Here is a 57,671-nt window from a genome sequence, read left to right as displayed (position 1 = left end):
TATAAACTACAAGTGGATATTGTGTCCTGTATGTGGAAATAAAACACGATTAAAGATAAGGGAAGATACTGAATTAAAAAAATTCCCCCTCTATTGTCCGAAATGCAGACAAGAAAATTTAATTGAAATAAAGCAGTTCAAAGTAACTGTGATTACAGAGCCAGACGCAAAGACGCAGAGCCGATAAAATGAGATTAATACAATCTCATTTTATCGGCTCTTTCCGTTATGTATGGATTCTTTTAATTAGTCTTCGATGTTTCTTGCTTCGTTGATACCGCTGGCTAAAGATTCCATTAAGGATAGTTCTTTGTCTGTAAAGCTATCCATGTATTTCTCTATCTGTAATCGTCGGGTGCTTTTTACCAAGTTATTAGCAGGTAAGAAAAATTCATCAACGGAAACATGAAGTAACGATACAAGGTCATAAAGAACTTGTATGCTGGGGTGTTGCCCTTTATTTTCAATATTAGTTAAGTACCGTGGGTCAATTTCAATCAATGCTCCCACTTGTTCACGAGTTAAACCTCGTTTCAATCGAGCTTCTTTAATGGCTAAACCAAAGGCTCTAAAATCATATTTATCTTCTTTTTTACGCATATTAGACCACCTCTATACATTTTATTGTTCCTACTGAATTAAAAACAGGTATAGAAAAACGTGTTATATGGTTTATAGGTTTATATTTAATAAAAAGCACTACTAAACGCCAATAAAAAAAACCGTTATATGGTAGTGCTATTTACGCTGTTAAAATATTGTATATTACTTCCAAATGGCGGTTTGTTGGAGGTCAACGTCGCCATGAAGTACATCATATACAATAAATTTCCTTACATTGGGTTCTTGTCAAAAAAAGTCGTCTATCTGCAATAGATAAGTACGTCCACCAATGTGGTTTTATAAATCATATAGATAGAATAACAGAAGCATGTAAACAGAGAAATAAATCTGTTTATATGCTTTTTTGGCTATTCAGAACTTTTTTACAAAGTTTATTTATCAGTAATGCAACAAATCCCCCTTTCACATTGGGACTAAGAGTGAAAGGAGATAAACGAGCAAGGCTCACTTCCTTTCCTAGACAGAAAGGGGGTGAGAAACATGAAACCATCTTCTTTTCAGACCACAATAGAAAATCAGTTTGACTATATCTGTAAACGTGCTATGGAAGACGAGCGAAAGAATTATATGCTTTATCTTTCAAGGATTGCAAAGCGTGAGGTGTCCTTTTCGGATGTTGGCGATTATCTTGTTAGCCAGTTTGCGACAACAGATAACTATTCAACTGACTTTCAGATTTTTACACTCAATGGGTTATCAGTAGGCGTTGAAAATGATTTGTTGAGTGAAGCATTACGTGAGTTGCCAGACAAGAAACGTGAAATTCTACTGCTGTTTTACTTTATGGACATGAGCGATTCAGAAATTGCAGACCTGTTGAAATTGAACCGTTCTACTGTCTATCGGCATAGAACCAGTGGACTAGCCTTAATTAAAAAGTTTATGGAGGAATTTGAAGAATGAAAACACAATATCCTATGATTCCCTTTCCTCTCATTGTAAAGGCAACAGATGGCGATACCGAAGCGATTAACCAGATTCTACATCATTACAGAGGGTACATAACGAAGCGTTCCCTACGACTTATGAAAGATGAATATGGCAATCAAAGTATGGTCGTTGATGAAGTCTTACGTGGAAGAATGGAAACCAGACTGATTACAAAGATTTTGTCATTTGAAATTAAGTAATATCCTCTCTCCTTTCGTGGAAGCGTGCTAAACCATTCCACGCTTCCCGAACAGGGAGGTTTGTTATTCCACCAAAGCATATTGAGCTTTCAATGTGTTTTGATAGGCTAACGAGCCATTGTTCTTTGAAAACTGAATAAAAGTAATCGAATACGTTTCGATAAGAAAAGAGCCAACGGAACTAACCGCCATGACCTATCTTATAAAGATAGCGAGCGATTCATGTTAGTGATCCGAGAAGCAATCTTTAGCAGGATTGCCTGCAACGACATTCTTATCGTGATAATGATACTCCCATACAGTCAATAGTCCGAGCGTGATAAAACCGTCGCAGGCAATGAGTATGGCTACATGAGAACCATGCAGGGGTGGAACTCCCGTGAGCTTTGCTAAAGCTGTTCGATTGCTGGTAAAACAACTTTTATGAAATCCAAATAAGTGATTTGGAAAGGAGGATTTTATGAAGCAGACTGACATTCCTATTTGGGAACGTTATACCCTAACCATTGAAGAAGCGTCAAAATATTTTCGTATTGGCGAAAACAAGCTACGACGCTTGGCAGAGGAAAATAAAAATGCAAATTGGCTGATTATGAATGGCAATCGTATTCAGATTAAACGAAAACAATTTGAAAAAATTATAGATACATTGGACGCAATCTAGCGTCGCCAAAGGGTCTTGTATATGATAAAATAGTATTAAGTCGTATCAAGGCTCTTTCCATAAAGGAAAGGAGCAAATGCCATGTCAGAAAAAAGACGTGACAATAAAGGTCGAATCTTAAAGACTGGAGAGAGCCAACGAAAAGACGGAAGATACTTATACAAATATATAGATTCATTTGGAGAACCGCAATTTGTTTACTCGTGGAAACTTGTGGCTACAGACCGAGTACCAGCAGGAAAGCGTGATTGTATCTCACTTAGAGAGAAAATCGCAGAGTTACAGAAAGACATTCATGATGGTATTGATGTTGTAGGAAAGAAAATGACACTCTGCCAGCTTTACGCAAAACAGAACGCTCAAAGACCAAAGGTTAGAAAAAACACTGAAACTGGACGCAAATATCTTATGGATATTTTGAAGAAAGACAAGTTAGGTGTAAGAAGTATTGACAGTATTAAGCCATCAGACGCTAAAGAATGGGCTATTAGAATGAGTGAAAATGGTTATGCTTATCAAACCATCAATAACTACAAACGTTCTTTAAAGGCTTCATTCTATATTGCTATACAAGATGATTGTGTTCGGAAGAATCCATTTGACTTTCAACTGAAAGCAGTTCTTGATGATGATACTGTCCCTAAGACCGTACTAACAGAAGAACAGGAAGAAAAACTGTTAGCCTTTGCAAAAGCTGATAAAACCTACAGCAAAAATTATGATGAAATTCTGATACTCTTAAAAACAGGTCTTCGTATTTCAGAGTTTGGTGGTTTGACACTTCCAGATTTAGATTTTGAGAATCGTCTTGTCAATATAGACCATCAGCTATTGAGAGATACTGAAATTGGGTACTACATTGAAACACCAAAGACCAAAAGTGGCGAACGTCAAGTTCCTATGGTTGAAGAAGCCTATCAAGCATTTAAGCGAGTGTTAGCGAATCGAAAGAATGATAAGCGTGTTGAGATTGATGGATATAGTGATTTCCTCTTTCTTAATAGAAAGAACTATCCAAAAGTGGCAAGTGATTACAACGGCATGATGAAAGGTCTTGTTAAGAAATACAATAAGTATAACGAGGATAAATTGCCACACATCACTCCACATAGTTTGCGACATACATTCTGTACCAACTATGCAAATGCAGGAATGAATCCAAAGGCATTACAGTACATTATGGGACATGCTAATATAGCCATGACGCTGAACTATTACGCACATGCAACATTCGATTCTGCAATGGCAGAAATGAAACGCTTGAATAAAGAGAAGCAACAGGAGCGTCTTGTTGCTTAGTAGTACAAATGAATTTACTACTTATTTACCACTTCTGACAGCTAAGACATGAGGAAATATGCAAAGAAACGTGAAGTATCTTCCTACAGTAAAAATACTCGAAAGCACATAGAATAAGGCTTTACGAGCATTTAAGAAAATATAAAAAGATAATTAGAAATTTATACTTTGTTTAATGTTAAAAAAAGCCTTAGAGAATCGTCTCTAAGGCTTATAATTTTATTGTTTAACTACGTTTGCTGCTTGAGGTCCGCGATCGCTTTCTTCAACATCGAAAGTTACTGCTTGTCCTTCTTCTAATGTTTTGAAACCGTCGCCTTGGATAGCTGAGAAATGTACGAATACATCGCTGCCATCTTCACGAGTGATGAAGCCAAAACCTTTTTCTGCGTTAAACCATTTTACTGTTCCGTTTTCCATGAATAAAATCCTCCTCGTGCCTAAGCACTTATTGATTGTAACATTGCTGGCCTACGAAAAGGGAAACATCTGTATACCAACTCGCAACTCAAACAAAATTACAATAATAGTTTACCACTGGTTTTAGCTTAGGCGCAAGGGTTTTCAATCGCTACTTTAAGTAATTTTCTTCACGTAAACTGAAATATTTGGTTTCTCCAACAATAATATGGTCAAGTAGCTCAATTCCCATCATTGCACCACACTCTCTAACACGTTCCGTAAAATCCAAATCATTCTGCGAAGGTGTTATATCTTATCAAGAGTAAATTACAAAAGAATCATTTAAATCAATACTTTCACTTTGAATACATGTATTTGAAGTGGAAGGTACTTATTTCAAAAATAGTAAAACCTGTATCTTAAATTACTTAATAGTAACATAAGATACAGGCTGATTTTTTATTCATTGTTATTTATACTAAAGCACCCGATAGCTCTGAAAACAATCACAAATTCAACTTTTCAAAGCCACAGCTTTAAGTTATTTTGTCCAGACAACCCCCATTGCCCAACCCATTTTATGGAATTGGCATCCAGGCAACAACTTTTCATATAAATCGTAATAATTTTGTTCAGCTGGAAGAACAACTTCTGGCAGCATAACAATCAAAGGAAATTTAGTGAGTTTATACGACTACACTTTTCTTGACAATTCCAAAGTATAGATAATAAAAACCGCTATGCGGCAAACTCAAAAGGTCTTCACATAGCGATTATATCTAATAAAAATTCATTAATTTTTTTACATTTTCAACAACCAGAATGTATCATTAACACTTTTACATCCTTATTGCATAACTCAAAAATTACATAACTTCCAATTCTCTCATCAACTGTTCCCATTCATTAAAATAATTACCCTGACACCTTTTAACATCATCAATTGATTTTTGTATTTCCGTCAGTACTATATAATCAGAAGAATTGTTTGGTTCAGAAATAATTTTATTCAATCTTTCTAATTCTTCATCATATTGATTTATTAACACTTCAAGTTTTTCAATTCGTTTCTCCTTCTTAACCTTCTCCTTCTCAATGGAGTTACGATCGCCTTTTACTGTGTTATTTTTCTCTACTTTCTGCTCAACTTTAATGTTATTAAATGGCTTTTCAGAATTCATCCTTTTTTTCTCGTACTCACCATAAGTAGATTGTACAAACTCTACACCATCCTTATCAAAAACAAGTAATCTGTCAGCAATCTTATTAGTAAAATATCTATCATGTGACACAAAAATAATTGTACCTTGATAACTGCATAAGATATTCTCTAAATTCTCTTTTCCAATAATATCCATGTGGTTTGTCGGTTCATCTAAGATTAAAACATTAGTACGTTTATATAATAATTTACATAATGTCAATCTAACCTTTTCTCCACCTGACAAAGAGGACACCGGTCTAAAAACATCATCTCCACTAAACTGAAATGAGCCAAGAGCAGTTCTGACCTCTGTGTCATTTAGCTCAGGGTATTCGCTTTGAAAAATTTCGAATAGTGTATCATCTCCACTGATTTGAGCAAGCTGTTGGTCAAAATAGCTAATTTCAACATTGTATCCGAATTTAAAATCTCCAGACAATGCTGCCACACCATCCATAAGTGTTTTAAGCAACGTGGATTTACCAATACCATTACTCCCAACAATTCCAAGCTTCTGTCCCCTTTCAAGGTTGAAATTAACCTTTGCAAGAGGAGTATCATAGCCTATCACAAGTTCTGAAGCACTTAATACTTGCCTTGAACTACTGATTCTCGGTTGAAATTTAGACATATAAGTTTTTGTATCGTATTGGTCTGGTGCATTTAATATTTGCATACGCTGTAATAATTTAATTTTAGATTGCACCATTTTAGCTTTCGTAGGTTTATAACGAAAACGTTCAATCAAGCGTGTAATCCTTTCAATTTCTATCTGTTGCAAATCGTAATCTTTTTGCTGTTTGATATGATTTTCTCGTTTTTGCTCCTCAAAGGCTGAATAATTACCTTTATAACATTTGGTCTCTCCCCATTCGATTTCATAAACCTTATCCACAATTCGATTAAGAAACATTCTATCATGGGAAATAATAACCAATGTAGATTTATAACTTCTCAAATAACTCTCCAACCATTGTATTGTTTCTATATCAAGGTGGTTAGTAGGTTCATCAAGTAATAGAATGTCTGGCTTTGTTAAAAGTATTTTTATAAAAGCTATCTTAGTTCGCTGACCACCTGAAAATTCAGAAATGGGTTTTTTATCATCTGCTTCAGTAAAACCCATACTACGAATCATCGTTTCATATTCTTTTTGGTAGGTTAGACCTCCAAGAGCCATATACCTTTCACTGATATCAGAGTATTCATTGATGATTTTATCATCATATTGATTCTCCATTTTATCTATCAGCTGTTTCATCTTGTTTTCCATATCAATAAGCGTCTTAAATACCGTACGGACTTCATCCACCATTGATATACTTTCATCTTCAAAAGGCATCTGTCTTAAATAGCTAATATAAGGGTTACCGGTCTTTATTACTTGAAACTCACTTTCACCAGTTCCTTCTTCTAATTCAATTTCGCCTATAATAGCTTTTAGCAAGGTTGTTTTTCCACATCCATTTCTACCAACAATAGCAATCTTTTCATTATCATTGATTTCAATACCGATGTTTTCCAACACCATATTACCATCATAGTAAACGGCACCATTAATTATTTTGTATTGCATTTTCATATCCTCCTTTGCGTTAGTACTAGCAATTGCAAAGGTGGCTTCGGACAATAATTATTCCACTCCATGTAAAGCTTGTCACAGCCACCTATACATGAAGTTCTTTAAATGTTACTTTAGTTGTAGATTTCATTTGCTTCTCCCTCCTATCGTTTCAAATATAATTCAACTTCCCCCTTATTGTACCAAATCGCTAGCGCAATGGCTAACCTAAGTTTTAGCTTACACCTTTTCTGATAAAAACAAAGTAACTGATCCGTTATCTCATCCGACACCAGATTCCGCATATGCCCTGCTGTTCCCGTCAACAGAAACCGCAGCCACACTGGAAAAAGATACAAAAGGATTGCCGCAATTGATTCTTTGCATTAGCCATCAGCTTTACAAATCACTCTTTCTATATTCAAAAGGCGTTTTTCCTGTTTCTTTTTTAAACACGGATGTGAAGTAACTTTGTGAGTTAAATATAAGATATTCACTAATTTCTGATATTGACTGATTCGTATATACCAATAGAAATTTGGCATATGCTATTTTCTCCTTCTTAATGTATGCACCAACAGTCATACCTATATCTATCTTGAATTTACGCATGAAGTGATACTGACTTAGACCAATTTCTGTGCATATTGACTGAATGGTGAGCTGACGGTTGATATTTCTTTTAATCATCCTGACTGCTTTTGCTATGTCTGAAGAGACACCAGATACTCTATAATCTGCAGTACTTAAAGCGAAATGCTCCAAAATACTGTTATACATAGCAACGGACTCTTCTCTTTTTCTCAGAGAACTAAAGCGATTTCCGTAATAGCTACTGATTGCACCTGACATTTCAATAGGAAGACCGCCAGCAATAGCATAGTACATCGATAGATACAGACAGAATGTCAGCATGGATTTTGTTGATTGTTCATTATTACAAAATTCAAAAAGTGCATTAAGGTAATCTTGATCCCGGTTCAGCTGTTTAAGTGTAGTTATATCACCATTTTGGACAAGCTCAAGTCTTGTTCGTAAGTCCTGATAACTTTGTTCAATCGTCCGCTTTGAAAGCTCAGACGTTTGTAGTCCCATGATATCAGTCGAAAAAAATTGTACCAGTTTATTCACTAAACTCTCAATAGAAAAAGATAAATTCTTATCTAATGCAAAGTAATACATCATCACACATATTTCACTAAACTTTCTGATATCGAGCACAGTCCATTCATTGTCATTGCTTCCCTGATAAATCATCAATGGGTTAATGTTCTCTACCATCACTGGACCAATCTGAACGTACATTGCTTTATCATCAGATTCAAATGTGCATCGGACAGCACCAAGAGGATGAACTCCGATTCTGAATCCTGGTAAATCTTCAATCCAATATTGGCTCATATCATAATCAATAGGAAACAAATTCTTGTCAACTTCAATATTACCAAGAGCTATGTTTATATTCTTGTCATCTTTTATTAGAACTGAAATTTTATAGGTTGAGTGAAATACCTGTGCGAGATGGCAGATTTCTTTTATTCTTTCTTTCTTCATAGTTTTGACAACCCTTGTCTGTACCTTTCAAAAGTATTTTATAATATAGTATAACATATTTTGAAAAGGGATATATCGAGATTAAAAAGTGCTAGCGCACCAGTCGGTAGCGTCAGCACTTCTGTTGAAAACTTTAAATAGAATGTGAAGCATTATATCCACTCAGCACGGCGCCACTTATTTTGGCCTCTCCACTCACATTCACCTTACCTTCCCTCGCTCAGCTATCATTGGGGATGGAAAGTCTAGAGTTTTATAGTCGTTCGTCAAAGTAATTCTTGGATTAGATATCAACCCTTTTTCCTTGAAGCTAAAAAACTCTCGATTATCTCCTCCCACAATCACGTGATCAATTAAAGGAATCCCCATCAATTCACATAATTTGTTCATCCTGTCTGTCATCATCGTATCTGCTTTACTTGGTAACGGATTTTATCAAGAGTAAATTACTAAAAATCCATTAACATCAATGTTTTTACTTTAAGAACATATATTTAACGTGTTAAATCAAATGAAAAAATACAATGTAATTATTAGATGACAATTGATTACGGTCAGAAGAATGTACCACAAATAAAAAAACTAATTCCTTTTTATTTTATCGAGGAATTAAGCTTTTGACCTGCAACAATCACGCCCAATTTCGGAATATCTATAATATGATTTCGATCTTAAATTATCTACTTTAACTGACGCTACCTGCTCGTTAAAGAAGACCTATTTAAAAAAGTTTATACTGCACCTGCCTTTATTATGTAAGTAAAAGTAGTAAAGCTTTAAATTGGTTTTCAAAAAAGTAGGGTTGATTATTTCTTTTTCATCAATTATTATTGTGTTATTATCACAATATGAGAAAGGAGGCAAAAAGTAATGGGAATTGATTTCATTAATGTCGAGTTTAGAAAGCATGTAAAAGTTTCAGGGGATTTAGGTACAACGGGATCAGTATGTCCTTTTTCACAAAAACAAAAAATGGAAACACTACCGGAAAACTTTTTGCCTCCTTTTATATAATGGGCAAAAATTTATGAATCTATTGCATTTGTAAAAATGCATACGAATGATTAGGCACCGGTTGTTAAACTGGTGCCTTTTTTTTGTTTGATCAGTTCAGTTAGTTTGGAGAACCGAATCTTTAATCATGCTGTAGAAATATGGTGAGTTCGTTGATTTGGTTTTACAATATAAATAGATATGAGGTGAGGTTTATGGTGAAAGCAGTGGATTTAGCCTCCTAAAATCACAATATATTTTAGGAGGAAATAAAATGAAAAAGGATAGTAAATCTAAAGAAATGATTCAATCTGAAAAAAGGGGTTCTACTAGGCTTTTAATGATGGTACTCTCCCTATCTGTACTTGTAGGTGCAATTACGAGTGATATAGTCAATCCCGTACTTCCACTAATAAGCAAAGATTTAGAAGCTTCGAAATCTCAAGTGAGTTGGATAGTTAGTGGTATTGCACTTGTTCTTGCGATTGGAGTTCCGATTTATGGTCGAATCTCAGACTTTTTTGAGTTACGAAAGCTATATATCTTTGCCATTATGATTCTGGCAAGTGGTAGTCTTTTATGTGCAATTGCCCCGAACCTCCCATTGTTGGTTTTGGGAAGAATGGTTCAGGGTGCTGGGATGTCCGCAATTCCAGTTCTATCAGTCATTGCAATTTCGAAGGTTTTCCCACAAGGAAAACGTGGGGGAGCTTTGGGAATTATCGCAGGAAGTATTGGTGTTGGAACTGCTGCTGGTCCAATATTTGGTGGAGTAGTTGGTCAATATTTAGGGTGGAATGCCTTGTTTTGGTTCACATTTTTGTTAGCCATTATGATTGTTATTGGTGCCTACTACGCGTTACCGACAATTAAACCGGCAGAATCCGTAGGAAGCAATAAGAACTTTGATTTCATTGGTGGTTTATTCCTCGGCCTCACAGTAGGATTACTCCTTTTTGGCATCACTCAAGGAGAAACTTCTGGTTTTTCTTCGTTCTCATCGTTAACTAGCCTAATTGGTTCTGTTGTAGCTTTGGTGGGATTTATTTGGAGAATTGTTACCGCAGAAAATCCATTTGTACCACCTGTCCTGTTCAATAACAAGGATTATGTCAATACGGTCATAATTGCATTTTTTTCGATGTTTGCTTATTTCGCTGTTCTTGTGTTCGTCCCATTACTAGTCGTTGAGGTGAATGGACTCTCTTCTGGACAGGCTGGAATGATATTGTTGCCAGGTGGTGTGGCTGTTGCAATCTTATCTCCCTTCGTTGGCCGTCTTTCTGATCGATTTGGGGATAAACGTCTGATAATTACTGGGATGACTCTGATGGGGCTGTCTACCTTATTCTTGTCCACCTATGCATCTGGTGCTTCACCTCTGTTAGTTTCCGTGGGGGTCCTCGGAGTAGGGATTGCTTTTGCATTCACGAATTCTCCCGCAAATAACGCCGCAGTAAGTGCACTCGATGCAGACAAGGTTGGTGTCGGAATGGGGATTTTCCAAGGTGCTTTGTACCTTGGAGCAGGAACTGGAGCAGGTATGATTGGAGCATTATTATCCGCTCGACGTGATGCTACTGAGCCGATAAATCCATTATATATATTGGACGCTATGTCCTACTCAGATGCGTTCCTTGCAGCTACAGGGGCAATACTCATTGCCTTAATAGCTGGATTAGGTTTAAAAAAGCGTGGGTAATAACTTAGTTATGTAAAGATTAGTTATTGTTTAGTTCATCTTCTATAGTTTAAGCTGTAAATAAATAGCTTAGGAATCACGCAAATTTGAATTTCTTAGAATAGAATACTTTTAAGTAACTCAACTTTCGTACACTGTTTTATTGGTGCGAAAGTTGAGTATGTTAAGGATGAAACAATGAAAACATTGGTGATCGTTTCTCACCCAGATATGCCAAATTCTCGAATCAATAAAGTTTGGGTAGAAAAAGCAGCGTCTTATTCAAACGAAATTACCATTCATGATCTTTATAGAGAGTATCCTGATTTTATTATAAATGTAAAAAGAGAGCAGGAATTAGTTGAAAATCATGATAATATTATTTTTCAATTTCCATTATATTGGTATAGTTCTCCTTCATTATTAAAAAAATGGATCGATGAAGTGATTATATATGGATGGGCTTACGGATCAAAGGGTAAAAGAATATTTTATAATCGAAAATTAGGATTAGCTATATCAGCTGGCGTAAAAAAAGGTGAATTTACAAGTATGGGTAAAAACAAGCATACATTAACCCAGATGTTAACACCATTCAAATCTTTATGTGCATAGATTCATGCTGAATATGTACCAGAGTTTGTACTTTACGGTGCTAATTCGGATATGAAGGGCGAAGAGATACAGAAAAGTGCTAATGAGTATTTGCAATATATTAAAAAGTATTATTTAAGAGCATAAAACACTTCTGCGATCATGCCAACAATACTAGAAGAAAGCCCATTTCCCCTTAACACATTTAGGGAAATGGGCTATTGAAGTTATTGAAGGTTTTAGCGATTTCATTTTAGGTAGCCAATTCAAAGTGCCCAATAAATTCCAAGAAACACAAATCTGCTAAAACAGCTTGCCATGTAATTTTTGAACTTGATCCTTTAACCGTTCATTCTCTTCTTCTAACGCCTTTATACGGCTTTTTAAGGTTTTTATTAATACGTCCTCTGAACGAGGGCTTTTACTAGGTTTACGGGGGGTTAACTCACTTATCTGCATCCCTCTTAATGTCTCCACTCTAGTTCTAATATCTTTTTGTTTGTAAAGCCATGACTTTGAAACATTTGCTTTTTGTGCAACGGAATTAAAATTAATCTTCTCTTCTTTCAATGCCATCTCTGAAATTGTCTTTTCAACCCTAATTCTTGTTTTCTCCGACTTGTCTTTAGCTAGCTGAACTATGGCAGTTGTGTTACCTTTTCTAATCATTTTAATTCGTCTCCTTTAACGAATGAATAATCTGTTCTAATCTATTTTTAACACGTTCATTGGTTTCAACCTGACGCTGCCATTGGTTTTGTTTAGCCCTATTTAGTATTTCTTTAGTTCGCTCTAAGTGCTCTTCATGTTCAGTAAGAAATTGTTTACTTGTACAGAAATTCGTACAATCTAAACATGCATTTGCGTGAGGACATGGTCCTGCAATTACTGGTAACCGACAATAGCCATTAGGAAGTGCCTGTGCATTGATATTCTTTTTAAACCATTGAAGATCTGTATTGTCAGCTTCAGTATTTTCCTCACTTAAATCCAGAATGCTACCGTTATTCGTTACTAAGGTTTCCTTAAATTTCGTAAATTCCTTCTTTAGGGTTTCATCAAAAATATGTGCATATCTTGCCGTCATTTCCGGTGATTCGTGACCCAAGAACTTCTGGACAATATGTTGTGGCACTCCGTTATTTATCATTCTAGTGCCAACTGTATGCCGAAAGGCATGAGCATGAAAACGAAAAATTTCTCCGTTGCTGTCCGTTATCTTTTCTTCATAAGCTAGTTCATTTAATTTAACCCTAAAGGTATCTTGTTTCAATGGTGAGCAATCTTTTCGGGGAAACACATATACACATCCATCATCGAGTTCATCAGCCACCCTTTGCTCTTGAACTAATATCAATGCAGCAATTTCTTTAGAAATAGGAATGATATGCTCTTTCTTCATTTTCCACTGATAATACTTTAAAAAGCAATCCCCTTCTTTATCGGTTATGACGCTCCCTTTTTTCAATGTACAAAGTTCACTGATACGCATCCCGCATTCTTGAAGTACCATAACCATTGTAGCAATATAAGGTTCCAATTTATCTAATTTCCCATTTAATTGTTCAAGTATATGTTCATCAATATAACGTGGTAGTGCCTTCGGCACTTTAGGGTAATCTTCTTGAAAGATAAGGATCTTAGAAGGTGTATCCTTCCAGTCATATCTTTGAATTGTAGTAAAAAAAACGTCTAAAGTAGATATTCGTCCAGTTACAGTACTGGGTTTTAAACCTTTTAAATTAATATAATTAAAATATTGCTCAATTTCATTTCTAGTTAATTGATGAATCCTTTGTATACCTTCACAATTTTTGTTCATGAAATTAAAAAATTCTTTTAATTTTGAAGCTATATCTACTACGTGAGAAAAGCTAGCTGTGTTTAACATTAGTTTACAATATCGCTTAACTATTTCTTTAAAATAATTATTCTTAAAACCCTTAAAGTTGATCGTATATTCGTAGGATGTTGGGTTTACCTTATCTTCCGGTAATGATAATTTTCTTCGATTCCAAACATCTTTTTCCCATTCTTCCCCATCAAAATAGAAGTCCTCATAGAATTCCATAAACTGCTTAAGATGAGTAACGTAATAGGAATTCGCATGTACAGTAACTTTCTGCTGATTTACATCAAGTTTGTAATTAGTAGTCGTAGTTTTTACTTTTTGTTCTGTTAAGTAGGTCCGGTATTCTGTCAAAGCTTTTTTTATAGGCACTTCGGTTATCGATGTAATATTAGGATATTTTAAATTTAAAAATCCCATCATCCGGCTTATCACTGTTCCCTTTCTAATCCAAACGGATTTTGCATTCCAAGCTCCATTATTCAAGTGAAGGTAATAAAAATATTTTAATTCTGTTTTCAACCAGACATTTTCCACCTTATCGAAATTTACCCAACGATTTCTTAGTGACGGATTCTTACTTAACTCAATTGCACTAGGATGCGGACAAATTCTTATATCCCATCTATCTGCTGCCCAATAACCTTTTAAAACACTTGTCATATTAGCTATTTTTTTATTAATCTCTGTACTAGCGATAAGCTTTCGATTAGTTGCTACACTTGGAAATTTCATTGTCATGTTTCTCTCCCTTGAAGATACTTTTTATATTCATTCTTCATATCTTGATCAGAAAGATGAACATACGTATCAAGTGTTGTTTGTACATGGGCATGCCCTAATCTTTTTTGTACATATGCAGCATCCCATCCACTTCTAATAAGCTCTGTGGCATGCGTATGACGTAATATATGGGCAGTGAAAGTAATCCCTGTCCGTTTTCCTAGTCTTCTTATTAAGTCTAATACACTTTGATATTTTAGAGGGTGGCCAAAATAAGAATCTTTAAGATTAATAAATATATAATCATGATCTAAATCTTCCCCATATTCATGTACTAAGTAATCGGTATATAATGCCATTAATTCCTTACTTACATCAATAGTTCTTTCTTTTTTAAGTTTAATATAAGCTCCATTTTCATTATGATCTCTTGGCCTGATGTTAATCTGGTTATCCCATGTTGAAATATCTTCAATACGAAGGGATAATGCTTCTCCTATCCGAAGTCCCCCTTCATACATAAGCATAATAAGTAACTTATCTCTTTTGGTATGACATGCCTCAATTATTGCTTTGACTTGTCCATGTTCTAATACTTGTACAAGTTTCTTTTTGACCCTAAGCTTTAAAATATTTTTTTTATAGGATCTACCTTTAGAAATATGGTGAAGAAACCCCTTAAAGTTTCTTCCTCTTGCTTCTTTAGACATATCTATAGCTTTAAAATTTTCTGTGCGATTTAAATACTCTAAGAAACTAGTTACAGCGTTAAGTATGGAATTAACTGATGTTTCCTCTCTTTTAGCCTTCTTTGGTTGTATATCTATTACCTTTAAATGCCCTGCTGGATTTCTTAACCATCCTACAAAGTTTGCTAAATCCTCAAATTGTAAATCTCCTAATTCGATTCTACTTTGGCTCATAAATTCATAAAACAGCTTGAGATGATAACAATATGTTTTAATGGTATTTGGAGCTTTGCCCGTATTATCCAAGTACTTTATAAATCGCTTAACCGGTTCTATCACTTCAAATTCTTTATCTAGCAGTATGTATAACGGATATGATTTTTCCTCCACAATTACTTTCTGAACCTTCATCTTTCCACCACCTTTAAATACTTTAACTACTATTAATAATACCCTTATATATTTAATAGTTAAAGCACTGTAATTAAAAAATCCTAAACTTCGAGTACTTAGAGTACTCTAGTTTAGGATACTATGTTTAATGGATTTCCAGATGGATGGTTGTGTCCCAAAGCGACTCGTGCCGCACTGATTCGAACGGCCTCTCGAAAAATCTCTCTTGGATGAGCGATGCTTTGATTTAAGGAACCAATAAAAATCGTTTTCTGTAAAATAATCTCATTTTTGGTATTCAAGAAAAAAGCGACTAAATGTTCCTGTTGACAGTCCTTCAGCTCAGAGATCAGAAGTTGTCCCAGAGATAGACTAGATTGGACTCGCCCCATTTTAGGTTGTAAAGCTCGATTAATACGGTAGCCAAACTCCATCACTGCTTTTAATTCAACTGCACGTGTTTCACCAATCCCTTTAAATTGTTGGAGTTCTTGCAGTGACGCATGTTTTAAATCATAAAGTGCTGGATATTCACATAAAATACTTCCTGCCAGCTCCATTACATTTTGCTGACGCGATCCATTACGCAAGATAATCGCCAATAATTCTTGATCAGATAAATGCTTTTCACCCTCTCGCAACAAACGCTCACGTGGCCAAGAACTTTCTGGAAGTTCTTGTAACAATAAACTCTTTTCCATAAAAAACTCCTTTGAGTACTTTTCACTAAAGTACGCAAAGGAGCATTAATTAATCCTCTAAAAAATCAATCACATCATGCAGCGTTGGAAAAACTGCTGCCGTTTTCTCTTTCAGTTTATCCGTTGGCGGTACTATATCAGGTACCATAACGACTGGGATACCGGCTCCTTCTGCTGCTAAGATACCATTTTTTGAATCCTCTAAGACTAATCCGTCTGCACCATCAATTCCTAATCGATCAGCTGCAATCACAAAAATCTCTGGATCTGGTTTTGCCCATTTCACATCCTCTGCCGAAATGATATCAGAAAATTTCTCTCGAATACCTGCATGTTCTAATAGAATTTCAATCACTGGGCGTACATTACTTGAAGCTACTACTCGTGGAATTCCTTTTTTTTCCAAATAGGTCAGTAATTCATGGACACCCGGTTTCAGATCAACCTCGCCTGTTTTGAAACGGTCATGTGCCATTCCCCAACTCTCATCGATAAACTTTTGTACAGTCGCTTCTCCATGATCCGCATACATTTTGTGCAACTCCGCCCATACTTCTTCATCAGAAATGCCAATGAAGCGTGCATAGGTCTCTTTAGTGAAAGGAATGCCATATTTTTCAGCGACCACTAAATTTGCCTCACAATAAATCGATTCTGTATCAAACAACAAACCATCCATATCGAAAATAATTCCCTTAACTTTTTTCATTCGTACCTCCTAAATTTAGTAATAATTGACGTACTTCGGAAACAAAGTACAGTGAGCCCGTAATTAATAATAAATCATCCGATCCCATATCTTCCAGTAATTCTCCTAACCCGAATTGCCATAAAGAAACTACTTCAAAACGGCTATCTGCTTTATCAAAGCGGCTAAGATCTAATGCGTTTGGATATTCAAACGTTGTTAAATAAATTTGAACATTTGGAATCTCTGATAGCAGTGCTAGCATTTGATCGATGTCTTTCGTCTCTAATGCCGAAAAAAGAATTTTTATATTGTAGTCACGAAATTCTCTTTTTACGTTTTCAACTAGACGTTTGATGGCATGTCCATTATGGGCACCATCCATAACAATTAGTGGCTCATCACTGATTTTTTCCATTCTCGCAGGCCATTGTGCTTTCGATAATCCTCGTTGAATAATTCTTTCTTCAAACGGTAATCCTTGTTGTTCGCAATAGAGATGGAACAGTTCAATTGCAACGCCTGCATTTTCAACTTGATGTCGTCCTAATAATGGCACCTTGAGAGAAGAAAGTTTTCCTGCATGATCTGTAAAATTAAATAGTTCCCCCCAAATGGTATCCGGACGTAAATAATCCACCTGATACTCTTCTCCAAAACGATAAACTTTTGCAGTTTCAGCTGCAGCTTTTTCCACAATCTCGATCAACGGACCTTTTGTAATTTTCCCAGTTACTATTGGTACATTTTTTTTAATGATTCCTGCCTTCTGTTGCGCAATTTCATTTAATGTATCTCCTAGAATTTCCATATGATCGTAACCGATCGTAGTAATGGCTGTTAAAATCGGTTCTACTACGTTAGTCGAATCAAGTAACCCACCTAAGCCAACTTCGACAATGGCAACATCGATCTTCTCGTCTGCAAAATAATCCAACATAATGGCTGTTAAAATCTCAAATTCTGTAATACCACTAATCGAGGGTTCCTTATCAAGCTCCGCAACGATTGATTGATATTTTTGGACATAATGGATCAAAGCTGAGTCAAGAATTGGTTTTGCGTCAATAGCAATTCGTTCATTAAATTCTTCAATGTAGGGTGAGGTAAAGCTTCCTACTGTTACACCTGCTTCAATCAGGATACTGCGTAAATAAGCCACTGTTGATCCTTTTCCGTTTGTTCCCGCTACATGAATCACTGGTACTTTTTTCTCAGGATTACCTACTCTATTTAATAAGGCTTGGATACGATCTAAACCTGGGCGCGACCCAAATTTTTTTCGACTATGAATCCAAGCAATCGCTTCTTCTATCGTCAAAATTATTCGCCTCATTTTATATCATTTTTTTCATGCTTTCAGTATAGCAAAGTTTTTCAAAGAAAGATTGTTTTTGCATAGGTGAATTCACTTAAAAGAATTTTTTACCTTTACTTTTACTAACAAATAGAAAAATGGAGACGGTCATCTTCTGACCATCTCCATTAATCCGAGATACTATTTTACGAAATTGTTCGTAAGCTTTCGATACGCTCTTGCACTGCTGCTTGCTTTTCCAAATAGTCTTTTTCCTTCGCACGTTCCTCTGCTACAACATTTTCAGGGGCATTGGAAACAAATCGTTCGTTTGCTAATTTCCCTTGAACGCGTTTTACCTCGCCATTCCATTTTGCTAATTCTTTTTCTAATCGTTTGATTTCTTCGTCGATATTTATCAAACCAGCTAAAGGAAGATAAATCTCTGCACCTGTTAGCACGGCTGACACTGCTAAGTCTGGAGCAATAATATCGCTCGCGATAACTAATTCTTCTGGGTTACAGAAGCGTTCGATATAGCTGGTGTTTTCAATCAAGAATTTATCTACTTTCGGATCGTTTGTTTTAATTAATAAAGTAATCGGTTTTGAAAGAGGAGTATTCACTTCAGCACGAATATTTCGAACAGAACGAATCAACTCTTTTAAAACTTCCATACCTTTTGCGGCAGTTTCATCGTTGTTCTCTGGATGAACAACTGGATACTCGGCAACGACTAGTGATTCACCCACGTGAGGAATCTTCGCCCATATCTCTTCTGTCACAAACGGCATAATTGGATGTAACAATCGTAGGGTTTGATCTAACACGTAAACTAAGATGCTCTTCGTCGTTTGTTTTGCATCTTCATTTTCTCCATAAAGTATTTCTTTACTCATTTCGATATACCAGTCACAAAAATCATCCCACATAAAATTATAGAGCTGACGTCCCGCTTCACCAAATTCAAATTGATCAAATAAGCTCGTTACTTTTTCAATCGTTTCATTCAGACGCGTTAGAATCCAACGATCTGCAACTGTTTTTTCTCCAGTTAAATCAACATTCTCTGCAGTAAAGTCTTCAACATTCATAATTACAAAACGAGAAGCATTCCAAATTTTATTGATGAAATTCCAAGCGGCATCCATTTTTTCATAACTGAACCGAACATCTTGTCCTGGTGCCGAACCTGTTGAAAGGAACCAACGTAAAGCATCTGCTCCATATTTTTCAATGACATCCATTGGGTCAATTCCATTCCCCAATGATTTACTCATCTTGCGCCCTTGCTCATCTCGGATCAATCCATGAATGAGAACATTTTTAAATGGACGCTCATCGGTAAACTCTAAGCTTTGGAAAATCATCCGACTAACCCAGAAGAAAATAATATCATAGCCAGTAACTAATGTACTTGTTGGGAAATAGCGTTTATAATCTTCACTATCTTCATCTGGCCAGCCCATCGTAGAAAACGGCCATAATGCTGAACTAAACCAAGTGTCTAATACATCTGGATCTTGTTCCCAATTTTCACTATCCGCAGGTGCTTCCATTCCAACGTACATTTCACCTGTTTCTTTATGATACCATGCTGGAATACGATGTCCCCACCATAATTGACGAGAAATAACCCAGTCATGAACATTTTCCATCCAAGTCATAAACGTATTATTAAAACGTGGTGGGAAGAATTCGACTGCATTGTCTGTACTTTGATTTTTGACTGCTTGATCCGCTAATGGCCCCATCTTGACAAACCATTGAGTAGACAAACGAGGTTCTACTACAACGCCGGTTCTTTCCGAATGCCCTACGCTGTGAACCATCTTTTCAACTTTGATCAAACGACCAATTTCTTTAAGATCAGCAACGATGGCTTTACGAGCTTCGAATCGGTCCATTCCAGCATATTTCCCAGCAAGTTCATTCATACTACCATCTGCATTCATTACATTCACTCGTGGCAAATCATGACGATTTCCAACTTCAAAGTCATTAGGGTCATGAGCCGGTGTGATTTTAACAGCTCCTGTCCCAAACTCGCGATCTACATAGCTGTCTGCAATGATTGGAATTTCTTTATCAACTAATGGCAGAATCACCATTTTTCCGATTAAATCTTGGTAGCGTTCGTCCTCAGGGTGAACGGCAATCGCTGTATCTCCTAGCATTGTTTCAGGACGTGTCGTTGCAATTTCTAATACACCGCTGCCGTCAACTAATGGATAAGAGACATGGTAAAAAGCGCCCTCTAAATCTTTATGAATTACCTCAATATCGGATAACGCCGTTTTAGCTTGCGGATCCCAGTTGATGATATATTCGCCACGATAGATTAATCCTTTCTCGTATAAGGAAACAAATACTTTGCGAACTGCTTCCGACAAACCATCATCAAGTGTAAATCGCTCACGACTATAATCTAGTGATAAGCCTAACTTCGCCCATTGTTCGCGAATATGTCCAGCATACTCCTCTTTCCATTCCCACACTTGATCAACGAATTTTTCACGTCCGAGATCATAGCGAGAAATTCCTTGTTCTCTTAATTTCTCTTCAACTTTTGCTTGGGTAGCTATACCTGCGTGATCCATTCCCGGTAACCACAAAGTATCAAACCCTTGCATACGTTTTTGGCGAATAATCATGTCTTGCAAAGTTGTATCCCAAGCGTGGCCTAAATGCAACTTTCCCGTTACATTTGGTGGTGGGATTACAATAGAGTACGGTTTTGCTTGCTTATCTTCCGAGGGTTTAAATAAATCTTGATCCAACCATTTTTGATACCGACCAGCTTCAACTTCTTGCGGATTGAATTTTGTTGGTAAATTTTCAGTCATATATGATCCTCCTAAATTAATGATTAAAAAAATGTTATCGTTAACTTATATACAGTACATGCTAAAATTATTCTTTACTGCTTTATTAACGAAAAACGTCCTAGAACACGATTGTGTTCTAGGACGTAAATTACGCGGTACCACCTAAATTGCAGAAAAAATCTGCCGCTCATTCATGTCTTAACGGTCATGTGCCGTGCGTTCTTACTCGTTTCAGATCGCAAAACTCCCAAGCTACCTTCCATGAATCAAAGTGAAAATGTTTCAGCCTAGCATCTTCTCTCTAAATCTTTGATATTCATGTACTCCTCTTGATCATCGTCTGACTCATTCTACAATGAAGTCTGAAACTTGTAAAGCCCTACTGTCCATCAAAATAGATCAATGTCTGCAATTCAGAAGTCAAGTCAATATAATGAACATGGACATTATCAGGGACCTTCAGCGGGTCTGGTGCAAAATTCAAAATAGCCGTGATGCCATTAGCAACTACCCGATCAATTGCTCCTTGTGCATTTTGACTTGGTACAGTCGAAATAGCCACTGTAATTTTTTCCTCCGCTAAGACATCGTTCATCCCATCAATTGAATACACTCGATATCCACAGATTTCTTTTCCAACTTTTTCTGGATCATTGTCAAAAGCACAAACAATATTCAAGTTTTCATTTCGACGAAAATTATTATTTAAGAGAGCCTGCCCTAAATTTCCACAGCCAATCAAAGCAATCCGCTTTTCTTCCTTTGTTTCAAGCATGTCGCTAAAAACTTTGATTAAATCGCTGACATCGTAGCCGTAGCCGCTTCTACCTAGTTCACCAAAATGTGAAAAATCTCGACGAATCGTCGCAGAACCAACCTGAGTCATTTTACTTAGCTCAGAAGATTTTATGCGAGTAACGCCGTTTTTTTCTAATCCTTTTAAACAACGTAAATACAAAGACAGTCTTTTGGTTGTTGCTTTCGATAGTTGTGGTTTTTGAATGATGCGCTCCATGGTCGTTCTCCTTGTTTGTCAAAAATAGATTATCTTACAAATATCTTCGAATTCGCTTCTTTGCGAAACTCTATTATCTATACTCAATACGTTTGTTAAATACTTCACATAAACAATTTTAACATGTAGAAAAACCAATAACAATCTTTTGACAAAAAAAGAGCAAGAAAGTGTCTTTTCTTGCTCAAGAATATTATAAAAAGTCCGCAAATTCTTCGACTTTTTCTGATTGACTAGGAGTAATTTCTTCGATCTTTAAACCTGCTAAACAGCGAGACATTAATCCTTCAATGTCAAAACGTTCTTCTAGTTCTAAAACTTTATCCAATTTAGGGCGTGTTTTTGGTTGTGGCGGCGCAAAAATCGTACAGCAGTCTTCAAAAGGTTGAATTGCTAATTCAAAGGTATCAATTTTTTCGGCTAGTTCTATAATTTCAGTCTTATCCATCGTTACAACTGGTCGAATAATAGGAGTTGCTGTGACTTCATTAATAGCCACCATGCTGTGTAATGTTTGTGAAGCAACTTGTCCCAACGATTCACCATTCACAATAACTAACCCATGACGCATTTCACGAATCGCATCGGTCAAACGCAGCATCATTCGTCTCGTTAGCGTCATCCAATATCCTTGCGGGCTATGCCTTTTGATTTCCTCTTGAATTTCAGTGAACGGTACTTCGATAAATTGGATTGCCCCTACATAAGGTGTCAGCTTCTCTGTTAAATCTTTTGCCTTTTGCAAAGCTTGTTCGCTTGTATACGGTGGACTTGCGAAGTGTACAGCTTCAATCTCAACACCACGCTTCATTGCCAAGTAGCCAGCCACTGGAGAATCAATTCCACCAGAAAGCATTAACATCCCTCGGCCGCTAGTACCTACTGGTAGTCCACCTGCTCCTTTAATCGTTTCATACGAAAGGTAAGCTCCATCACGTCGGATTTCTACCCTCAAATTGATATCTGGGCGCTTCATCTGAGCTTTTATTTCTGGAAAAACATCCATTACCGCATTTCCTAAAAATTGCTGTAAGCCGTGACTGTCTAACTCGAAGTTATGGTCGCTGCGTTTTGCTGTAATTTTAAACGTTTCTTTTCCAGTGTAAAGTTCTTTCATAATTTTTTGTGTCATTTGCTTTAAATCGTCTAAATTTTTTTCAACCCGGATACTAGGTGAAAATGTTTGAATTCCAAAGACCTTTTCCAACTTTGGCAAAACTAGTCGGCTGTCTTCGCCATTTAACAAAATATGCATGCGATCATGATCAGCATGGATTTTTAGCTCTGGAAACTCAACTAATGCTCCACGTACATTTTGTGCTAATCGCATAATAAAACTACGCCGATTCTTTCCTTTTGTCGAAAGTTCCCCATAGCGAACCATAATTTCAGTATATTGCACGATCATTCTCCTTATTACTTACTCTTTAAGTATCATTTTTTTTAGTTAATCTTTGAAAATCTGTTGTATAAATGATTGAACACTATCATAAATTGTTCTGCTTCTGCCATGGTATTAGCTTCATCTAAACTCACACGTACAGCTGTTGTCGCAATATCGTGTGGAATATTCATTGCATGTAACGTAGAGCTATCAACTTTTTTTCGGCTAGAACAAGCACTGGTCGTCGAGACAAAAAATTTTTTTTCTTCTAGAGCATGTACCAAAACCTCACCACGAATGCCTTTTATTCCGAACGTCAAGATGTGAGGAGCAAAATTATCATCACCTGAAAAAATTGCTACCTTGTCATAGCCGGACAAGGCCTCTTTTAAATATTGACGAATAACTGCGGTATGATTCGGTCTTTCTTCTTTTTTCTCAAGGTGCATTCGCAAAGCACGACTCATTGCAACAATCGCTGGAAGATTTTCCGTTGTGGCTCGTTGCCCACTTTCCTGACCACCACCATTTAGTAATGGTGCTAATTTTTTTCCTGTTTTCCAATAAATAAATCCAACACCACGCGGTCCGTGAAATTTATGCGCAGAGAAAGTTGCAAAATCAACTCTAGACGTTAGCCATTTAGCTTGATCAACTTTACCAATAGCCTGTACAGCATCCACATGAAAGTGAATCTTCGGGTAACTCTCTAATACCTTGCTAATTTCCTCAATGGGTTGAATTGCTCCTATCTCATTATTTACACCCATAACTGAAACTAAAATTGTTTCTGGGCGAATCAATTCTTTAAGTTTGTCTACTATTACAAAGCCCTTCTCGTCAACAGGAGCGATACTTACTTCATACCCAAGTTCACTTAACTGTGCCGCAGTTCGACTAATCGCTGGGTGTTCTACACTAGAAATAATAATATGATTTCCATAATCACGTTTCGCGATTGCTGTACCTTTTAATACCCAATTGTCACCCTCAGTACCACCACTCGTAAAAAATATTTCATTGGACTGAACAGTTAAAAGCTCTGCAATTTGTTTGCGGGCCTGCTGTAACAGACGACTAGCCTGTGTACCCAAGTCATGAAGACTCGAGGGATTTCCCATAATGCGTTGACTCGTCTTTACATATGTATCAAGTGCTAACGGATAAATTGCTGTTGTTGCACTATTATCAAAATAAATCATTGTCTAACCTTCCTTCAAAAATTCTTTCCTATTATAGCGAGAATGATACAAGTCTTCAAGTATTCCTTACAAATACAAAGAGTTTCATAATCTCTTAGAGCTTCCTCAAGCCTATATAAGTCGCTGAAACAAAAAAAGCTGAGCATTCGCTCAGCTTATACTAAATCTCGATTATTAAAATAGAAATCTTCGATCCGTTTGAAGGCTCCTGGCTCCACTCGTTCAAGTGCTGTACCAATCTCATCTAATGCATCTTGATAACGATATTCTTTATTAAAAAGCTCCAAACTATTTTCAATTGCACTCTTAATTTCAGGATGCGTATGACGATAACGATTTGCATATTGCATCATTTGTTCTGTCAATGCAGCAGCATCAACCAAATCATACGTTTTTTGATCTAACATTTCCATGTCTTCATCACAAAGACTAACTAATTTATTGATGTCTTGCATGTTAATACGAATTTTGTTTAATGATTTACTTAATTCTTCCACACGATCTGTCGCAACAAAAAAGAATTCTAAATAATCTCCTGGTAATCCGGGTAAGCGTTGCTGTTCTACGTAACGTTTCAAATTACGTAAACGAAATTCATATTTCTCGATTTTTTCAGAAGCTTCTTTTTCACCTTTACGTAAATCATGCAGATCCTCATCAATTTCAACTTGTTTTGTTTCAATATCGTCTAGAACTTTAAACGCGTCTTTATAGAAGACTTGAACCTCTGAATATGGCAATTCGTGTTTATCGATTTGTGGTTCCATATTGCGATTGCGGCGTTCCAGTTCTTCAATTTCCGTTTGGAATCCGCGAGCACGACCTAATTCATTATTATTTAATGCATAACTTTGAGAAGTATGATCCAACTCAACCATTAACTGATGATTATTCCGAGAGGCATGTGAGATATACTCGCCAATTGTCTTACGGTTAGTCAACACATATTTTTTTGCTTCAAACTCTTTTTCCAACACTGCATAAAGATCATCAATTAACTCAGCAGTTTCTTTATTAGCAGTTTCTACAGTACTCAATTCGATTTTCTCTAAATCTTCTAAAGAACGTTCTACATGCTTTTTAACTTTTTCCAAACGTTCTTCAAAATCATCTTCTGGTAAGACAAAATGATCGGTCATCATTTTTTTGTATGTTTTCTCTAACTCATCTATTTGACTTGGGAATGTTTTTTCTAAATCTTCATAGATTGTTGGAACCTTTTGCATCGTTGCTTGCACTTCATAGGTATGCTTTTCAGCATCATCCAATACTTCACGTGCCTCAATCGGATCCCCAGATGTATTTAAGGTAACAAACTGTGTAAACTCAATCTCAACATTCTTTACTTGTTTTTGAATTTCAGGCAAAGCAGGTCCGAAGTTATCTTTTTTCTCCTTCAGATCCTTTTTTAATTCTTCGAAAACATCTAACGCTTGCTGCACCGCCAACGAATTCCGTTCTTCCGTCTCACGCAGTTCCTTTAGCCCAGTACGAATGCCTTCAACTTCTTCTTCCATCTCTGTCATCGTTCGTTCAGCACTTTCAATCGCTGATTTGCCCTTCATAAAACGGAAGGTCTCATTTTGACTTTCAACTTCAAAAATTTGACTTTCTAGTTCAGCAAAAGACTTGGTTGAAACATCCGTCCATTTCTGGTTCCATTCACGGAAAGTATTCTGACTCTGACCGACAAGGTGCATTTTCTTCACTTCATCGACTTCTTCCACGACAGGAAGATCGAATAACGCTTCTTTCCTTTTATCAAGTTCTTTTAAGCGTTCTTGATTCTTTTTCTTCATCAGATAACCAATCAAGTATAAAACGGCAGCCAAAATGACTAAGCCGATAACGATCCCTATGATTACATTACTTCCCATGTATGATTTTCCTTTCAACTATCAAGATTCAGTTTATTTAATGGTTCATATTTCTCTGTTTTTGGCGAAAACATCTAACGTAGATTATAACACAAAAGACTTTTCTCTTCACTAGCTAGTTTCGAAATCCTTTCGAAATGTTTATCGCACAGTCACTCCTCATACTAGCATTTTTTGAAAGCTGCTTCAATTACAATAAATTTAAGAAAAGTGTAATTTTATAAAAAAATCTGATCGCTAAAGCGCTAAATCCCCTTGAAATTGTATAGCTTTTCAGATAATATTAAAGCCACATTAAAATAAGAGGTGATTAAAGTGAAAGTTATTAAATTTGGCGGAAGCTCTGTAGCTTCAGCTGAACAACTAAAAAAAGTCTTAACGATTGTTACTGACGACTCAAGCCGTCGTTTCGTCGTGGTTTCTGCTCCAGGAAAGAGAACCAATAAAGACAAAAAGGTCACCGACTTATTGATTCAATTTTATAATGCTGTCGTGTACAAACATGATACAGAAGAAATAATCTGTGAAATTGTTGCACGTTACACTGAAATTGCTGCAGAATTTCAAGTTGATGAAGATATTGAAAAAAAATTCAGTACTGAACTGAAACAACTTCAAGATAATTACGATGAAAAAAACATTTATGCTCTAGATAGCTTTTTGGCTAGTGGAGAAAATTTAAATGCACAGCTCGTTGCCGCTTGCTTTCAAAAAAAAGGTGTCAATGCTCGCTATATAAATCCCAAAGAACTGGGAATTCTCGTCTCCGATGAGCCACAAAACGCGCGGATTTTAGAGGAATCTTATGAAAAAATTTATCAGTGGCGTGACTCGGAAAATATTTTAATTATTCCTGGCTTCTTTGGCTACACTAAGGATGGGCATCTTTGTACATTTTCACGTGGTGGTTCAGACATAACTGGATCTATTGTTGCTGCAGGTTTAAAAGTGGACCTATATGAAAACTTCACAGATGTAGATGGGATTTTTGCTGCGAGTCCTAAATATATTCATGATCCAGAATTAATCGAATATGCTACCTATCGTGAGATTCGTGAATTGACCTACGCAGGCTTTACTGTTTTTCATGATGAGGCGTTGATGCCCGCCTTTAAAGCACAAATACCTGTGATTATCAAAAATACCAATAATCCGGATTGTCAAGGAACCCTAATCAAAAAATCATTCGATGATGAAAATCGTAATGAAGTTGTCGGTGTTGCCAGTGATGGTGGATTTTGCGGCATCACAATTGGGAAATATTTATTGAACCGTGAAGTCGGTATCGTTCGGCGCATCCTGCAAATTCTTGAGGATCTAGGTATCGGCTTTGAACACATGCCTTCAGGAATTGATGATATTTCAATCATTTTAAGAGAGCGTCAATTAACTCGTGATATTGAGGCCGAATTAATGAAGCAGATTGAAGAAAAAATTAAGCCTGATCAATTATCAATCGAACATGGTCTATCTGTTGTAGCTCTAGTTGGCGAAGGAATGCGTGAGCGTCCTGGTACTACTTCTGATAGTACTGCTGCTTTAGCACGAAAAAATGTTAACCTGCGAATGATTTCTCAGGGAGCCGATGAGCGTAGTATTATCTTTGCAATCCGCAGTGAACAAGAGCGGTTAGCTGTTCGATCACTCTATTACACATTTTTTGATTAAAATTTAGAACGTACGCTTTTTTACAAAGCAAAAGCTAAAAAGGAAAGGCCCTTATTCGGCTTTTCCTTTTTGTCTTTCTAATTCAATTTTTATTAGTGGTTCTGGAGCATATTTTTCTTGCCAATCTTCTGGCTTCATCACCTTGTTAGTTATTGGATGATATCTGGGTTTCCCATCTGGAAAAAGCTTTCCCATATTCGCTTGGTGAACAATCTCAAAAATTGGCTTCGGGTCGACCCCGATCAAAGCAAATGAACCATATGTAAAATAAAGTAAATCAGTTAAAGCATCGACTTCCACAATCAATGGATCATCTACTGGTTCCGATTTTCGCAAAACTTTCTCTTTTGCTTGATCGACACTTTCATGAAGTTCCTTAACTAACTCATTAAATTCTTCTTCGTCACCTTTTGACACACCATATAAGAATTCAACAATTTCTTCAACCTTAAATCCTGCCCGAAAACTTCCTCGTTCTTTAGTGAAAGCTTTCGGTTTGCTTGGTGGTAACGGCGCAAAGGTTGAATGGAACTCGCGCGCCATTTGATATGGTTCATTCATCTGTTAATACTCCTATCACTATACTATTATCTAATAAAGTCGCTAATTTCTCTTCAGTCAAATAATCTCAAAATGTTTTAATGCTTGATAAATTCCATCCTGCTCATTTGTCGCAGTAACATAATCCGCTTGCGCTTTAACCTCTGATAGACCATTACCCATAGCGACGCCAATCCCTACTTTTTGAATCATCTCAATATCGTTATAGTGATCCCCAAAGGCCATCACTTCTTCTGGTTTAATTCCTACTGCTTTTATAAATTCCAAAATTCCATGATACTTCGACCCATTTTTAGGTACGATATCTACGGAATATGGATTGGAACGTTGAAAAGAACAATTCGGTAATCGTTCTTCCAGACGCTGTGCTTCAGTTTCTGCACTAAAAAGAACACATTGATAAATCGGTTCTTGCAAAATGGATAACTTTTTATACCTGCCTTTTTCTCGATTTGGACTGAACGATTGCAATAATCTTCGAGTTGACCTTACAGGAAACCATTTAGGCATCCAACCAGCAATTTTTTTTAGCAATGATTTTTGTGACCATTTCATCAAATGGCTGCCATCTACCCGGTAGCGTCCCCCAAAAATAATTTGACGATGCTCATCATCAGCAAAGTCTACGATCTGTTGCAATACCTCATTAGAAAACGGGCGAAGGTAGATATCCTTTTCATTCGTGTATACTAACTGTCCATTGTACATCACATACACATCTAAAGGCAGGCACTCAATTCGTTCTTCAATTTTTACTGGTCCACGTCCAGTAGCAATTCCACAAAGAATCCCTTGATTTTGAGCTAAGCGAATCGCTTCACGGGTGCTCTCAAGCACTTTTGAATCACTCGTAATAAGAGTTCCGTCTATATCAAAAAAAATTGCTTTTATCATGGCTCTCCCTCATTCAAAATAAGTCAATTTGACTTGGATTCAATCCTTCATAATTCAATTGAAGAATTTTTTTTAGCTGCAGAGCATTGTCCGCAGCATCCCCGCCAGAATTATTGTTAAAAATAACTCCCACGTCGGCTGAATGCTTCGCAGCTTGCTTAATTTCTTCCCCTAAAAGCGTTAGTTCAGCTTCATTGTACCGATACAGTGTGCGTTTTTTACGCCAATCACCGGTACGGTCATTCCAGTAGGCTTGATTCCTTCCATGGAAACGAAACAAACTGAAATTCTTATTCGTTACTGTAGCATCTAATGGTACAGTATCTGGTAATTGCGGTTCATCAACTATTACCAGACTAAAATTTAAAGTTTTCATCAACTGCTTTGTTTTCGCTGCAAATTCTTTCCCATACCAGCTGTAATCTCTTAACTCCACTGCAACAGGCAACTTGGGAAATAAATCTCGTAACACCTCTAAATAAGCGACATTTTCTTTTGTACACTTAAATTGTGCCGGAAATTGAGCTAAAAAGCAAAATAACTTTCCACTTTCGATCATCGGCTCCATAGTTTCTAGAAAATGCTGCTGCATCGCTGACATAGAAGGGTAGCTGTCCTGCCATTTAGCCTGACCTGTAAACCCTGCATACATCTTGATCACAAAACGAAAATCTGACGGAACTTGGGTCAACCAATTCTCGACAGAACTTTTCTTCGTGATCCCATAATAATTTGTATCCAACTCCACTAACGGAAGATATCCAGCGTATTCATACAAAGATGAGGTTTTTTTCCCAGTTAAGCTACTGTGTTCATTAAAAGAAGTTAATCCAATTCGAATCATAGTATCCTAGCCTCCCTTTGTTTCATAGTATACAATAAGCATAGCAAAAAATTAGCAACAATGCGCTAATAACGAATGGAGTAATGAAAATGAAACGGATTTTAATTTTACATACTGGCGGAACGATCTCAATGAGTCAAGATGATGATGGCGCAGTGCGGCCAGATAAAAAAAATCCATTATTAGCCGCTGGACAAGAACTACGTCTACCAGCTGGGATCGAACTAATCGTGGAAGATTTCTCAAATCTTCCTTCTCCCCACATTACCGTTGAAACAATGTTTGAGCTAAAAGAGAGGATCAAGGAAGCAAAACAAGAAGGTCTGGACAGTGTCGTCATCACTCATGGAACAGATACACTAGAAGAAACTGCTTATTTTCTCGAAATGACGATTGGTGATTTGATGCCAATCATTTTAACCGGAGCAATGCGCTCTATCAATGAACTGGGCAGCGATGGTCTTTACAATTTTGAGTGTGCACTCCGTGTAGCAGCTTCAGAAAATGCGATTGGTAAAGGCGTTCTTGTTGTAATGAACGATGAGGTCCATAGTGCTCGTTATGTAACGAAAACCCATACGACCAACGTAGCAACTTTCCGAACACCGACCTTGGGACCTATCGGTTTAGTCACAAAATCAAAAATTCTTTTCAAACAAGAATTACCTGAGACGACTCGTTATGATATTGATAGTTTCGATGCCATGATCCCTATCATTAAAGTTTTTGCTGGAATGCAGGGGGATTTCTTCAAAATCTTAGATCATGCGATTACAGTCGATGGTCTCGTAGTTGAAGCGTTAGGGGCAGGTAACTTGCCACCGCAAACTTTACCACCCTTCTATCATTTGCTGGAAAAAGGATTGCCTATTGTTTTAGTTTCTCGATGTTTTAACGGAATTGCAGAACCCGTTTATGACTATCACGGTGGTGGTGTAGAATTAGCACAGCATGGTGTCATTTTCTGTAACGGAATCAATAGTCAGAAAGCTCGTTTGAAATTGTTAATTGCCTTAAACGCTCACTTATCTAAAGAAGAGTTAAAACAATTTATGGAAGAATAAACTCCCTAATTGCATAAAGAAAGAAGTTAAATCGATGATTCGATTTAACTTCTTTTTTTGGCTCTATAATATCTAGTGTTGGTGACACCTTCTGTTGCCAACACTTTTTCTTTTTTTCTAATAAACGCAAACAGACACCTTGAAATCCTTTAGAATAAAGTCGACGAAAACCATTCAAAGGAGTGTTTCAAGATGTCCTATTCAGAGTTTACCAAAGAGTTACTAGATATTCTAGACCTAAATCTTACCTTTCATGAGAATGCCTTTCGCAAAGAGCGAATCAATGACGAGACCTGTTTTGTTTTTGATGGCACATTAACCTATCGACCAGAGGAATGCTTTCATTGCCGCTATGAAAATGATCAAACGATCATTAAATGGGGCTGGAAGAAAGTCTCTATCCTATTAAATGACGTCAGTAACTACAAGACGATTCTGCGGATAAACAAGCAACGCTTTAAGTGTAAACACTGTGGAAAAACTTTTTTAGCCGAAGATTCGATTAGTGATCGTCACTGCTCCATTGCCCGCAGAGTCAAACAAGCCGTTCTCGAACTATTAAGTGAGCCTCTTTCTATGTCCTTGATTGCACGCATGAAACACGTTTCTCCAACAACGGTTATTCGGATCCTTCGCAGCCTTCGGCCTAAAACCATTTCTTTGAACCAGCCACTGCCAGAAGTGTTGTGTTTTGATGAATTCAAATCAGTGAAAAATGTCTCGGGTGCTATGAGCTTTGTCATGATGGATGGCAAAACCCATCAACTGATCGACATTGTGGAAAATCGTCAACTTGATCCTTTACGCGACTATTTCTTGCGTTATCCCAGAAAGGTACGGGAACAAGTACGTCTAGTGGTTTCAGATTTCTATACACCTTATCGTACATTGGTGAAAGATTGTTTTCCGAATGCCCGAATCGTCGCCGATCGCTTTCATATCAGCCAACACATTGGTCGAGCCTTTACCAACCACCGAATTCAAGTAATGAAATCCTTTAAAAAAGGCGATACTCGTTCAAAACACTTAAAGAAATACTGGAAACTGCTTCAAAAGAATGCGTGGGAATTGAAGGGGAGACACCGCTACTGGCGACCTTCTTTTCGGGCACATCTAACGGAAGCAGAAATCGTCGATCGCCTGTTGTCTTACGATGACTCCTTAAAGCAAGGCTACGAAGTCTATCAGCACTTTCTGTCCGCTATCAGAAGACGAGATGTTCCTGATTTCACGAAGCTTTTAAAGGAAAATTACAAAGAGTTACCAGAACACTACCAACCAGTGATTACGACCTTCAAAAAGTACCAAACAGAAATCAAACGCGCGTTGCGGGTTCCCTATTCCAACGGGCCACTGGAATGTTTGAACAACCATATCAAAGTACTAAAACGAATGGCCTATGGCTTTAGAAACTTCCAAAACTACCGAGAACGAATCTTTTTGTATCGCGGAAAGTATTTCAAGAAAACCACCCAAATGAACAAGACCAGAACGACAACACGGCTAGACAGAAGAGCTGCCTAGCCGTGTGAATGACTTGATTATTCTATTGAATTTCTTCACCAACACTCATTGACGAAGAGCCCTTTTTTTCCATAAAATATTCGCTTCGCAGGCAAGCTGGTCACCTAATCGAATTTCATGTCGTGTTTTAGTTTCTTCAGCTTCAATGACTTCATAAAAACTTTCGATATCATTGCCATATAATACCTCTTTATCAAACTTCACATTTACATAAGTTGGTTCATGGGCTGTCATAAAATCATAGCCCAACACGTCAATCAGCCAATTGAAATACATCGCATTGTTCACATGATGATTACTGTCAAGATCGTAATAGCGAACATGGTACAATTGTTTTTGATTACCTTCAACTTTCTCGATCTTAGGCCAACGACGGATTTTTTTAACTTGAGGTGATTCATAAGGCGCCATTAATTCTGCATCTACACTACTCATTTTTCGATTTTCAATGTCCATTAGAACAAATGACATATCAATCCGCAACAATTCTGTATCTTCTGAATCATACACCCAGTAGCTTCGATAGCAGAAATAACGATTGAACTCTGTAGGTTCAGTCACAATTCTAATCTGTTCACCAACCTGCGGCAAGCGATTAATTGTTACCTCAGTTTGTGTAATAACCCAAGTAATACCTAAAGTATTTATATAATCTGTTCCTCTTTCCAACTCATCGCTTTGGTCTGAGGAAGCTTTAATAGCCACACTCAACAAAGCAGGAAATGTCATATTTTGATTAATATCGCATTCATAATAAGCGACCTCGTGATTAATAGTGTATCTTTTTCCCAATTACTTTCCTCCTAAAGCTAAGACACGATCTACCGCATCCCCATAGCTTTCACCAAAAATATTCAGATGAACAAGCAAATAATAGAATTGATAGACGGTCAAACGATCTTCCCAACCTTCACGCATTGGTGAAATTTCTTGATAACAATCGATAAACTCGTGACGAAAGCCACCAAATAGCTGTGACATTGCAAGATCCATTTCTCGATGACCATATGAAACTGCAGGATCTACAAACACAGGCTGTCCTTTCGTATCGAAAAAAGTATTGCCACTCCAAAAATCGCCATGTAGTAAAGTTGGTTCAAAAGACATTGTACCCCATTTTTGATAAACCCACTCTTTAAATAACTGATAATTTTTTTCTCGCTTTACTGTCCAATGGTTTCTTCCGTTAGCAATTTTGATTTGTACTTCTAACCGATTAGTGAAATAGAAATCCCACCAGTCATCTGAACGCGTGTTAATTTGGGGCAGCAAACCCATAAAATTATTTCTTTTATAACCAAATTTGGTTGCTTTAATTTCATGGAGTTTGCTAAGTTCCCGTGCTAAATCCTTTTGATCGCCTTCTCCCGGTTCAATCCAATCCATCAAAAGATAGGCGGCTTCCGCAAAGCTACCATGTTGATATACTTTAGGCACACGTACTACATTTCCCAACTCAGCTAATCCATCAACTTCAGCTTGAAAAAAGTCAGCTGACATTTTAGGATGATATTTTAAAAAATAATTTTGAGCTCCATCAGTTACTCGATAAGCCTGGTTAATATCTCCTCCACCAATAGGTATGGCTTTTAACTGCAGTTTAAGATACTTCAGCAATTCATCCATTATTACCAGCTCCTTACACCAAATAGATTTTTTGCAGATCATAGATTTCGTGTGTTGATAGACCGATTCCTTCGTGAATAAATTGTTCCACAGTTCCATAATTTTCTTTGATTTGCTCAAAACTAGTTTGTAAGTATACTTCTTTTGCCGACATCATATCTTCAATCCCGTGTAAAGCTTCCGTATGTACACCTGCGAGCTCTGCTTTTTTATACATCTCTTTTATCACTTTTTTTAAATAACGATTTGTGGCCATATAATCTTCTACAATCGTCTCACTATTCACACCCAGGCAATCTAATAAAAGTATTGCCGCAAATCCTGTACGATCTTTTCCAGCCGTACAATGAAATAGCAAACTTTCATTTTCTTTGTCATTCGTTAATACTAAATCGAAAAATTTACGGTATTGTCCGCGAATATGTTTATCAATTACAAAGTGCTTGTATACTTCAATCATCTGTTGAAGCGCATTTTCTCCTTCTTGCATTCTCTGCATCATTTTTTTCGGAGAAGCTGATGCCGTCTCTGTTTCTTTAAGCGGAAAAATTGGTAAGAAAATATTCGTTGCTTCTGGTATCTCTTGATCAGGTTGGGCGGTGCGTTCTTCAAGTGAACGAAAATCGACAACTTTTTTGATTCCGTATTCATTTAAATAATTTTTATCCTGTGTATCCAAGTGATTGATACTCGCAGAACGAATCAACTTGTGCGAGGCAACTTTTCGCCCATCCTTTGTTTCATAACCTCCTAATTCTCGCATGTTCTCAGCATGTCGAACAGCTAAATGTTTAGACATCCAACCAACCTCCTTTTTGCTAAAAGTATAGCACAACAAAATAGAAAACGCTTTTCCAAGTAGAAATATCCAATTATCAAGAACCAAAAAAAGACTTGAAACAAACGCTAAAATGCTTCAAGTCTTTTTATATTAAGCTAATGCTCCCATTGGATCCCAAGGTGCTAGAACTATTGGTTCTGCTTCAAAAGCAGCTAATTGTTCTTGCGTCAAAAATTCTTTTCGAACAACGATTTGATACGTAAATTCATCCATCCATTCGTCGCTCATTACAAAGAAACCTTTTTCGCCGACTTTCTCGCCCCAACTGTTTTCCACTTTCCATTTTTTCGCTTGATCATTGTTGATATCAACGCCTGTTAAAACCATTGCGTGCGTCATCATGCTCTCACCGTAATCCAAACGTTCTGCTTTCGTCATTGTTAAATCCACATCAAACAAATCGTCTACGTCATAGGCATCCAAAGCCATAATGCCGCTATCACGTGTAGAAGACTGTCCCACATCGCAGCCAAACCACACAGACTCTCCTTGTTCTAACTGATGAATTGCCAAATCCTTAAATTCTTCCATTTCAAGATTTAGATATTTCACCTGTTTTCCACCAACAACGTTTCCTAGCATATCAACAGTGTAGGATTTCATAAACGGCTTATCTTCAGTAGGTGCATTAATAATGCTGACGTAATTGTCTAAATCAACACCAATATAGTCATCATAAAACTGTTGAGGAGTTAATCCTTGTTTTAAATGATAATTCTTTTCTTCATCGCGGTACTCAAAATCAAACGTTTCTGGCGGTGTACCTAATGATATTGCTAAAAGATTATAAACCTCTTGCAACATTGCCTCACGATTCGCTTGGATTTCTTCTTCAGTTGCATCCTCTGCCACCATTTGACGCAACAAGACTGCGTGTTTGCGTAATAACTTATTTAAATAATTATTTAAATCACGCGAATTTGAGCTATTGCTGCTTTCTGGCATAACACTTTTAGGTACGACACCATATTTTTTAAAAAGTGAAACAACCATATCCCACTGTCCACCATCTTGTTGTGGTGTTTGTAATAAAAAGGCAACCTCACGACTTGTTACTGCTTGTTCTGCTGTATTTAAAATATTTTCATAAAAATAATTTGCTTTTTCATATTTATCCCAAAAGAAGGTATAGTTTTGGGAAAGCTCGAAATCCTTAAGCTGAAATGTAGTCAATAATTTATGACGAAACGTATTTAAAGCTGCAAACATCCAGCAACGCCCTGATTGCTTTTGATTCGCTACTTTTCCAGTTGCAAGATCAATCGAAAAAACAGGTGTATTTTCAACATGTGTCTGTATGTTTTCTGCCGAAGCACGAATCCCATTTTTTACTACGCTTCGCTGTAGAGCAGTTTGTTTAGAGTTTTCTTCAAAAGCTTTGCGAAAAGCTTGAGTTCGTTCATTCGTAATTTTTGACATAAAAAAAACGCCTCCTTGCCCTTATTTTACGCTTAATAAGGCAAAGAGACAATTAGTTTACAAACTCGGTTGCAAAACTTGCTTTCCTTTTTCAATCCATTGCCCCACTCGCTTGCTTGATAACAATACCGTTAACAACATGCTACCAATAAATAAAAGAAGTAGCTCTAGCGAACTGATTTCAAAATCAACATCTAATGCACGTAATCCTTTGACTAAAAAACCATGGAGCAGATAAACAGTTAATGTATTTTTCCCCCAGTTAGAGAAAAAACGACGTTCTTTCGGGACTAACATTAAAAAGGCAATGATTCCAATCAACCCTGCTACAAAAAACATCAAGCGTTGAGGACCACCTAATAACGGATTACTCAAATAATCTTCATAGGGTTTGGAACCAAATACCCAATATTTATTAATCAAATCGTTTCCTTGGATAAATAGAAACAAGCTTACGAATAGAACAAGAGCTACCCATTTTTGAGGAAAATTTTTCAGCTTTTCTATCCAACTTTTTGGGATCACGTATCCCACCATAAAATACGGGAAAAAAGTTAATGTTCGTTGTATAGCCAAATATCGATCAAAAATTGGAAAATACCCAACTAATACTGCAATAATGATACTGCCTATTAACACCTGTTTAACCGAAAAACGTTTCGTTAAATGTAATAAAAGATTCCAACAGAATAAACTCAATAAAAACCAAAGGGACCATTGAGGAATACCTAAGTCTAAACTGAATGAATCTTGTAACCCTATCATTGTGTAATAGCCAGAATATAAGAGTTGAAAAAAAATGTAAGGAAGCAGTAATTTTTTTACCAAACTCACTATCGGTTTGGGACCGCTTTTAGCAAAATAACCTGAAATCAATATGAAAGCCGGCATATGAAAGGTGAAAATAAAATAATACAAATCATCATATAGAGGATGATCATTCACAAACGGCTGTAGAAAATGGCCGAATACAACTAAGATCATTAAAAATAATTTTGCGTTGTCAAAATAGGCATCGCGTTTTTCCATCATACCCCTCCTCATTCTTAGTATAACGAGGATTTTTCCACGCATCAAAGGTATTGCAACAGTTTTAAAAAAAGGTCATTCTTTCCTCAAAAACTCCCTCACATCTAACGAATTTTTTCATAAAAAATTCAATTTTTAGGTGTAAAAAAATAGAGACAATCATTAGATTGTCTCTAGCGACTCCGGCAGTAGGACTCGAACCTACGACATCATGATTAACAGTCATGCGCTACTACCAACTGAGCTATGCCGGAAGAATACTTTACTATAATATCAATTTTTTTTTCATCATGCAATCATAAATTTTCAACAATTGCCTTTGATTAAATGAAACTTAAGAGACTGATATTATTCGAACTATTATTAAAAAGAATTAGGAGATATATTATGCCAAGACGAACTCATAGAAAAAAGAAAAATTATAAATTGAAAGTCGGGCTCTGTGTCCTCCTAGTACTACTTTTAGTATCGAGCGGCATCTACATTGAGCATATACATGGTGAATACACTACTGTAGGAAAGGAGAGAAAGACGGTAAGTACCAAATTACCACAAACAGAGACTGTTTTGAAAACGAATCAAACTATAGAACCTAAAAATGCTCTATCTGCCGGGATTGAACAGACTTTAGTCGAAAAGAAATTCAGCGGGACTGTTTTGGTCTTTCATCATGGTCAAATAATTTTGAACAAAGCTTATGGCTGGAAGGATCAATCAAAAAGAATTCAAAATACCGTTCATACACAATATTGTATTGGCTCGGTTCAAAAAGGACAAACAGCTTATTTAATTATGCGGGCAATTAAATCTGGCAAACTATTTTTAGATGAAAAACTTAGTGATTTTTTTCCACAAATTCCAAATAGTAAGAATATTTCCATCAAAGATATGTTGAATATGAGCTCTGGTTTACGAATCGACGAAAAAAAATTAGTTCTCTAAATACTACGGATGAGAAAGAAATATTGGCACAAACGATTCGTCAAACCACAGTGGCTCCAAGTGCTAGCTATTCTTACCAACCAGTCAACTATGTTCTACTAGCTGGCATCTTAGAAAAAATTTATCCCACAGATTATAATTCTTTATTTGATAAGGAAATTAAAGATGCAATGAAATTAAAAGAAACCAGTTTTTATTCTGAGACAAACATGGATCAGGCACTTTCCTACTCACAAAGCACCGCCGGCCCTGTTTATGCACCGACAACTGCTTCTTCTTATGCAGATGAATTAGGAACAGGAAATGTTTTTATGTCTGCAAAGGATTTATACAGTTACCTCCAAGCACTCTTCAATGAACAGTTTCTGACTTCTCAAGATCGAAATGAATTGTGGCACACTTACCCAGGTGAAAAATATGCTAGTGGGCTCTATACTATGACAAATAGTTATCACACTCGTGGTGTTAAAGCTCGTTTTGAAGCTGTTGCTGATTTTTCAAAAGACGGGCAGAATGGAATTATCTTACTTTCGAATGTCTGGAATCAACCGAAGGGGTATAATAATTTCGCTGCTCAATTATATAAAAAAATCGTCGCTGTCTCTTAGCGACGACCCTTTTATAAATAATTATCTCGGGGTTCTTTTGAATAGAGTTTTTTTACTCTAGCAGTTGACAAATAACCTTTACTTCGCTATTCTATATCTTGTGTTAAATAACTATGCCGCCTTAGCTCAGCTGGTAGAGCACCACCATGGTAAGGTGGGGGTCGCCGGTTCAAGCCCGGCAGGTGGCTTCCTAAGAACGTTGAAATATCAACGTTCTTTTTTGTTGTCTTCATTCCCTTTCAATGCTGCCACGTAAAATGAAACAAATGAAAGACCTAACAATATTCCTCCAAGGATATCTGATATCCAATGAACCCCTTCTCCCTACAACCATTACAAACATTCCAAGGATACATAGATAAGAAAGAACTCGTTTAAGTTTCGAACCTTCGTTCCAGATGTAGAAGGTTGAAAGTAATACTACGATTGTAAGAAAAGTATGACTTGAGGGATAAGAGGCTTCTAATTGCTGATCGACTAAAATAGGACGCGAATTGATAATTACTTTTTCAAAAAAGAGATACGCAACTGCGGAAACAACATAAAGGAAACCCAAATATACAATTTTCTTATCAACTAGTGATATTTTTTTACGCTTATACCATTGTTGAAGACCACACAATAGAAAATATCCGATGATCGCTAATAGTGACATTCCTCCTATTTCCGTTACTTGATACCAAAATGAGTTCGCTCCGATCATATTTTGAAAATATTGATTCATTGTAGCAAACCCCACCTCGGAATGCTGAGGACCTATCTTTTGTACGTCAACTACTGTTAAACTAAACGTATATAAAACAAAAAGTAAAAATAGAAATAGTGGAACGCTTAGTTTATTCTTTCTTGTTTTCATAGATTTTCTCCTAACCATTTTATTTGGACTACATCCAAACAAAAAGTATCAAAATTATCTATGTGCAAAAAGAATCGCATCGTCACTCGCCTGTGACGATGCGTATCATTATTTATTTAATAGGGTTACTCCCTTAATAGCAAGGATCATTAATAAGTAAATGGAGGGATAAGGATGTCTTGTCAAAATAAAAAATGAGGTGCAAATTACCGTCAAAATCAAAGAAATCTTTACCAAAAATGACTGTTCTCTATTTGCGTAAAGTATCTCGAAAATCCCTAACAGCACTGTTAAAATAACGACTATCGATAGAATTAGCTTTAACCATATCGTTTCGGGATTTAGCTGCCATAGGGAAACAAACACAATATGTTTTTCTTGGGCTTGTCCGAAAATAGGTAAGAAAATCAATAAACCCACTAGACAATCTAGGCTCCCCAGTAACAAATGGTGAAATTTTTGTGTCTGCTTTTTCTTGTCATTTTCCGCAATCGAAATTAACTCACTATTAGAAAGCAGTTCATCAATAGATACATCAAAAACCTTAGAAAGCGCCTTTAGTGACTCTATACTAGGAAACCCTCTTCCCGATTCCCATTTAGAAATCGCAGTTCTCGAAATAAAAAGTTTTTCAGCTAATTCATCTTGTGTCCACTTTTTGTTTTGACGTAATTGTTTTAACTTCTCGCTAAAGTCCACTTTTACTCTCCTATCCTAATTAACATTCTTGTACAAATATTACCATAGTAGAGAATTCGATTTAAAGCCAAAAAAGGACCAGAAGATTTCTGGTCCAATCTGAATGATTAAGTTTTAGATTATTCATCTTCCTCATCGTCATTACTAATTCGTTCATTGACATGACAGATATTATTCACAGCTGAATCAACTAAGGCCATCTCTGTACCGATTAATTCACTATTGATGAAATCAATCACCATTGGCATATTCATCCCTGCATACAGTTCAATTGACTGCCCTTCTAAAATCATGCGGGAAACTACATTACAAGGTGTCCCGCCCATTAAATCTGCCAATACGACAAATTCATCCAAACCAGCTACTTTTTTTTCAAATTTTTCACGAAAATCCTCAGCCGATTCTGAAGCGAGCAATCCTACAGTATGAATATTTTCCTGAGGTCCCATAATCATTTCTGTACTCTTTTTTAATTCTTCACAAAATAGCCCATGACTAATTAAAACTAACTGTTTACCCATTGAGTCCCTCCTTGCTTCTTTCTCTTTTAACTTATTTTGAAATGACACCTAATGCAGACAAAGCCACACAAACAACTAATACAATGAAGATTGCCTTAGTAGATGTCATATTCTTTTTCCCTAACATCCAATATACACCACCAACAATACCTGCTGGTAATAAACGTGGCAAGATCATATCTAAGTTATTTTGCATATTCAATGTTACATCACCGATACTAGGCGCCCATGAGAATTTCACATTGATCATTGTTGCAACCAATGCCCCCACCATGAAAACCCCGAGTAATGTTGCGGCATCCGTTAATGCAGTCAATCGATGCTGCATGGTTGTTACTAAAGAAATTCCTTCGCGATAAGCAAATTCCAACTGTTTCCAACGGAAAACCATAACTGCAATTTGAGCAATAATCCAAATAAATATTCCTGTAGGATTTCCATTAATCGCCATATTCGCTGCCAATGCTCCGAAAATCGTTGGAATCAGTGCTGCAAAAATAGAATCTCCAATCGCTGCAAATGGACCCATTAAACCGGCTTTAAGCCCTGAAACTGTCTCTTTCCCACCGATACCTTCTTTCTCTTCAATGGCTAAATCAATACCAGTGATAATCGTATTAAAGAAATTAGACGTATTGAAGAATTGTGTATGGGTTTTCATAACTTCCTTCAATTCTGGTGTATCGTCACCATAAATCTTACGTAATTGAGGTAAAATAGTGTAAAGGTAGCCAGAGCCTTGCATCCGTTCATAGTTCCAGCCTAATTGGAAAGTAAACAAGCTTCTGCGATTGATTTGCTTAAAATCTTCCTTCGTCAATTTATAATTAGATTTCGTCATCTTCAATCTCTCCTTCATCTGAATCATCGGAACTGCTATCTTTTTTCACCATTGGTCCGGATGGTATCATTTGACCATTCTTATAACTTATTGCTGCTAAAGCAAAACCAATTAACGCAACAGCTAACATTGGTAACGAATTGAAGATACCGTCGAAGTTTTTCACGACACTAGCAACACCTGTACCTAATACTTGCATATTTGTAAAGACCGTTCCTAACAATGCAGTTAAAGTAAATCCTAGAATTAAATAAGGGAAATGCTTTTTGACTGGTAAATAACGTAGTAAAATTGCAAACCCGACAGCAGGTAAAACAGCTCCAGCAACAGATAGACCGTCACCTAACCATTTCAAATCGCCATTTAGAACAGCCACCACTTTTTCGACTAAGCCGCCACCAAAAGCTAATGCTAAAAATACTGGAATCATTCGAGACAACGACCAAGGCAGTGCGCCCATTAAGAAATTACGTTCAATTCCTTTATAATTCATATCATCTACTAATTTATCAATACGATGTGCAAAATAAGTATTGGCAAAACGAGCTAAGATGTCCAACTGAATCATAAGACTAGCCACTGGTACTGCAATAGCCGCGATGGCCTGTTCTGGGTTCATCCCTAAAGCAACTGAAAAAGCTGTTGCTAAGATCGTTCCGGAGTTCGCATCAATTTTTGATGCACCGCCAAATGTTCCAACACCTAAAACGGTCAGCTGCATACTACCACCAATAATAAGTCCAGCTTTTAGGTCCCCCATCACCAGACCTGCGAACAGTCCAGCAAAAACAGGAGCACTTAATGAAGAATATATTTGTAACTCATCTAAAATTTGATACCCAGCATACAATGATAATAATAAGATCTGCCACCATAAGATATCCATTTTTTCCCCTCCTATTTAGCTAAAAGACTCATAAAGTCTTCTGCTTTGTCACTTGGCACCATTTGAGCAATTAAACGGATACCTTTGTTGTTCAATTCTTTAAACACTTCAACATCCTGATCAACAACATTGATCGATTTTGTGATAGATCGAGTCTCATCAGATTGTGACATATTCCCGACATTTATTTCTTCGATCGGTACACCCAGTTCAACCATTTTTAATAATCGGTCTGGTTTACGCACAATAATCAATAAACGCTGAGAATCATATTTTCCAGCTAAGATATTATGAGCGGCCTTTTCAATTGGTAAAACACTAAGTCTTACTCCTGCGGGCGTTGCTAATTTCAATCCACTTTTTTCAATATCATTTTGTGCGACCTCATCATCAACGACCATAATCCGCGAAATATTCAATTTCGTTGTCCATAAATTTGCCACTTGTCCATGAATCAAGCGTCCATCAATTCTTACTCCAATAATGCTCATGTTTATCCCTCTTTCATTTCCTTATATAGTGGTTCTTTTATTAACTGAATTTGCGGCTGAAAAGTGCCTTCTGTTTCAAAGATAACGATTTCATTTGTTCCTTCATTTAATAAATCGCCGGGAACATAAAGTGACAGTGTCGGTCCTACTTCCCAAAAACGTCCAATATTCGTTTGATTAACAAAAACAATTCCTTTACCGAACTTCGATAAATCGATAAAGCAGTCTCTCACTTCACTCAAGTTAAATTCATAACGATAAAAACTAGGCTGATTGGGTTGCCATTCTTTTGAATAATCGACCTTCTTACAATTCTCTAGAGGCAAGCAATAGTGTTGCCAGTTAGTAATAAAATGCAGATCTGCCATCACCCCAGTACGGATCCCTTTTCTTTGCGTGTCAGCAAATAGTTTGTGCCCGTAATTGACTCGCCCCATATTTTCGATTAAGACATCAATTTGATTGTCATTTTGTGGTAAAGAAACTTTAACGTCATCGCCTATTTCTGTTTGATATTGTGTTGCCTGAAGCTTTTGATTAACAAATAGCTGACTACGATCACGACCATCAATTATTCTCAAACGTTCTTCTTCCGCATCCTTTTCTATGGTTGTTCGATAAAGAAGATAGCCTGTATTTTGACCTAATTCCTCCATTGTTTTAGGATACTTGGATTGAATTGGTTCACTAATAGTATCTAAAGTAGCGAAAAGGCTGACTTTATTAGTTAATGGAATATTTTTAATTTCCAAAGATGGCTTGACTAAAGGCGCCATTTGTTGAATATCAGGATAATTGTCATGGATCATTTTTTGCAGCGCATAATACTTCTCTGTTGGATTTCCTTGTTCGTTCAAAGGAGCGCCATAATCGTAAGAAGTAATCTGTGGTAAATCAATTACTCCTCGAGCAGAACAACCATTCATAAAACCAAAATTTGTTCCCCCGTGGAACATATACAAATTAATACTCCCTTGATCTAATACCTCTCTCACTGCCTCAGCTAATTCATATGGATCGCGTTGAATGATCGGTTCCTTCCAACGATTAAACCAACCATCCCAGAATTCCATACACATTAATGGCCACTTCTTATCATGCTCACTAAAGAATTTTTGCATTGAGTCAAAATTCTCTTTTGCTTTTGACCCAAAGTTTCCAGTAACTAGAATATCCTCATCAATCATGCTTCCAGCTCTTAATGTAGCTCGCCAGGGACCATCAGACGTAAAGAATGGAACCGTAATCCCACGCTCACACATTAAATTGTGAATAGAGCGTAAGTAGTCCTTATCTTCTCCGTACGAGCCAAACTCATTTTCGATTTGAACCATTAATATATTTCCACCATTCGAAAGCTGATGGGGAACAATTTTTTCCATTAATACGTCATAGTAGTCAGCGACATGATTCAAATAGACAACTTCATTAGAGCGAATACGTGTCGATTCATTTAAAAGCCATGCTGGAAAGCCACCGAATTCCCATTCTGCACAAATATATGGGGACGGCCGAACAATCGCATACAACCCTAATTCTTGAGCAGTCAGCAAAAATTTTTCTAAATCTAAAATCCCATCAAAATGATACTCGCCCTTTCTAGGCTCATGTAGATTCCAAGGTACGTATGTTTCTACGGTATTGAAACCTAAAGCTTTCAGGTTATAAAGCGAATGATACCAATCTGTGGGAGCCACTCGGAAATAATGAATTGCTCCAGATAGTATTTTAAATGGCCTCCCATTCAAAAGAAAATCTTCTTGAATCTCAAAAGTATTCAAATGCTCACTCCTTCTTGAAAGCGTTTTTAATATATTAATATATTAAATTATTCAAAATAAAAAGTCAAATGGTTTTTATTTTCTCATGATGTGTTAAAATCTACCCATAGAAGGATTTTTAGATTCTCTAATGGAATTTTTAGTCCCTATTCATTTTTTGGAGGAATCATATGGCAATCCCAAAATACCAACTTATAAAAGATGAACTTAAACAGCAAATTATTTCTGGTAAATTTGAAAACGGCGATAAATTTTATACTGAAGCAGAGTTAGTAGAAATGTTTAAAGTCAGTTCAATCACTGTCATTCGTGCTCTAAATGATTTAGTTAAAGACGGTTTTATTGTTCGGCAACAAGGTAGAGGTTCGTTTGTTTCAAGAGCCAGAAAAGGAAAATTGGTTGAGTTTTCCGATATTGAATTATTTCCTATTAGCCATGACCAAGTGCAAGTCTTATCCATTAATCGCGATAATAATCCTGATATTTTGAGTAAATTAGAGCTGCATGATAGTGCCTTTTATTACTGTATTGAACGACTACGCACAACCGAGAATGTACCCTACATGTATCATCGAACTTATCTACCAGAACAGTATGTTAACTCGAATTATCAAGAGATGAGCTACTACAATTCGATTTATCAACGCTTCAAATTGGATTACAATATTCATATGAATGAAGAAGATTTCACTGAGACCAATGAAATCAAATTTCCTACTCCGACCAAAGAAGCAGAAAAATTACAAATTCCGACTAAAGAACCAACTGTTTTACAAATTAGGGTCACCAAGCGAAAAGATACACAACAAATACTCGAGTATGTTGAGACCTATAAAAAATGGAATTTCTATAAAATAGAATTGGTTTCTAGCCATACTTAATCATTGATCGAGCTGCTGCTCGATCTTTTTTACGTTGATTTCTTTGAAATGTTTCTTAACATTCTCTGGATTCACATGACCCGTCATTTTTTCTTGCGCATTGGCCATTCCTGTTGCCATACACAGCTTCAATAAATCTACCATTTTCATCCCTCGGGACAATCCATAGGCAAAACCTGCGATTGTCGCATCGCCTGAGCCAACAGGATTCACAACATTGATGCTCGGGATCGTTACATGGTAAAAAATATCCTTGTGTTTAGCAATCGCTCCGGCTTTTCCTAAAGAGATTAGAAGCCACTCAATACCATCAAATAAAGGCTGGGAAAGTGCTTTTTGAATTTCTTCTGATCGATTCAAAGAAAAATTTTTTCCCAATAGTGCTTCCAATTCTTCTAAATTAGGTTTGATTAAATAAGGTTTCTCTTGCCCAGTTATTACCTGCCTTAAATTCTCACCAGATGTATCAACTAATACTTTTACGCCCTCATTTTGAGCTAAACGAACTAATGTTGAGTAAAAATCCTGCGGCAATCCATTTGCTAGGCTTCCTGAAATAGTCACAATGTTCGCTTTTTTTATCAGCTCTTTAAATTTTTCAACAAATGTATTTTGTTCTTCTTCGGTAACAGTCGGTCCGGATTCTAAAATTTCGGTCTGATTGCCCTCATGCAAAATGGCGATTGAATCCCGACTTTCTTCTTTGATAGAAGTAAAATCCTGTTTAATTCCAACTTTTTTTAATTCCTCTGAGATATAAGCGCCGTGAAACCCGCCCAGAATCCCAGTAGCAAGAACGTCACCGTCTAAATCATGAACTACCCGAGTTACATTAAGTCCTTTTCCACCAGCTGTCTTAGTTACCTGATTCGTCCGATTTACAGTATTGATCTTTAAAGTTTCCAATGGATAGGAGATATCGATTGAAGGATTCATCGTTACTGTTACTATCACTATATCCCCTCCTATTTCGAAACAGTTTTTTCGACTACTCGTACTTTTTCATGCCAAGAGGTCGCTGTTTGTACCAATACCTCGTTTAAGCTCTCAATATTTTTTCGGCCTTCATTTACAAGCCATTCTTGCGCCGCACTTTCTCCAGATTCCACAAAAGGTTTCACCCCGTTTTTCCAAGTAGCCCGTCCACATAACACCCCATTAAAGGTTGAACCTGCCTCCTTAGCAAAAAACAACGTTTGTTGAAATAGTTCTGTTGAAACGCCTGCGCTTAAGAAAATGAACGGCAACTCTGTAGCGTTACTTTGTTCTAAAAAGTATCGCGCTGCCTCTTCTTTCGAATACGCTGTTTCACTAGTGGTAAAGCCTTCTACAAAGTTCATATTGACGGGGACTTCAACTTTCAGTACATCCACTTTATATTGTTCTTTAGAGAATTCTTTCATCATCTCATTTACTTTGTGAGGTTTTATTTTCGCATATTCAATGGAATTGCTATCGATATTTTGTGCATCATACGAAACCAGCTCTAAATAAAAAGGCATATCTTCTTCTGCGCATTCGCTGCCTAATCGTTCAATAAAAACGTGTTTTTGATGATTAATTTCTGGATCCTCATCCACGTCATAGTAAAGCAAGAACTTAATGGCATCAGCACCTTGCTCTTTTAAACGTAGAACGGACCAGTCTGCCAATAAATCTGGTAGACGTCCTGGGGTCGACGCATCATATCCTGTTTTTTCGTAAGCCAACAATAGTCCCGCTTCTTCGTGTCGTGCCCTTGCAGCAGGTAATCCATACTCAGGATCTAACAAGATCGAGGAGGCATAAGGGGTTAGCTCTTTAGAAACTAACTCCTTAAAGTGTTCAATAGCTTTCTCTGTTGGTTCTCCCCCTAATGCCAAAATCATTTTCTTTAGTGCGCCGCGTTGATCAATAGCCAAGGCACTGATAACACCCTCTTTAGTAGATAAGCGATCCATCGCTGCTTTTTTTCCTGCCGTTAATGTTAGCATCTTCTTTCCTCCTAGTGGATACTTTTACTTATACTCATGAATCGTTACACCTTTTACCACCCGATTAACTGTTCCAGTTGGAGATGGAGTGTCCGGTGTATTCGCAACTTTAATCGATGTTAATAAAGCCACTGTTTGAGCTGCCATCACATATGCTAGAGCTAAATAACCGTCTGGCAGTAATTGTGCGTCTGATGTGAATTCAAATTTTTCACCAGAGAAATTCCGTTCACCTGGTTGTGTAAGAGCAAAAACACCAGAAACAATAGCATCTTCACGAACTTCTTCTAAAACATCCAGATCGTATTCTCGTGTGTAAGGATCATTGTTAATAAAACCAAACATGATCGTTTTTTCATTGATAAATGATTTTGGACCGTGACGGAACCCCATAGATGAATCAAAGACCGTAGCAATTTTTCCAGCAGTCAACTCTAAAATCTTTAATTGTGCTTCTCGTGTTAATCCAGCTAAACTACCGGAACCAACGTAAACAATCCGTTCAAAATCAAGCTCAACAATTTTTTCAATCTCACCTTCACGAGCAATAATTTCTTTTCCTAAATGACTAAGTGTTGATACATATTTTTGTTTTTCTGATAAAGATGTTTGATCAAAAGTCAGTAATGTGCCAAGTGTCATGCAAGAGAAGCTGCCTGTCATCGCAAATCCAGCATCATTGGAACGTGTAGGCATTAAAAACAGGAAGCTATTATCCTCTTTCTTACTGTTCTGAGCCAATTGGCCTTCCTCTGCACAGGTAATAGACAAATGATAGATCGTATCAATCACTCGATTAGCTATTTCTACTGCCGCCAAACTTTCAGGGCTGTTCCCACTCCTAGCAAATGAGACTAGCAAGGTTGGTTCTTCCTTAATTAAGTATTCTTTTGGTTCAGCAACAATGTCCGTCGTACCAATACTCTCAAAACTAAATGCCTTCACATCTCCGTGTTTTCGTAAATAAGGAACTACAGTATCACCTACATATTGTGATGTTCCTGCGCCAGTAAAGATCACGCGTATTCGTTCACCGTTCGCTTTATTTTTAATATCTGCTAGAAATTTCTCTAGTTCTGGTCTTGCCTTTTCATAGAGCTCAACTGTCTCTGACCATAATTCTGGTTGTTGACGAATCTCACGTGTTGTAATCTCAGCACCTAATTGCTCTAATTTTTCTTTTTCTACTGTAAACATGCCTCAACTCTCCTAACTATTCCGAATGTGGCGAATCTGATAATGAAACTGATCTGCACGAGCGACACTTAAGGTAAATTCAATGATCTCATTTTTCATGTTGTACGTTTGACGAGCCAAATGAAGAACAGGTGCCCCCTCTGGAATCATCAATTGTTTCGCATCATCTTTTGAAGCAATACTGGCATATAATTCTTCATCTGCAAGGCGAACCGTTTGATCAAAATCCTCTGAAAAAAGATCATACAAAGGCTTACTTCTCAAAAGCTGATCCGTTAATGATAGAAAGAATTTCACAGGTAAATAGGTATCCTCAATCATCAAGGGCTCGCGGTCCGCAATCCGTAAACGACTAAGTTTAAAAACAGACTCTCCCAATGAAAGATTGAGATGCTGTGAAATAAATTTGTCTGCTTCAACCTTTTCAAAAGATAGAATTCTAGTTTCCGGATTTCTTCCGAGACTCTTCATCTGCTCAGTAAAACTGTATGCCGCTGCTAAATCTGCAGCTTCTTTCTTAATATCTGAGACAAATGTACCCTTTCCGTGACGTCGATAAATATATCCGGTACTTTCCAGTTCTTGCAGAGCTAAGCGAACCGTCGTCCGACTAACTCCATATTGAGCCGTCAATTCTCTTTCAGATGGGAGCTTATCATGTGGAATCATGCCTGTTTCCATCCGCTCCCTCAATAAATCGACAAGTTGGTGATACAAAGCTTTGTTTTTAAAAGAATTTTCCATGGTATTCTCCTTTTTATACAACTGGTTATAACCACAAACCAATAGTAAGGTGGTTTTTTTATATTTGTCAACACAAAGAAAACAAAAGTTACGAGCGGTATACAACAAACACTGATATTACAGTATTTATATAGATTATTTCTATAATTTATATTTTTGACGAAAGACTATCTCCCTCTCTTCTCTTACAAAATGAACAGTAAATCTAATACCAGTTAAGATTTTTGCTCGACAAATTTTCTTCAGGATTCATTTAGACAATAAAAAAAGTGCTAACACATTGGCTAGCACCGATAGCAAATTACTTATTAAAAAACTAAAACTGGCGTTCCTACTTCAAGTATCGGATACAATTCATCCATCTTTGTTGGCGGTGTGTTGATACAACCATGAGAACCACGATACAACCATAAATCACCGCCATAAGCGTACTGCCAATCAGAATCATGAATTCCCACACCTGTTTTATCAATTGGCATCCAATAGCGAACTGGACTGGCATATTTTGAGCCATCCTCATTCAACCCTCTCAATACTTGATCTGTCGATTTACTCGTGACATAGTTCACCCCAGGCGGCGTAGGCGTCGATGGTTTTCCACTGACAATATCGGTTTCAAATTGGAGTTGACCTTCTTTGTAATACCACATATATTGATTTTGCAAATCAACTTCTACATATGTCTTGCCAATGCTTGTTTGAACATTAGGCACTTCACTCTCAACAATCGGTGTTCGTCTGAAATTTTTTCCTTTTAAAATCTGCTCACTTAACGCCGCAGCCTCTGCAGGAATATCAATCGACCAGCTATAGATACCTACAGGAACCGACACCTCCCCACGCCTTGTGCTGTTGAAAGGCGTTGGATTTTCTTTTGTGTTATATTCCGCATTCAATTTCGTCACAAAGGCAATGACATTCTCTTGATTTAGTAATATTTCTGCATTTTCATTCGTAGTTAACCAACTACGTAGTTCTTCTTTAGGAATAGAAACTTTTTTCCCATTTATCTCATAAGAGATATTTAATTTAGCCAATTGATTCATTTTACTTTTTAAATCTTTTAAGTTCTTGTCGTCTTTTGTCAAAATCGGTTGAGCATAATAGTCCTCCGCATTCACTAAGGATTTACCATTTTCCAAATTTTGGATAAGCGCCTTTTGAACCGCAACAACATCTATCGTGTCTCCTTGTTTTTCAGGAACAATCACAAAGTCTTCTTTCCCCCACTCAATCGTTGCATTTGTAGTGGGCGTTCTTGTTACATTTTTTTGAAGGATTTCCATTCCTAAACTTTCAACTAATTGATTGACGCTCGATTCATCGTACCTGCTAGTTAGTTCATGTTGATTTCCAAGTATGCTGCTTATTCCCCAAGCAAATGGTGTTTGCTCCTGCTTAATACTCATTAGTGTATTCAAGTAATCCTCTTGCCAGCCAAGATCACTTCGTTTTATTTTCCTCCATAATTTATTATCAAGACGAATCGTAACTGGTGCTTCTGTTAATTCTGCATTAATTTTTTTATTCGCTTGATCTACAGTTAACCCACCTACGTTGATATTATTCACCTTAGTTTTCGGTAATAATCGCTCCGCGTAATAGACACTTTTAAAAGAATAGAAGCTAACAAATATTAGTAAAACCAATAGACAAACAATAATGATCCTTTTCGTTTTTCTCTGAAAAACATCTTCCCCAAACCTTTTCAAAAAATATACCCTCACTTTTCTTCATTTAAATTGTTCTAACCAAAAGACAACTACCCCTGCTGTCTCAGGCTGTTCAGATTTTTGTTACCATCATATTCTACCAAAAAAATAACGTTGTATGTCTATAAAAATATGTTTTTTTCGTGAATAGCACCTATTTCTAAAAAATAAGTGTGTTTTGAGAATACTTTTATCTAAATACACTAAAAAAATAGCTACTAAATAACTACTAACCATCAAGAAAGTCTAATTTTCAGTATACCATTCGCACAAGTCACTAAAAGTAACTCTCTAGCATTTCATAAAACAATTCACCCTATAGTATGTAAAAAAGTTATGTGAGAACTAATAGGTAAGTGGCCTTAAGGATGTCCATTGAATTAAAATAGCAAAATTAGAATTCTAATCCCGATTTTTTCTGATTCATCGCTTGATTAAGGAATTTATTTTAGGTTTCATTCTTCAGTGTTTACCTTTTCTTAAGAAACAAACACTAATTTTCTCTATCCTATGCACAACATATCGCCAAACAATTTTCTGATTTTTTACAGTGAAGTTTCAACATTGCATTTTTAAGCAGCGCTTTCAAAACATCCCCATCCAAAACAGCTGTTATCTATCTTGCCCTAATGCTCTTTTCACTTATTCTTAAAAGAGTTTAAGTATTTCAAAAGCTCTAGTATTCCTCTCCTTTGTTACATTTGTACATTACATTGTAACGTATTGTCACGGGTTTATAACCCATGACATCAAGAAGGATGTTAAAGTATGTCTCGTAGTCGAAATGACTGATTGAAATTTAAAAACTTTTTTTGGAGGAATTTACATAATGAAATTTGGAAAAACTCTTGTACTTACGACTTTACTAACAGCTGGTGCAGTATTTGCACTAGGAACAAATGATGCGCACGCAGCTGAAAATTACACGGTTCAATCTGGTGACACATTATCAAAAATCTCAATAAAATTTGCTGGTGACAACAGCTTAGTTGATTCAATTGCAAAGGAAAACAAAATTTCTAATGTTGATATGATTTTTGAAGGACAAAATTTAACAATCGATACAGATGCTAAAGGCAACACAACTGTCACTCCTGTTCAAGAACAAGCAGCTCCTGCTCAATCAGAACAACCCGTTCAAGCAGCTCCTGTTCAAGAAACAGCACCCGTACAACAAGCTGCTGCTCCTACTTCTGAAGCATCAACTCCAGCAAGTACGAATGCTGCAAAAGAATGGATCGCTCAACGTGAATCTAGCGGGTCTTACACAGCCACAAATGGTCAATATATTGGACGTTACCAACTGTCCGCTTCATATCTAAATGGTGACTACTCAGCTGCGAACCAAGAACGTGTCGCTGATCAATATGTAACTTCTCGTTATGGTTCATGGGAAGGCGCACAAGCATTTTGGCAAGCAAACGGCTGGTACTAAGCCGAAGTATAGATTAAAAATCCCTCTCATGAGAGGGATTTTTTGTTTTTTTAGACAAAATAAAAAACTTCTCTCACTGCATCAGGAATGTCTTCAACTTTTTCAACAATGATATCCGCTCCTGCTTCTACCAACTCCTTGCGGTCACCAAATCCATATAGAACACCAATACTTTTCAAATGATTTGCCTTTGCTCCCAAAATATCAAATTCTCGATCCCCGATCATTATCGCTGATTTATTTTCCAGCTCTTTTAGAGCGTAGGCAATCACCGCTTGTTTTTGGGAACGTTCCCCAACTAAATCCGCACCGAAAATATGTGAAATATATTTTGACAAACCGGTTTCTCTAATTATCTGATTCGCAAAAACTTCTGGTTTTGATGTAGCGATTGCTAAATTGTATATGGTTGATAATTCAGTTAATAATTCAATAATGCCTGGATAAACAGCTAATTGCTTAATTCCTTTTTCCGAGTAGTACTCACGATAAATCGCAATTGCCTCCTGTGACTCTTTCTCTGTAAGATCGTATAATTTGCTTAATGTTTCTGTTAACGGTGGTCCAATAAAGCTATGGAGTGTGGCTTCGTCAGGAATTACCAAACCTCTTTTTTCCAACATATAACGAACACTATTCACGATTCCTTCACTTGAATCAGTCAATGTACCATCTAAATCAAACAAAACAGTTTTTTTCATCGTCTACCTCCTATTTCCATCCTACTGATTCCTTTGTAAAATATCAACCTAAGGCAATATTCTTGCTTTACAAAAGAAATCCGCCTATACTTACTTTTAGTAAGAATCAAGGAGGAATTAATTATGGACACACAAATTCGCGGGTTACACCATGTTACAGCAATGACTTCAAGTGCCGAAAAAAATTATCGCTTTTTCACCGATATATTGGGTTTACGTATGATAAAAAAAACAGTTAATCAAGATGACATCGAGACGTATCATTTATATTTCACCGATGATACCGGAGCACCTGGGACTGACATGACGTTTTTTGACTTTCCACAAATTCCAAAAGGAACGAAAGGGACAAATAGTATTTCGAGAACTGGTTTTCGAGTACCTACAGATTCTTCATTAGACTACTGGCTACAACGGTTCACGAAACTAGGTGTTGCCCACAGTGAAGTAAAAGAGCGTTTTGGAAAAAAATATTTAGAATTTCAAGACTACGACGATCAACTATTCCAACTAGTTTCAGATGAACAAAACAAAGGTGTTTTAGGCGGAACCCCTTGGAAAAACTCAAATGTTCCTGCCGAACATGCCATCTTCGGCTTAGGTCCAACTATTGTTACCGTAGCTAAATTTGAACATTTAAAGCTTGTTTTAGAAAATTTACTTGGCTTTGTTGAGACAGCTTCAGAAGATAGCTTACATCAATTTGAAGTTGGTGAGGGAGGTAACGGCGCAACGATCATTGTCGATGATCAGCCAGATATGATTCCTGCTCAAGAAGGGTACGGCAACGTCCATCATTTAGCTTTGCGCGTTGCAGATGACGAAGCACTTCGCGATTGGATTGAAAAAATCAATGCTTTAGAATTTCCAAATTCAGGTTTTGTTGATCGTTTCTATTTCCAATCAGAATACTTTCTAGCAGCACCAAATGTTTTATTTGAATTAGCTACTGACGGACCTGGTTTCTTACAAGACGAGGATTATGAACATGCAGGTGAAATTTTATCTTTACCACCTCATCTTCAATCAAAACGTGAAGAAATTGAAGAATATGTTCGACCATTTGATACATCAGACGCTAATAAAAAAAGGCAATAGGGAGAACGCGATGATTTTCTATTCAGCCAAAGAACTAACTACGAAACAAAATTACAAATTCCTGACTGGCAGCATCATTCCACGTCCTATTGCATGGATTACAACAATGAATCAAGAGACAGATGTGATTAATGCTGCACCGTTCAGTTACTTCAACATTGTTGCTAAAGATTTGCCACTGGTCAGCCTTTCGATTAATCGGAAGAATAAACAAATGAAAGATACAGCCTACAATTTATTGAATCAACATGAAGGTGTCATTCATATTGTTAATGACACCATATTAACCGAAATGAATCAGTCCGCTGCTTCCTTAGCATCTGAAGAAAGTGAACTAAGCCATAACAATCTAACGCTGTTAACTAGTAAAGAAGTTACAGTACCTGCGATTAGTGAAGCGCCTATTCGTTTTGAAGTAAGGTTGCACCAATATCTTCCTATTAAGAACAACAATGGAGACATTGTTAGCGATCTTTTTATTTTAGAAGTCTTAAACTATTATTTTGAAGAGAAAGTTTTCGACAAGGAAACAGAGTACATTGATCCAGAAAAATTGGCTCCTCTAGCACGTTTGGCAGGAAACTCATATAGTCACATCTCAGCAATTGTAGATGTGGATCGACCCAAATAAAAAGGAGCAGGCTCTTATTGAGCTTGCTCCTTTTTTTCACGTAAATCAATCATTTGTACATTTCCATCAATCATGCCACTAGGACCCTTCAGTTTAATCAATGACATACGAGGATCAAAAATCAAAGACATCTCATCTTCCAAATATAGTTTAGAATGTTCTTTAATACCAATATTTCCAATGTTGCTCTCAACATCTAATGTATAATCTGAATGATCTTGATCTTCATCTAGAATCAACAATCGAAAACTAATATTCAGCGCACAGCTACCAGCCTTGGAGTAGCGACCCACACCATCATCTAAATCTAAAACAATTCGACTATTTTGATATTCTTCAAGCCTCTTTACTAATTCCTCTGATACATTTATATACATAATTATCATCACCTCATGTAAAGAATAGCACGATTATGATAATCCCTTAAATACTTTGCTCACCCGAAAAGCACTATCTTTATAGCAAGGCACCCTTCACAGACAAATAAACGATCCCCTTTTATGAGGCCACCACAATCACGAAACTTATGGACTTCCTTCTTTACAACTAGTCGAATTCTTCTTTTCCTTTTTGATAGAAATTGTTCCAATTGTGATAGTTATCAAAGAAAATAGCGCGTAAAAATATTCAGCTTCATGTATTCATTTTAAAGAGAAAAAGACCAAATGAAAAGTGCCCAAAAGACTGATTTCATCAACTTTTGGACACCCTTTAATTTTGGCTCTATAATTTCTAGGACTGATAGAAAATCATTCTATCGGTCCTTTTTGAGCATGAAAAAACAAAACATACAGAAGCTCCGTTAGAATTGAATCACCACAACACAATCAAAGGAGCGTTCTGTATGCCTGATCTTCATCATATCAAACTACTACTTGGAATCAAAGATAAAAACATTTTCATCACAAATGTGGAATCGAAGAGCATTAAGAATATCAAGAGTCTTGTTGTTTCTGCGACGTTAAGTAAAGAAATTCGTCGCTGTCCTTTGTGTAAACAGATGAATCATGAAGGCATGATCGTTAAGAACGGAAAGAAAAAATCGCTCATTCAACTTAATAAATGTGCGAACCAACTGACTTATCTTGCTTTAGCGAAACAACGCTACCACTGTCGTGGCTGCCACACCTATTTTACGGCGAATACCTACATTGTCGATAGAAACTGCTTTATCGCTAAACAAGTGCGCTATAAAATTTTAGAAGAGCTAACGGAAAAACAAGCAATGACGACAATCGCTAAGCATTGCGGAGTTTCTTGGTCGACCGTTTCTCGGACACTCGCTTCTCTGATCCCCATGACAAAAGTAAAAAGAAATTGGTTACCGCGTTGTTTATTAATGGATGAATTTCGTTCACTGAAAAATCAAGTCGGTCCCTACTCCTTTTCTTGTATGGATGGCGATACTGGAAAATTACTGGATATTCTTCCTTCACGGAAGAAAAAGGCTCTCGTTTCTTATTTTATGCAATTTGAACGACGCGCACGATTGAAGGTAAAGGTCATCGTGACGGACATGAATGTTTCTTATGCCTCTCTGATAAAGGAATGTTTTCCAAAGGCAAAACTCGTTGTGGATCGTTTTCACATTGTCAAACATCTCATTCGTAAATTTGAGGATATTCGCGTACGAATCATGAAAAGCTTTGATCGAAACGATCCAACACAAGCCAAATATTATCGACAATTAAAGGCGTTGTCTCGGCTTCTGATCAAACGACAGGACAAGCTTGTTTATGACAAATGGACCAAATGGCGCAATTTTGGTTGGGCGTATCTCACCGAAAGTGAAGTGGTGGATCGTCTGCTTTCGATCTCTGACGAATTACGAATCGCCTATTTTTACTATCAA

General features: G+C 36.8%; 54 protein-coding genes, 2 tRNA genes, 5 pseudogenes and 1 other annotated feature (1 of these 62 only partly in view). Of the genes and pseudogenes, 19 read left to right on the top strand and 42 right to left on the bottom strand.

From position 1 onward, the window contains the following. Positions 1-19 precede the first annotated feature (19 nt). A complete protein-coding gene (locus J9537_RS03390) occupies positions 20-187 on the top strand; it encodes a cysteine-rich KTR domain-containing protein (protein WP_000336323.1) in 168 nt (55 codons plus the stop codon). 59 nt (positions 188-246) lie between these two features. Here J9537_RS03390 and J9537_RS03385 read toward each other — a convergent pair whose 3' ends face one another. Then, complete coding sequence (locus tag J9537_RS03385) at positions 247-600, bottom strand: helix-turn-helix transcriptional regulator (RefSeq protein ID WP_001227347.1); 354 nt, start codon at positions 598-600, stop codon at positions 247-249. A gap of 504 nt (positions 601-1,104) precedes the next feature. Here J9537_RS03385 and J9537_RS03380 point away from each other — a divergent pair. The 4 genes from J9537_RS03380 (at position 1,105) to J9537_RS03365 (ending at position 3,717) form a co-directional block, all read left to right on the top strand. Continuing rightward, positions 1,105-1,527, top strand: coding sequence for a sigma-70 family RNA polymerase sigma factor (locus J9537_RS03380; protein WP_000804885.1), 423 nt, complete (start codon positions 1,105-1,107; stop codon positions 1,525-1,527). Continuing rightward, entirely contained in the window at positions 1,524-1,754 is a 231-nt protein-coding gene (locus tag J9537_RS03375) for a helix-turn-helix domain-containing protein (protein ID WP_000857133.1), read from the top strand. Before J9537_RS03380 ends, J9537_RS03375 begins: the two co-directional genes overlap by 4 nt. Positions 1,755-2,214: 460 nt before the next feature. Next, on the top strand, positions 2,215-2,418 hold the full coding sequence (locus tag J9537_RS03370) for an excisionase (protein WP_000814511.1): 204 nt from the start codon (positions 2,215-2,217) through the stop codon (positions 2,416-2,418). Between the two features lie 81 nt (positions 2,419-2,499). Next, on the top strand, positions 2,500-3,717 hold the full coding sequence (locus J9537_RS03365; protein ID WP_001291561.1) for a tyrosine-type recombinase/integrase: 1,218 nt from the start codon (positions 2,500-2,502) through the stop codon (positions 3,715-3,717). A 219-nt stretch (positions 3,718-3,936) separates the two neighbouring features. On the opposite strand, the gene J9537_RS03360 is transcribed toward J9537_RS03365, so the two are convergent. The 6 genes and pseudogenes from J9537_RS03360 to J9537_RS03335 all read right to left on the bottom strand — a co-directional run. After that, positions 3,937-4,137, bottom strand: coding sequence for a cold-shock protein (locus J9537_RS03360; protein ID WP_010746768.1), 201 nt, complete (start codon positions 4,135-4,137; stop codon positions 3,937-3,939). A 151-nt stretch (positions 4,138-4,288) separates the two neighbouring features. Next, positions 4,289-4,426, bottom strand: a pseudogene (locus J9537_RS03355) (JAB domain-containing protein); the annotation flags it as partial. Between the two features lie 234 nt (positions 4,427-4,660). Continuing rightward, positions 4,661-4,756, bottom strand: a pseudogene (locus J9537_RS20860) (class I SAM-dependent methyltransferase); the annotation flags it as partial. Positions 4,757-4,985: 229 nt separating this feature from the next. Beyond that, positions 4,986-6,899 carry an ABC-F type ribosomal protection protein OptrA gene (gene optrA / locus J9537_RS03345; RefSeq protein ID WP_029743126.1) on the bottom strand — a complete coding sequence of 638 codons (1,914 nt, stop codon included), beginning with the start codon at positions 6,897-6,899 and terminating at the stop codon, positions 4,986-4,988. A 384-nt stretch (positions 6,900-7,283) separates the two neighbouring features. Continuing rightward, a complete protein-coding gene (locus J9537_RS03340; RefSeq protein WP_002360186.1) occupies positions 7,284-8,438 on the bottom strand; it encodes a helix-turn-helix domain-containing protein in 1,155 nt (384 codons plus the stop codon). Between the two features lie 201 nt (positions 8,439-8,639). Beyond that, a pseudogene (locus tag J9537_RS03335) lies at positions 8,640-8,858 on the bottom strand (JAB domain-containing protein); the annotation flags it as partial. A gap of 450 nt (positions 8,859-9,308) precedes the next feature. On the opposite strand from J9537_RS03335, the gene J9537_RS03330 reads away from it, so the two are divergent. The 3 genes from J9537_RS03330 to J9537_RS03320 all read left to right on the top strand — a co-directional run bounded on the left by J9537_RS03330 (position 9,309) and on the right by J9537_RS03320 (position 11,727). Beyond that, positions 9,309-9,452 (top strand): hypothetical protein, encoded by a 144-nt coding sequence (locus J9537_RS03330; protein ID WP_002360221.1) that lies wholly within the window; start codon positions 9,309-9,311, stop codon positions 9,450-9,452. A 253-nt stretch (positions 9,453-9,705) separates the two neighbouring features. Further along, complete coding sequence (gene fexA, locus J9537_RS03325) at positions 9,706-11,133, top strand: chloramphenicol/florfenicol efflux MFS transporter FexA (RefSeq protein WP_078122474.1); 1,428 nt, start codon at positions 9,706-9,708, stop codon at positions 11,131-11,133. A gap of 177 nt (positions 11,134-11,310) precedes the next feature. Beyond that, positions 11,311-11,727, top strand: a complete 417-nt coding sequence (locus J9537_RS03320; protein WP_000855243.1) for an NAD(P)H-dependent oxidoreductase — start codon at positions 11,311-11,313, stop codon at positions 11,725-11,727. A gap of 282 nt (positions 11,728-12,009) precedes the next feature. Here the strand turns inward: J9537_RS03320 and J9537_RS03315 are convergent, their stop codons facing one another. The 11 genes and pseudogenes from J9537_RS03315 to J9537_RS03265 all read right to left on the bottom strand — a co-directional run bounded on the left by J9537_RS03315 (position 12,010) and on the right by J9537_RS03265 (position 26,352). Beyond that, complete coding sequence (locus J9537_RS03315) at positions 12,010-12,375, bottom strand: DUF6262 family protein (protein WP_000619629.1); 366 nt, start codon at positions 12,373-12,375, stop codon at positions 12,010-12,012. A 1-nt stretch (position 12,376) separates the two neighbouring features. Beyond that, on the bottom strand, positions 12,377-14,296 hold the full coding sequence (locus tag J9537_RS03310) for a tyrosine-type recombinase/integrase (protein ID WP_000178032.1): 1,920 nt from the start codon (positions 14,294-14,296) through the stop codon (positions 12,377-12,379). Further along, complete coding sequence (locus J9537_RS03305; protein ID WP_000867971.1) at positions 14,293-15,378, bottom strand: tyrosine-type recombinase/integrase; 1,086 nt, start codon at positions 15,376-15,378, stop codon at positions 14,293-14,295. The genes J9537_RS03310 and J9537_RS03305 overlap by 4 nt, the downstream gene beginning before the upstream one ends. Positions 15,379-15,509: 131 nt before the next feature. Further along, positions 15,510-16,061, bottom strand: a pseudogene (gene radC / locus J9537_RS03300) (RadC family protein); the annotation flags it as partial. A 49-nt stretch (positions 16,062-16,110) separates the two neighbouring features. Beyond that, complete coding sequence (locus J9537_RS03295) at positions 16,111-16,770, bottom strand: HAD family hydrolase (RefSeq protein WP_010746770.1); 660 nt, start codon at positions 16,768-16,770, stop codon at positions 16,111-16,113. Continuing rightward, positions 16,757-18,085, bottom strand: a complete 1,329-nt coding sequence (locus tag J9537_RS03290; RefSeq protein ID WP_218256740.1) for a bifunctional folylpolyglutamate synthase/dihydrofolate synthase — start codon at positions 18,083-18,085, stop codon at positions 16,757-16,759. The genes J9537_RS03295 and J9537_RS03290 overlap by 14 nt, the downstream gene beginning before the upstream one ends. 167 nt (positions 18,086-18,252) lie before the next feature. After that, positions 18,253-20,892 (bottom strand): valine--tRNA ligase, encoded by a 2,640-nt coding sequence (locus J9537_RS03285; protein ID WP_218256739.1) that lies wholly within the window; start codon positions 20,890-20,892, stop codon positions 18,253-18,255. A gap of 116 nt (positions 20,893-21,008) precedes the next feature. Further along, positions 21,009-21,220: a binding site (T-box leader), on the bottom strand. A 33-nt stretch (positions 21,221-21,253) separates the two neighbouring features. Continuing rightward, positions 21,254-21,889 carry a redox-sensing transcriptional repressor Rex gene (locus tag J9537_RS03280; RefSeq protein WP_218256738.1) on the bottom strand — a complete coding sequence of 212 codons (636 nt, stop codon included), beginning with the start codon at positions 21,887-21,889 and terminating at the stop codon, positions 21,254-21,256. Between the two features lie 193 nt (positions 21,890-22,082). Continuing rightward, positions 22,083-23,291 carry a tRNA uracil 4-sulfurtransferase ThiI gene (gene thiI, locus J9537_RS03275; RefSeq protein WP_218256737.1) on the bottom strand — a complete coding sequence of 403 codons (1,209 nt, stop codon included), beginning with the start codon at positions 23,289-23,291 and terminating at the stop codon, positions 22,083-22,085. A 41-nt stretch (positions 23,292-23,332) separates the two neighbouring features. Beyond that, the gene (locus J9537_RS03270) at positions 23,333-24,475 is read right to left on the bottom strand and encodes a cysteine desulfurase family protein (protein WP_218256736.1); all 1,143 of its coding nucleotides are present in this window, start codon (positions 24,473-24,475) and stop codon (positions 23,333-23,335) included. Between the two features lie 155 nt (positions 24,476-24,630). After that, the gene (locus tag J9537_RS03265; protein WP_010746776.1) at positions 24,631-26,352 is read right to left on the bottom strand and encodes a septation ring formation regulator EzrA; all 1,722 of its coding nucleotides are present in this window, start codon (positions 26,350-26,352) and stop codon (positions 24,631-24,633) included. Between the two features lie 315 nt (positions 26,353-26,667). On the opposite strand from J9537_RS03265, the gene J9537_RS03260 reads away from it, so the two are divergent. Continuing rightward, entirely contained in the window at positions 26,668-28,020 is a 1,353-nt protein-coding gene (locus J9537_RS03260) for an aspartate kinase (RefSeq protein ID WP_218256735.1), read from the top strand. A gap of 51 nt (positions 28,021-28,071) precedes the next feature. On the opposite strand, the gene J9537_RS03255 is transcribed toward J9537_RS03260, so the two are convergent. From J9537_RS03255 to J9537_RS03245, 3 genes are read right to left on the bottom strand one after another with little or no spacing between them, the layout of a single operon-like run. Then, positions 28,072-28,581, bottom strand: coding sequence for a pyrophosphohydrolase domain-containing protein (locus J9537_RS03255; protein WP_218256734.1), 510 nt, complete (start codon positions 28,579-28,581; stop codon positions 28,072-28,074). Between the two features lie 57 nt (positions 28,582-28,638). Next, entirely contained in the window at positions 28,639-29,475 is an 837-nt protein-coding gene (locus J9537_RS03250; protein WP_218256733.1) for a Cof-type HAD-IIB family hydrolase, read from the bottom strand. 13 nt (positions 29,476-29,488) lie between these two features. Then, complete coding sequence (locus tag J9537_RS03245; RefSeq protein WP_218256732.1) at positions 29,489-30,319, bottom strand: DUF72 domain-containing protein; 831 nt, start codon at positions 30,317-30,319, stop codon at positions 29,489-29,491. Between the two features lie 89 nt (positions 30,320-30,408). Between J9537_RS03245 and J9537_RS03240 the strand changes: the two genes are divergently transcribed. Continuing rightward, positions 30,409-31,383 carry an asparaginase gene (locus tag J9537_RS03240; protein ID WP_218256731.1) on the top strand — a complete coding sequence of 325 codons (975 nt, stop codon included), beginning with the start codon at positions 30,409-30,411 and terminating at the stop codon, positions 31,381-31,383. A gap of 192 nt (positions 31,384-31,575) precedes the next feature. Continuing rightward, positions 31,576-32,907: an ISL3 family transposase gene (locus tag J9537_RS03235; protein ID WP_016250130.1), complete on the top strand. Its 1,332-nt coding sequence runs from the start codon at positions 31,576-31,578 to the stop codon at positions 32,905-32,907. A 45-nt stretch (positions 32,908-32,952) separates the two neighbouring features. Here J9537_RS03235 and J9537_RS03230 read toward each other — a convergent pair whose 3' ends face one another. From J9537_RS03230 to J9537_RS03205, 6 genes are all read right to left on the bottom strand, one after another. Continuing rightward, entirely contained in the window at positions 32,953-33,699 is a 747-nt protein-coding gene (locus J9537_RS03230) for an acyl-[acyl-carrier-protein] thioesterase (RefSeq protein WP_218256730.1), read from the bottom strand. Continuing rightward, the gene (locus tag J9537_RS03225; RefSeq protein ID WP_218256729.1) at positions 33,700-34,533 is read right to left on the bottom strand and encodes a fructosamine kinase family protein; all 834 of its coding nucleotides are present in this window, start codon (positions 34,531-34,533) and stop codon (positions 33,700-33,702) included. It lies immediately after the preceding gene. 13 nt (positions 34,534-34,546) lie between these two features. Next, entirely contained in the window at positions 34,547-35,332 is a 786-nt protein-coding gene (locus tag J9537_RS03220; RefSeq protein WP_218256728.1) for a tyrosine-protein phosphatase, read from the bottom strand. Positions 35,333-35,464: 132 nt separating this feature from the next. Beyond that, entirely contained in the window at positions 35,465-36,793 is a 1,329-nt protein-coding gene (locus tag J9537_RS03215) for a C1 family peptidase (RefSeq protein WP_218256727.1), read from the bottom strand. 57 nt (positions 36,794-36,850) lie between these two features. Continuing rightward, positions 36,851-37,825, bottom strand: coding sequence for an acyltransferase family protein (locus J9537_RS03210; RefSeq protein WP_245001284.1), 975 nt, complete (start codon positions 37,823-37,825; stop codon positions 36,851-36,853). Positions 37,826-38,002: 177 nt separating this feature from the next. Continuing rightward, positions 38,003-38,076: transfer RNA gene (locus J9537_RS03205), tRNA-Asn, on the bottom strand. Positions 38,077-38,209: 133 nt separating this feature from the next. Here J9537_RS03205 and J9537_RS20770 point away from each other — a divergent pair. The 3 genes from J9537_RS20770 (at position 38,210) to J9537_RS03195 (ending at position 39,560) form a co-directional block, all read left to right on the top strand. After that, on the top strand, positions 38,210-38,764 hold the full coding sequence (locus J9537_RS20770) for a serine hydrolase domain-containing protein (protein ID WP_280640433.1): 555 nt from the start codon (positions 38,210-38,212) through the stop codon (positions 38,762-38,764). A 23-nt stretch (positions 38,765-38,787) separates the two neighbouring features. Beyond that, complete coding sequence (locus tag J9537_RS20765) at positions 38,788-39,372, top strand: serine hydrolase (protein ID WP_280640432.1); 585 nt, start codon at positions 38,788-38,790, stop codon at positions 39,370-39,372. Positions 39,373-39,487: 115 nt separating this feature from the next. Then, a tRNA-Thr gene (locus J9537_RS03195) sits at positions 39,488-39,560 on the top strand. 41 nt (positions 39,561-39,601) lie between these two features. Here the strand turns inward: J9537_RS03195 and J9537_RS03190 are convergent. The 7 genes from J9537_RS03190 to J9537_RS03160 all read right to left on the bottom strand — a co-directional run bounded on the left by J9537_RS03190 (position 39,602) and on the right by J9537_RS03160 (position 45,447). Continuing rightward, positions 39,602-40,228 (bottom strand): phosphatase PAP2 family protein, encoded by a 627-nt coding sequence (locus tag J9537_RS03190; protein WP_245001283.1) that lies wholly within the window; start codon positions 40,226-40,228, stop codon positions 39,602-39,604. Between the two features lie 108 nt (positions 40,229-40,336). Further along, positions 40,337-40,927: a helix-turn-helix domain-containing protein gene (locus J9537_RS03185; RefSeq protein WP_218256726.1), complete on the bottom strand. Its 591-nt coding sequence runs from the start codon at positions 40,925-40,927 to the stop codon at positions 40,337-40,339. A gap of 119 nt (positions 40,928-41,046) precedes the next feature. Beyond that, on the bottom strand, positions 41,047-41,448 hold the full coding sequence (locus tag J9537_RS03180) for a PTS sugar transporter subunit IIA (protein WP_218256725.1): 402 nt from the start codon (positions 41,446-41,448) through the stop codon (positions 41,047-41,049). A 31-nt stretch (positions 41,449-41,479) separates the two neighbouring features. Continuing rightward, entirely contained in the window at positions 41,480-42,289 is an 810-nt protein-coding gene (locus J9537_RS03175) for a PTS system mannose/fructose/sorbose family transporter subunit IID (RefSeq protein WP_010746791.1), read from the bottom strand. Further along, positions 42,276-43,175 carry a PTS mannose/fructose/sorbose/N-acetylgalactosamine transporter subunit IIC gene (locus J9537_RS03170; protein ID WP_010746792.1) on the bottom strand — a complete coding sequence of 300 codons (900 nt, stop codon included), beginning with the start codon at positions 43,173-43,175 and terminating at the stop codon, positions 42,276-42,278. The genes J9537_RS03175 and J9537_RS03170 overlap by 14 nt, the downstream gene beginning before the upstream one ends. A gap of 11 nt (positions 43,176-43,186) precedes the next feature. Then, positions 43,187-43,666 (bottom strand): PTS sugar transporter subunit IIB, encoded by a 480-nt coding sequence (locus tag J9537_RS03165; RefSeq protein ID WP_218256724.1) that lies wholly within the window; start codon positions 43,664-43,666, stop codon positions 43,187-43,189. Positions 43,667-43,668: 2 nt separating this feature from the next. Next, the gene (locus J9537_RS03160) at positions 43,669-45,447 is read right to left on the bottom strand and encodes a glycoside hydrolase family 35 protein (protein ID WP_218256723.1); all 1,779 of its coding nucleotides are present in this window, start codon (positions 45,445-45,447) and stop codon (positions 43,669-43,671) included. Positions 45,448-45,617: 170 nt separating this feature from the next. Here J9537_RS03160 and J9537_RS03155 point away from each other — a divergent pair, with 170 nt between their 5' ends. Further along, positions 45,618-46,328 (top strand): GntR family transcriptional regulator, encoded by a 711-nt coding sequence (locus J9537_RS03155; protein ID WP_218256722.1) that lies wholly within the window; start codon positions 45,618-45,620, stop codon positions 46,326-46,328. On the opposite strand, the gene J9537_RS03150 is transcribed toward J9537_RS03155, so the two are convergent. The 5 genes from J9537_RS03150 to J9537_RS03130 form a co-directional block, all read right to left on the bottom strand. Further along, positions 46,329-47,282, bottom strand: coding sequence for a hexose kinase (locus J9537_RS03150; protein WP_218256721.1), 954 nt, complete (start codon positions 47,280-47,282; stop codon positions 46,329-46,331). An 11-nt stretch (positions 47,283-47,293) separates the two neighbouring features. Beyond that, a complete protein-coding gene (gene lacD, locus J9537_RS03145) occupies positions 47,294-48,301 on the bottom strand; it encodes a tagatose-bisphosphate aldolase (RefSeq protein ID WP_218256720.1) in 1,008 nt (335 codons plus the stop codon). Positions 48,302-48,325: 24 nt separating this feature from the next. Further along, entirely contained in the window at positions 48,326-49,498 is a 1,173-nt protein-coding gene (locus tag J9537_RS03140) for an SIS domain-containing protein (protein ID WP_218256719.1), read from the bottom strand. 12 nt (positions 49,499-49,510) lie between these two features. Next, positions 49,511-50,242, bottom strand: coding sequence for a GntR family transcriptional regulator (locus tag J9537_RS03135; protein WP_218256718.1), 732 nt, complete (start codon positions 50,240-50,242; stop codon positions 49,511-49,513). Positions 50,243-50,550: 308 nt separating this feature from the next. Next, entirely contained in the window at positions 50,551-51,954 is a 1,404-nt protein-coding gene (locus J9537_RS03130) for a L,D-transpeptidase family protein (protein ID WP_218256717.1), read from the bottom strand. Positions 51,955-52,783: 829 nt separating this feature from the next. Between J9537_RS03130 and apf the strand changes: the two genes are divergently transcribed. After that, positions 52,784-53,389: an aggregation-promoting factor gene (apf, locus tag J9537_RS03125; protein ID WP_010746801.1), complete on the top strand. Its 606-nt coding sequence runs from the start codon at positions 52,784-52,786 to the stop codon at positions 53,387-53,389. Positions 53,390-53,439: 50 nt separating this feature from the next. On the opposite strand, the gene J9537_RS03120 is transcribed toward apf, so the two are convergent. Next, positions 53,440-54,090 carry an HAD-IA family hydrolase gene (locus J9537_RS03120; RefSeq protein WP_218256716.1) on the bottom strand — a complete coding sequence of 217 codons (651 nt, stop codon included), beginning with the start codon at positions 54,088-54,090 and terminating at the stop codon, positions 53,440-53,442. Between the two features lie 123 nt (positions 54,091-54,213). Between J9537_RS03120 and J9537_RS03115 the strand changes: the two genes are divergently transcribed. After that, positions 54,214-55,188 carry a ring-cleaving dioxygenase gene (locus J9537_RS03115; RefSeq protein WP_218256715.1) on the top strand — a complete coding sequence of 325 codons (975 nt, stop codon included), beginning with the start codon at positions 54,214-54,216 and terminating at the stop codon, positions 55,186-55,188. Between the two features lie 10 nt (positions 55,189-55,198). Continuing rightward, on the top strand, positions 55,199-55,819 hold the full coding sequence (locus J9537_RS03110; protein ID WP_218256714.1) for a flavin reductase family protein: 621 nt from the start codon (positions 55,199-55,201) through the stop codon (positions 55,817-55,819). Between the two features lie 14 nt (positions 55,820-55,833). Here J9537_RS03110 and J9537_RS03105 read toward each other — a convergent pair whose 3' ends face one another. Both J9537_RS03105 and J9537_RS20855 read right to left on the bottom strand, forming a co-directional pair. Further along, positions 55,834-56,196, bottom strand: a complete 363-nt coding sequence (locus J9537_RS03105) for an iron-sulfur cluster biosynthesis family protein (protein WP_218256713.1) — start codon at positions 56,194-56,196, stop codon at positions 55,834-55,836. 71 nt (positions 56,197-56,267) lie between these two features. After that, positions 56,268-56,456: pseudogene (locus J9537_RS20855) on the bottom strand (IS91 family transposase); the annotation flags it as partial. Positions 56,457-56,663: 207 nt separating this feature from the next. Between J9537_RS20855 and J9537_RS03100 the strand changes: the two are divergent. Continuing rightward, positions 56,664-57,671: the 5' portion of an ISL3 family transposase gene (locus J9537_RS03100; RefSeq protein ID WP_002302440.1), read on the top strand. The gene runs 294 nt beyond the window's last position; the window shows 1,008 of its 1,302 coding nt (coding positions 1-1,008); the start codon lies at positions 56,664-56,666; the stop codon falls past the right edge of the window.

It is taken from the genome of Enterococcus raffinosus (genome assembly GCF_019175485.1).
GTDB lineage: Bacteria > Bacillota > Bacilli > Lactobacillales > Enterococcaceae > Enterococcus_A > Enterococcus_A raffinosus.
This window is presented reverse-complemented; position numbering and strand designations above follow the sequence as displayed.

What these genes read in the sequence shown, in the direction of transcription:
- J9537_RS03385 (WP_001227347.1), bottom strand. Translation starts at nt 600, where the DNA reads ATGCGTAAAAAAGAAGATAAATATGATTTTAGAGCCTTTGGTTTAGCC.
- J9537_RS03380 (WP_000804885.1), top strand. Translation starts at nt 1,105, where the DNA reads ATGAAACCATCTTCTTTTCAGACCACAATAGAAAATCAGTTTGACTAT.
- J9537_RS03375 (WP_000857133.1), top strand. Translation starts at nt 1,524, where the DNA reads ATGAAAACACAATATCCTATGATTCCCTTTCCTCTCATTGTAAAGGCA.
- J9537_RS03370 (WP_000814511.1), top strand. Translation starts at nt 2,215, where the DNA reads ATGAAGCAGACTGACATTCCTATTTGGGAACGTTATACCCTAACCATT.
- J9537_RS03365 (WP_001291561.1), top strand. Translation starts at nt 2,500, where the DNA reads ATGTCAGAAAAAAGACGTGACAATAAAGGTCGAATCTTAAAGACTGGA.
- J9537_RS03360 (WP_010746768.1), bottom strand. Translation starts at nt 4,137, where the DNA reads ATGGAAAACGGAACAGTAAAATGGTTTAACGCAGAAAAAGGTTTTGGC.
- optrA (WP_029743126.1), bottom strand. Translation starts at nt 6,899, where the DNA reads ATGCAATACAAAATAATTAATGGTGCCGTTTACTATGATGGTAATATG.
- J9537_RS03340 (WP_002360186.1), bottom strand. Translation starts at nt 8,438, where the DNA reads ATGAAGAAAGAAAGAATAAAAGAAATCTGCCATCTCGCACAGGTATTT.
- J9537_RS03330 (WP_002360221.1), top strand. Translation starts at nt 9,309, where the DNA reads ATGGGAATTGATTTCATTAATGTCGAGTTTAGAAAGCATGTAAAAGTT.
- fexA (WP_078122474.1), top strand. Translation starts at nt 9,706, where the DNA reads ATGAAAAAGGATAGTAAATCTAAAGAAATGATTCAATCTGAAAAAAGG.
- J9537_RS03320 (WP_000855243.1), top strand. Translation starts at nt 11,311, where the DNA reads ATGAAAACATTGGTGATCGTTTCTCACCCAGATATGCCAAATTCTCGA.
- J9537_RS03315 (WP_000619629.1), bottom strand. Translation starts at nt 12,375, where the DNA reads ATGATTAGAAAAGGTAACACAACTGCCATAGTTCAGCTAGCTAAAGAC.
- J9537_RS03310 (WP_000178032.1), bottom strand. Translation starts at nt 14,296, where the DNA reads ATGACAATGAAATTTCCAAGTGTAGCAACTAATCGAAAGCTTATCGCT.
- J9537_RS03305 (WP_000867971.1), bottom strand. Translation starts at nt 15,378, where the DNA reads ATGAAGGTTCAGAAAGTAATTGTGGAGGAAAAATCATATCCGTTATAC.
- J9537_RS03295 (WP_010746770.1), bottom strand. Translation starts at nt 16,770, where the DNA reads ATGAAAAAAGTTAAGGGAATTATTTTCGATATGGATGGTTTGTTGTTT.
- J9537_RS03290 (WP_218256740.1), bottom strand. Translation starts at nt 18,085, where the DNA reads ATGAGGCGAATAATTTTGACGATAGAAGAAGCGATTGCTTGGATTCAT.
- J9537_RS03285 (WP_218256739.1), bottom strand. Translation starts at nt 20,892, where the DNA reads ATGACTGAAAATTTACCAACAAAATTCAATCCGCAAGAAGTTGAAGCT.
- J9537_RS03280 (WP_218256738.1), bottom strand. Translation starts at nt 21,889, where the DNA reads ATGGAGCGCATCATTCAAAAACCACAACTATCGAAAGCAACAACCAAA.
- J9537_RS03270 (WP_218256736.1), bottom strand. Translation starts at nt 24,475, where the DNA reads ATGATTTATTTTGATAATAGTGCAACAACAGCAATTTATCCGTTAGCA.
- J9537_RS03265 (WP_010746776.1), bottom strand. Translation starts at nt 26,352, where the DNA reads ATGGGAAGTAATGTAATCATAGGGATCGTTATCGGCTTAGTCATTTTG.
- J9537_RS03255 (WP_218256734.1), bottom strand. Translation starts at nt 28,581, where the DNA reads ATGAATGAACCATATCAAATGGCGCGCGAGTTCCATTCAACCTTTGCG.
- J9537_RS03250 (WP_218256733.1), bottom strand. Translation starts at nt 29,475, where the DNA reads ATGATAAAAGCAATTTTTTTTGATATAGACGGAACTCTTATTACGAGT.
- J9537_RS03245 (WP_218256732.1), bottom strand. Translation starts at nt 30,319, where the DNA reads ATGATTCGAATTGGATTAACTTCTTTTAATGAACACAGTAGCTTAACT.
- J9537_RS03240 (WP_218256731.1), top strand. Translation starts at nt 30,409, where the DNA reads ATGAAACGGATTTTAATTTTACATACTGGCGGAACGATCTCAATGAGT.
- J9537_RS03235 (WP_016250130.1), top strand. Translation starts at nt 31,576, where the DNA reads ATGTCCTATTCAGAGTTTACCAAAGAGTTACTAGATATTCTAGACCTA.
- J9537_RS03225 (WP_218256729.1), bottom strand. Translation starts at nt 34,533, where the DNA reads ATGGATGAATTGCTGAAGTATCTTAAACTGCAGTTAAAAGCCATACCT.
- J9537_RS03220 (WP_218256728.1), bottom strand. Translation starts at nt 35,332, where the DNA reads ATGTCTAAACATTTAGCTGTTCGACATGCTGAGAACATGCGAGAATTA.
- J9537_RS03215 (WP_218256727.1), bottom strand. Translation starts at nt 36,793, where the DNA reads ATGTCAAAAATTACGAATGAACGAACTCAAGCTTTTCGCAAAGCTTTT.
- J9537_RS03210 (WP_245001284.1), bottom strand. Translation starts at nt 37,825, where the DNA reads ATGATGGAAAAACGCGATGCCTATTTTGACAACGCAAAATTATTTTTA.
- J9537_RS20770 (WP_280640433.1), top strand. Translation starts at nt 38,210, where the DNA reads ATGCCAAGACGAACTCATAGAAAAAAGAAAAATTATAAATTGAAAGTC.
- J9537_RS03190 (WP_245001283.1), bottom strand. Translation starts at nt 40,228, where the DNA reads ATGAAAACAAGAAAGAATAAACTAAGCGTTCCACTATTTCTATTTTTA.
- J9537_RS03180 (WP_218256725.1), bottom strand. Translation starts at nt 41,448, where the DNA reads ATGGGTAAACAGTTAGTTTTAATTAGTCATGGGCTATTTTGTGAAGAA.
- J9537_RS03175 (WP_010746791.1), bottom strand. Translation starts at nt 42,289, where the DNA reads ATGACGAAATCTAATTATAAATTGACGAAGGAAGATTTTAAGCAAATC.
- J9537_RS03170 (WP_010746792.1), bottom strand. Translation starts at nt 43,175, where the DNA reads ATGGATATCTTATGGTGGCAGATCTTATTATTATCATTGTATGCTGGG.
- J9537_RS03165 (WP_218256724.1), bottom strand. Translation starts at nt 43,666, where the DNA reads ATGAGCATTATTGGAGTAAGAATTGATGGACGCTTGATTCATGGACAA.
- J9537_RS03155 (WP_218256722.1), top strand. Translation starts at nt 45,618, where the DNA reads ATGGCAATCCCAAAATACCAACTTATAAAAGATGAACTTAAACAGCAA.
- lacD (WP_218256720.1), bottom strand. Translation starts at nt 48,301, where the DNA reads ATGCTAACATTAACGGCAGGAAAAAAAGCAGCGATGGATCGCTTATCT.
- J9537_RS03140 (WP_218256719.1), bottom strand. Translation starts at nt 49,498, where the DNA reads ATGTTTACAGTAGAAAAAGAAAAATTAGAGCAATTAGGTGCTGAGATT.
- J9537_RS03135 (WP_218256718.1), bottom strand. Translation starts at nt 50,242, where the DNA reads ATGGAAAATTCTTTTAAAAACAAAGCTTTGTATCACCAACTTGTCGAT.
- apf (WP_010746801.1), top strand. Translation starts at nt 52,784, where the DNA reads ATGAAATTTGGAAAAACTCTTGTACTTACGACTTTACTAACAGCTGGT.
- J9537_RS03120 (WP_218256716.1), bottom strand. Translation starts at nt 54,090, where the DNA reads ATGAAAAAAACTGTTTTGTTTGATTTAGATGGTACATTGACTGATTCA.
- J9537_RS03115 (WP_218256715.1), top strand. Translation starts at nt 54,214, where the DNA reads ATGGACACACAAATTCGCGGGTTACACCATGTTACAGCAATGACTTCA.
- J9537_RS03110 (WP_218256714.1), top strand. Translation starts at nt 55,199, where the DNA reads ATGATTTTCTATTCAGCCAAAGAACTAACTACGAAACAAAATTACAAA.
- J9537_RS03105 (WP_218256713.1), bottom strand. Translation starts at nt 56,196, where the DNA reads ATGTATATAAATGTATCAGAGGAATTAGTAAAGAGGCTTGAAGAATAT.